Origin of the sequence: Azonexus caeni (assembly GCF_048146105.1) — a bacterium.
GTDB lineage: Bacteria > Pseudomonadota > Gammaproteobacteria > Burkholderiales > Rhodocyclaceae > Azonexus > Azonexus aromaticus_B.
Genome location: NZ_JBKJAD010000014.1, coordinates 57,672 through 111,427, shown reverse-complemented (window position 1 = coordinate 111,427; position 53,756 = coordinate 57,672). Strand labels below are relative to the sequence as shown.

The 53,756-nt window shown below is 65.3% G+C and carries 50 protein-coding genes and 4 tRNA genes (1 of these 54 only partly in view); 20 read left to right on the top strand and 34 right to left on the bottom strand.

Going from position 1 to position 53,756, the window contains the following annotated elements; genetic code table 11:
- The first annotated feature begins 144 nt into the window (after positions 1 to 144).
- From ACLIIZ_RS13920 to ACLIIZ_RS13910, 3 genes are all read left to right on the top strand, one after another.
- Positions 145 to 927, top strand: a complete 783-nt coding sequence (locus tag ACLIIZ_RS13920) for a DUF1684 domain-containing protein (protein WP_416693077.1) — start codon at positions 145 to 147, stop codon at positions 925 to 927.
- 78 nt (positions 928 to 1,005) lie between these two features.
- Positions 1,006 to 1,425: a DUF4395 family protein gene (locus ACLIIZ_RS13915; protein WP_416693076.1), complete on the top strand. Its 420-nt coding sequence runs from the start codon at positions 1,006 to 1,008 to the stop codon at positions 1,423 to 1,425.
- Between the two features lie 172 nt (positions 1,426 to 1,597).
- Positions 1,598 to 2,719 (top strand): methyl-accepting chemotaxis protein, encoded by a 1,122-nt coding sequence (locus tag ACLIIZ_RS13910; protein ID WP_416693075.1) that lies wholly within the window; start codon positions 1,598 to 1,600, stop codon positions 2,717 to 2,719.
- Positions 2,720 to 2,761: 42 nt separating this feature from the next.
- Here ACLIIZ_RS13910 and ilvN read toward each other — a convergent pair whose 3' ends face one another.
- Both ilvN and ilvB read right to left on the bottom strand, forming a co-directional pair.
- Positions 2,762 to 3,073 carry an acetolactate synthase small subunit gene (gene ilvN / locus ACLIIZ_RS13905; protein ID WP_416693073.1) on the bottom strand — a complete coding sequence of 104 codons (312 nt, stop codon included), beginning with the start codon at positions 3,071 to 3,073 and terminating at the stop codon, positions 2,762 to 2,764.
- Positions 3,070 to 4,746 carry an acetolactate synthase large subunit gene (gene ilvB / locus ACLIIZ_RS13900; RefSeq protein WP_416693071.1) on the bottom strand — a complete coding sequence of 559 codons (1,677 nt, stop codon included), beginning with the start codon at positions 4,744 to 4,746 and terminating at the stop codon, positions 3,070 to 3,072. Before ilvB ends, ilvN begins: the two co-directional genes overlap by 4 nt.
- A gap of 371 nt (positions 4,747 to 5,117) precedes the next feature.
- Between ilvB and ACLIIZ_RS13895 the strand changes: the two genes are divergently transcribed.
- Together ACLIIZ_RS13895 and ACLIIZ_RS13890 are read left to right on the top strand one after the other, a co-directional pair.
- Positions 5,118 to 5,444 (top strand): hypothetical protein, encoded by a 327-nt coding sequence (locus ACLIIZ_RS13895; RefSeq protein WP_416693069.1) that lies wholly within the window; start codon positions 5,118 to 5,120, stop codon positions 5,442 to 5,444.
- On the top strand, positions 5,444 to 6,283 hold the full coding sequence (locus ACLIIZ_RS13890) for an HDOD domain-containing protein (RefSeq protein WP_416693067.1): 840 nt from the start codon (positions 5,444 to 5,446) through the stop codon (positions 6,281 to 6,283). Before ACLIIZ_RS13895 ends, ACLIIZ_RS13890 begins: the two co-directional genes overlap by 1 nt.
- Here the strand turns inward: ACLIIZ_RS13890 and ACLIIZ_RS13885 are convergent, their stop codons facing one another.
- A complete protein-coding gene (locus ACLIIZ_RS13885) occupies positions 6,284 to 6,637 on the bottom strand; it encodes a hypothetical protein (RefSeq protein WP_416693065.1) in 354 nt (117 codons plus the stop codon).
- A gap of 17 nt (positions 6,638 to 6,654) precedes the next feature.
- On the opposite strand from ACLIIZ_RS13885, the gene ACLIIZ_RS13880 reads away from it, so the two are divergent.
- Both ACLIIZ_RS13880 and ACLIIZ_RS13875 read left to right on the top strand, forming a co-directional pair.
- Entirely contained in the window at positions 6,655 to 7,206 is a 552-nt protein-coding gene (locus ACLIIZ_RS13880; RefSeq protein ID WP_416693063.1) for a YaeQ family protein, read from the top strand.
- A 46-nt stretch (positions 7,207 to 7,252) separates the two neighbouring features.
- The gene (locus tag ACLIIZ_RS13875; protein ID WP_416693061.1) at positions 7,253 to 7,729 is read left to right on the top strand and encodes an OmpA family protein; all 477 of its coding nucleotides are present in this window, start codon (positions 7,253 to 7,255) and stop codon (positions 7,727 to 7,729) included.
- Between the two features lie 15 nt (positions 7,730 to 7,744).
- Here ACLIIZ_RS13875 and ACLIIZ_RS13870 read toward each other — a convergent pair whose 3' ends face one another.
- Genes ACLIIZ_RS13870 through ACLIIZ_RS13860 form a run of 3 tightly spaced genes read right to left on the bottom strand, consistent with a single transcriptional unit; the run spans position 7,745 to position 11,184 of the window.
- Positions 7,745 to 8,458, bottom strand: a complete 714-nt coding sequence (locus ACLIIZ_RS13870; RefSeq protein ID WP_416693059.1) for a zf-TFIIB domain-containing protein — start codon at positions 8,456 to 8,458, stop codon at positions 7,745 to 7,747.
- Positions 8,455 to 10,356, bottom strand: coding sequence for a peptidase U32 family protein (locus ACLIIZ_RS13865; RefSeq protein ID WP_416693057.1), 1,902 nt, complete (start codon positions 10,354 to 10,356; stop codon positions 8,455 to 8,457). The genes ACLIIZ_RS13870 and ACLIIZ_RS13865 overlap by 4 nt, the downstream gene beginning before the upstream one ends.
- Before the next feature lie 6 nt (positions 10,357 to 10,362).
- Positions 10,363 to 11,184: a class I SAM-dependent methyltransferase gene (locus tag ACLIIZ_RS13860; protein WP_416693055.1), complete on the bottom strand. Its 822-nt coding sequence runs from the start codon at positions 11,182 to 11,184 to the stop codon at positions 10,363 to 10,365.
- 107 nt (positions 11,185 to 11,291) lie between these two features.
- On the opposite strand from ACLIIZ_RS13860, the gene ACLIIZ_RS13855 reads away from it, so the two are divergent.
- Entirely contained in the window at positions 11,292 to 11,570 is a 279-nt protein-coding gene (locus ACLIIZ_RS13855) for a hypothetical protein (RefSeq protein ID WP_374327532.1), read from the top strand.
- Positions 11,571 to 11,655: 85 nt separating this feature from the next.
- Here ACLIIZ_RS13855 and ettA read toward each other — a convergent pair whose 3' ends face one another.
- Both ettA and ACLIIZ_RS13845 read right to left on the bottom strand, forming a co-directional pair.
- A complete protein-coding gene (gene ettA, locus ACLIIZ_RS13850) occupies positions 11,656 to 13,320 on the bottom strand; it encodes an energy-dependent translational throttle protein EttA (RefSeq protein ID WP_416693053.1) in 1,665 nt (554 codons plus the stop codon).
- A gap of 72 nt (positions 13,321 to 13,392) precedes the next feature.
- Positions 13,393 to 13,962 carry a bactofilin family protein gene (locus ACLIIZ_RS13845; RefSeq protein WP_416693051.1) on the bottom strand — a complete coding sequence of 190 codons (570 nt, stop codon included), beginning with the start codon at positions 13,960 to 13,962 and terminating at the stop codon, positions 13,393 to 13,395.
- A 235-nt stretch (positions 13,963 to 14,197) separates the two neighbouring features.
- Between ACLIIZ_RS13845 and ACLIIZ_RS13840 the strand changes: the two genes are divergently transcribed.
- Genes ACLIIZ_RS13840 through ACLIIZ_RS13830 form a run of 3 tightly spaced genes read left to right on the top strand, consistent with a single transcriptional unit; the run spans position 14,198 to position 17,503 of the window.
- Complete coding sequence (locus ACLIIZ_RS13840) at positions 14,198 to 15,601, top strand: sensor histidine kinase (RefSeq protein ID WP_416693050.1); 1,404 nt, start codon at positions 14,198 to 14,200, stop codon at positions 15,599 to 15,601.
- Positions 15,591 to 16,118: a permease gene (locus ACLIIZ_RS13835; RefSeq protein WP_416693048.1), complete on the top strand. Its 528-nt coding sequence runs from the start codon at positions 15,591 to 15,593 to the stop codon at positions 16,116 to 16,118. Before ACLIIZ_RS13840 ends, ACLIIZ_RS13835 begins: the two co-directional genes overlap by 11 nt.
- Positions 16,115 to 17,503: a sigma 54-interacting transcriptional regulator gene (locus ACLIIZ_RS13830; RefSeq protein WP_416693046.1), complete on the top strand. Its 1,389-nt coding sequence runs from the start codon at positions 16,115 to 16,117 to the stop codon at positions 17,501 to 17,503. The genes ACLIIZ_RS13835 and ACLIIZ_RS13830 overlap by 4 nt, the downstream gene beginning before the upstream one ends.
- A gap of 41 nt (positions 17,504 to 17,544) precedes the next feature.
- Here the strand turns inward: ACLIIZ_RS13830 and ACLIIZ_RS13825 are convergent.
- The 8 genes from ACLIIZ_RS13825 to tig all read right to left on the bottom strand — a co-directional run bounded on the left by ACLIIZ_RS13825 (position 17,545) and on the right by tig (position 24,190).
- Positions 17,545 to 17,621, bottom strand: a tRNA-Arg gene (locus ACLIIZ_RS13825).
- Positions 17,622 to 17,671: 50 nt separating this feature from the next.
- A tRNA-Arg gene (locus ACLIIZ_RS13820) sits at positions 17,672 to 17,748 on the bottom strand.
- Positions 17,749 to 17,892: 144 nt separating this feature from the next.
- Positions 17,893 to 17,968, bottom strand: a tRNA-Val gene (locus tag ACLIIZ_RS13815).
- 33 nt (positions 17,969 to 18,001) lie between these two features.
- Positions 18,002 to 18,274 carry an HU family DNA-binding protein gene (locus ACLIIZ_RS13810; RefSeq protein WP_416693044.1) on the bottom strand — a complete coding sequence of 91 codons (273 nt, stop codon included), beginning with the start codon at positions 18,272 to 18,274 and terminating at the stop codon, positions 18,002 to 18,004.
- Positions 18,275 to 18,435: 161 nt separating this feature from the next.
- Positions 18,436 to 20,850: an endopeptidase La gene (gene lon / locus ACLIIZ_RS13805; RefSeq protein WP_416693042.1), complete on the bottom strand. Its 2,415-nt coding sequence runs from the start codon at positions 20,848 to 20,850 to the stop codon at positions 18,436 to 18,438.
- 70 nt (positions 20,851 to 20,920) lie between these two features.
- On the bottom strand, positions 20,921 to 22,183 hold the full coding sequence (gene clpX, locus ACLIIZ_RS13800) for an ATP-dependent Clp protease ATP-binding subunit ClpX (RefSeq protein WP_416693039.1): 1,263 nt from the start codon (positions 22,181 to 22,183) through the stop codon (positions 20,921 to 20,923).
- 14 nt (positions 22,184 to 22,197) lie between these two features.
- The gene (clpP, locus tag ACLIIZ_RS13795) at positions 22,198 to 22,827 is read right to left on the bottom strand and encodes an ATP-dependent Clp endopeptidase proteolytic subunit ClpP (protein WP_416693038.1); all 630 of its coding nucleotides are present in this window, start codon (positions 22,825 to 22,827) and stop codon (positions 22,198 to 22,200) included.
- Between the two features lie 55 nt (positions 22,828 to 22,882).
- The gene (gene tig, locus ACLIIZ_RS13790; protein WP_416693036.1) at positions 22,883 to 24,190 is read right to left on the bottom strand and encodes a trigger factor; all 1,308 of its coding nucleotides are present in this window, start codon (positions 24,188 to 24,190) and stop codon (positions 22,883 to 22,885) included.
- Positions 24,191 to 24,355: 165 nt separating this feature from the next.
- Between tig and ACLIIZ_RS13785 the strand changes: the two genes are divergently transcribed.
- Positions 24,356 to 24,431 (top strand) — tRNA-His (locus ACLIIZ_RS13785).
- Between the two features lie 59 nt (positions 24,432 to 24,490).
- Here ACLIIZ_RS13785 and ACLIIZ_RS13780 read toward each other — a convergent pair.
- Genes ACLIIZ_RS13780 through ACLIIZ_RS13750 form a run of 7 tightly spaced genes read right to left on the bottom strand, consistent with a single transcriptional unit; the run spans position 24,491 to position 30,938 of the window.
- Positions 24,491 to 25,198: a class I SAM-dependent methyltransferase gene (locus ACLIIZ_RS13780; RefSeq protein ID WP_416693035.1), complete on the bottom strand. Its 708-nt coding sequence runs from the start codon at positions 25,196 to 25,198 to the stop codon at positions 24,491 to 24,493.
- A 50-nt stretch (positions 25,199 to 25,248) separates the two neighbouring features.
- Positions 25,249 to 26,199 (bottom strand): phosphatidate cytidylyltransferase, encoded by a 951-nt coding sequence (locus tag ACLIIZ_RS13775; protein ID WP_416693033.1) that lies wholly within the window; start codon positions 26,197 to 26,199, stop codon positions 25,249 to 25,251.
- A 5-nt stretch (positions 26,200 to 26,204) separates the two neighbouring features.
- Entirely contained in the window at positions 26,205 to 26,825 is a 621-nt protein-coding gene (locus ACLIIZ_RS13770; RefSeq protein ID WP_416693031.1) for a lysophospholipid acyltransferase family protein, read from the bottom strand.
- Between the two features lie 6 nt (positions 26,826 to 26,831).
- Entirely contained in the window at positions 26,832 to 27,269 is a 438-nt protein-coding gene (locus tag ACLIIZ_RS13765; RefSeq protein WP_416693029.1) for a hypothetical protein, read from the bottom strand.
- Positions 27,266 to 28,582: a phosphatase PAP2/dual specificity phosphatase family protein gene (locus ACLIIZ_RS13760; RefSeq protein ID WP_416693027.1), complete on the bottom strand. Its 1,317-nt coding sequence runs from the start codon at positions 28,580 to 28,582 to the stop codon at positions 27,266 to 27,268. Before ACLIIZ_RS13760 ends, ACLIIZ_RS13765 begins: the two co-directional genes overlap by 4 nt.
- Positions 28,579 to 30,330 carry a bifunctional alpha/beta hydrolase/class I SAM-dependent methyltransferase gene (locus tag ACLIIZ_RS13755; RefSeq protein WP_416693025.1) on the bottom strand — a complete coding sequence of 584 codons (1,752 nt, stop codon included), beginning with the start codon at positions 30,328 to 30,330 and terminating at the stop codon, positions 28,579 to 28,581. Before ACLIIZ_RS13755 ends, ACLIIZ_RS13760 begins: the two co-directional genes overlap by 4 nt.
- Positions 30,327 to 30,938 carry a CDP-alcohol phosphatidyltransferase family protein gene (locus ACLIIZ_RS13750; RefSeq protein ID WP_416693023.1) on the bottom strand — a complete coding sequence of 204 codons (612 nt, stop codon included), beginning with the start codon at positions 30,936 to 30,938 and terminating at the stop codon, positions 30,327 to 30,329. The genes ACLIIZ_RS13755 and ACLIIZ_RS13750 overlap by 4 nt, the downstream gene beginning before the upstream one ends.
- A 133-nt stretch (positions 30,939 to 31,071) precedes the next feature.
- Here ACLIIZ_RS13750 and ACLIIZ_RS13745 point away from each other — a divergent pair, with 133 nt between their 5' ends.
- Positions 31,072 to 32,529 carry an aminoacyl-histidine dipeptidase gene (locus tag ACLIIZ_RS13745; protein ID WP_416693021.1) on the top strand — a complete coding sequence of 486 codons (1,458 nt, stop codon included), beginning with the start codon at positions 31,072 to 31,074 and terminating at the stop codon, positions 32,527 to 32,529.
- Here the strand turns inward: ACLIIZ_RS13745 and ACLIIZ_RS13740 are convergent, their stop codons facing one another.
- The 9 genes from ACLIIZ_RS13740 to dapC form a co-directional block, all read right to left on the bottom strand.
- Positions 32,530 to 33,165 (bottom strand): hypothetical protein, encoded by a 636-nt coding sequence (locus ACLIIZ_RS13740; RefSeq protein WP_416693019.1) that lies wholly within the window; start codon positions 33,163 to 33,165, stop codon positions 32,530 to 32,532. It abuts the gene before it with no gap.
- A 77-nt stretch (positions 33,166 to 33,242) separates the two neighbouring features.
- Positions 33,243 to 34,115, bottom strand: a complete 873-nt coding sequence (locus tag ACLIIZ_RS13735; RefSeq protein WP_416693016.1) for a spermine/spermidine synthase domain-containing protein — start codon at positions 34,113 to 34,115, stop codon at positions 33,243 to 33,245.
- Between the two features lie 3 nt (positions 34,116 to 34,118).
- Complete coding sequence (locus tag ACLIIZ_RS13730) at positions 34,119 to 34,316, bottom strand: hypothetical protein (RefSeq protein ID WP_416693014.1); 198 nt, start codon at positions 34,314 to 34,316, stop codon at positions 34,119 to 34,121.
- Entirely contained in the window at positions 34,313 to 34,885 is a 573-nt protein-coding gene (locus ACLIIZ_RS13725; RefSeq protein WP_416693011.1) for a zeta toxin family protein, read from the bottom strand. Before ACLIIZ_RS13725 ends, ACLIIZ_RS13730 begins: the two co-directional genes overlap by 4 nt.
- 23 nt (positions 34,886 to 34,908) lie before the next feature.
- Positions 34,909 to 35,805: a 50S ribosomal protein L3 N(5)-glutamine methyltransferase gene (prmB, locus tag ACLIIZ_RS13720; protein WP_416693009.1), complete on the bottom strand. Its 897-nt coding sequence runs from the start codon at positions 35,803 to 35,805 to the stop codon at positions 34,909 to 34,911.
- A complete protein-coding gene (gene dapE, locus ACLIIZ_RS13715; protein ID WP_416693007.1) occupies positions 35,802 to 36,935 on the bottom strand; it encodes a succinyl-diaminopimelate desuccinylase in 1,134 nt (377 codons plus the stop codon). The genes prmB and dapE overlap by 4 nt, the downstream gene beginning before the upstream one ends.
- Positions 36,935 to 38,119 carry a PilT/PilU family type 4a pilus ATPase gene (locus ACLIIZ_RS13710; RefSeq protein ID WP_416693005.1) on the bottom strand — a complete coding sequence of 395 codons (1,185 nt, stop codon included), beginning with the start codon at positions 38,117 to 38,119 and terminating at the stop codon, positions 36,935 to 36,937. Before ACLIIZ_RS13710 ends, dapE begins: the two co-directional genes overlap by 1 nt.
- A 26-nt stretch (positions 38,120 to 38,145) precedes the next feature.
- Positions 38,146 to 38,961: a 2,3,4,5-tetrahydropyridine-2,6-dicarboxylate N-succinyltransferase gene (gene dapD / locus ACLIIZ_RS13705; protein WP_416693003.1), complete on the bottom strand. Its 816-nt coding sequence runs from the start codon at positions 38,959 to 38,961 to the stop codon at positions 38,146 to 38,148.
- 18 nt (positions 38,962 to 38,979) lie between these two features.
- On the bottom strand, positions 38,980 to 40,167 hold the full coding sequence (dapC, locus tag ACLIIZ_RS13700; RefSeq protein ID WP_416693001.1) for a succinyldiaminopimelate transaminase: 1,188 nt from the start codon (positions 40,165 to 40,167) through the stop codon (positions 38,980 to 38,982).
- Positions 40,168 to 40,308: 141 nt separating this feature from the next.
- Here dapC and ACLIIZ_RS13695 point away from each other — a divergent pair, with 141 nt between their 5' ends.
- The 7 genes from ACLIIZ_RS13695 to ACLIIZ_RS13665 all read left to right on the top strand — a co-directional run bounded on the left by ACLIIZ_RS13695 (position 40,309) and on the right by ACLIIZ_RS13665 (position 51,104).
- On the top strand, positions 40,309 to 41,352 hold the full coding sequence (locus ACLIIZ_RS13695) for a lipid A deacylase LpxR family protein (protein WP_416693000.1): 1,044 nt from the start codon (positions 40,309 to 40,311) through the stop codon (positions 41,350 to 41,352).
- A gap of 72 nt (positions 41,353 to 41,424) precedes the next feature.
- Positions 41,425 to 44,934, top strand: a complete 3,510-nt coding sequence (smc, locus tag ACLIIZ_RS13690) for a chromosome segregation protein SMC (RefSeq protein WP_416692997.1) — start codon at positions 41,425 to 41,427, stop codon at positions 44,932 to 44,934.
- Positions 44,931 to 46,235 (top strand): cell division protein ZipA C-terminal FtsZ-binding domain-containing protein, encoded by a 1,305-nt coding sequence (locus ACLIIZ_RS13685; protein WP_416692996.1) that lies wholly within the window; start codon positions 44,931 to 44,933, stop codon positions 46,233 to 46,235. The genes smc and ACLIIZ_RS13685 overlap by 4 nt, the downstream gene beginning before the upstream one ends.
- Positions 46,235 to 48,667 carry an NAD-dependent DNA ligase LigA gene (gene ligA, locus ACLIIZ_RS13680; RefSeq protein ID WP_416692994.1) on the top strand — a complete coding sequence of 811 codons (2,433 nt, stop codon included), beginning with the start codon at positions 46,235 to 46,237 and terminating at the stop codon, positions 48,665 to 48,667. Before ACLIIZ_RS13685 ends, ligA begins: the two co-directional genes overlap by 1 nt.
- A gap of 109 nt (positions 48,668 to 48,776) precedes the next feature.
- Entirely contained in the window at positions 48,777 to 49,646 is an 870-nt protein-coding gene (galU, locus tag ACLIIZ_RS13675) for a UTP--glucose-1-phosphate uridylyltransferase GalU (protein ID WP_416692993.1), read from the top strand.
- Positions 49,643 to 50,332 carry a class I SAM-dependent methyltransferase gene (locus ACLIIZ_RS13670; protein WP_416692992.1) on the top strand — a complete coding sequence of 230 codons (690 nt, stop codon included), beginning with the start codon at positions 49,643 to 49,645 and terminating at the stop codon, positions 50,330 to 50,332. The genes galU and ACLIIZ_RS13670 overlap by 4 nt, the downstream gene beginning before the upstream one ends.
- A 1-nt stretch (position 50,333) precedes the next feature.
- Complete coding sequence (locus ACLIIZ_RS13665) at positions 50,334 to 51,104, top strand: S-methyl-5'-thioinosine phosphorylase (protein WP_416692991.1); 771 nt, start codon at positions 50,334 to 50,336, stop codon at positions 51,102 to 51,104.
- A 12-nt stretch (positions 51,105 to 51,116) separates the two neighbouring features.
- On the opposite strand, the gene ACLIIZ_RS13660 is transcribed toward ACLIIZ_RS13665, so the two are convergent.
- Together ACLIIZ_RS13660 and map are read right to left on the bottom strand one after the other, a co-directional pair.
- On the bottom strand, positions 51,117 to 53,675 hold the full coding sequence (locus ACLIIZ_RS13660; protein WP_416692990.1) for a [protein-PII] uridylyltransferase: 2,559 nt from the start codon (positions 53,673 to 53,675) through the stop codon (positions 51,117 to 51,119).
- On the bottom strand, positions 53,675 to 53,756 hold the end of the coding sequence (gene map, locus ACLIIZ_RS13655; protein WP_416692989.1) for a type I methionyl aminopeptidase. 719 nt of this gene lie beyond the right edge of the window; only the last 82 of its 801 coding nucleotides appear in the window; the start codon falls outside the window, past its right edge — the gene reads right to left on this strand; its stop codon occupies positions 53,675 to 53,677. Before map ends, ACLIIZ_RS13660 begins: the two co-directional genes overlap by 1 nt.

The following is a 53,756-nucleotide window of genomic DNA, read 5'->3' as shown; positions in this document are numbered from 1 at the left end:
ACGGAAAATGAACAAAATGCCACGAGAATCCCCGTACCGGACCACAAAAATCAGCCCACTTCCCGGTCAAATCACCTTCACCTGCTTCATTCTCCAGGGCTCGGTGAATTGTTCAGCGTTTCCTTAACGTGAGGGAGCGCATTCATGTCACAAGACAGCTTTGAAGACTGGCGCCAGCGGCGCCACGCCGAACTGGCCGGCCCCGAGAGCTGGCTCGGACTGGTCGGCCTGTTCTGGCTGGAGGACGAAGTGTCCAGGGTTGGCAGCGCCGACGATTGTGTCGTCCGTCTGCCCGCCGGGCCATCGCATCTGGGCGATCTGCTGAGGCGCGATGGTGGCGTCGTCTGGCGTCCGAACGACGCGCCCGAGTGTTCATTGGCGACCGACCGCGACGGCAGGCCCGACGTCGTCGATCATCAACTGCTGTCGTTCTTCGTCGTCGAGCGCGACGGCAAGCTGGCGGTTCGGGTCCGTGACCGGGACTGGGTGCGGCAACGGCCTTTCGATGGTGTCGAGTATTTTCCCGAAGACCCGGCCTGGGTCGTCGAAGCCGACTGGCTGCCGTTGGCGGCGCCGCTGACCCTGGAAGTGCCGAATGTCAGTGGCGACCTGAAGCCGGTGACGGTAAGTTTCCAGGCGGTTTTCGAGATTGCTGGCCAGCGCCTGGCCTTGCTGCCGATGTCGGTCGGCGAGCACGAGGTCTTTTTTGTTTTCCGGGATCGCAGCAGTGGCCGAGATACCTACGGCGCTGGCCGTTTCCTGAAGATGAAAGCGGCAGTGGACGGCAAGATCCGTCTCGATTTCAACCGCGCCTTCAATCCGCCCTGCGCCTTCACGCCGTTTGCCACCTGTCCGCTGCCGCCGCCGGAAAACTGGCTGCCGCTGGCGGTGACGGCGGGCGAAAAACGCTGGCGAGGCGACCACTGAGGCTGGGCGTGAGGCGTTGTCATGCTGCATTGCAACATGATAATATAAGCGATTAGTAATAATCTTGTGGAGTCTGTCATGCTGCGTTTCGACATCGCCCCGGTCTGTTCGAATGCCTATCGCCTGCAGGCGACGATGAGCTTCGTCATCGCCGCGTTGTACCTGTTTACCCCCTATCAGTGGGTTTCCGTCCTGCTGGCGCTGGGTGGCTTGCTGCGTGGTTTCGTTTCGCCGCACAAATGTCTTTCCTACCTGGCTTTTGCCCGCGCGACCGGCAAGCTGGGGATAGCCCGGATGCAGAATGCCGGTTCCAAGATGTTCGCCGACAAGATCGCCGGCGTCGCCGGCACGGCGATGTTCGTCACCTGGCTGCTCGGTTCCGGCGTCGGTGTGGTACCGGCCTACGCCATCCTGATCTTCGCCTTCATCGACCTGGCGACCGGCTTCTGCGCCGCCTGCTGGGCCTACGGTGCCTGGTACAAATTCCGCCAAGCCTGACACATTGTCAGGGCAATGAAAAAGCGTGGGCCAGCACGCTTTTTTCATTTTGTGGGGGTTGATTTCCCATAGTAAAATCGCCACCCGAAAACCGATCATACGGTTTCAGAAGAAAACTATACATACAAGGCGCCACCCGACCGGGCGTGCCGTTGCGGATGAGGGTTGTACGATGTTCTGGAGCAACAATCGCCGAGTCGGCGAGCTTGAACGCTCGCTGGCCGAGGGAGCGCGCCGCGAAGCGGCGTTGTCCGAGGAAATCGCCGCGCTCAGGCGCGACCTGGCGGCACAGGCGTTAGCGCAGCGCGAGAAGGAGGTCGAATGCGACACCCTGCGCGAGATCGTCCGCAATCTGGCCCTGTTCGGTGATTCGCTGGGCAGTTCGCAAGCCAGCCTCGGTGACATGGCCAACCTGCTGAAGGAGGAGAAGCAGCAGGCCGTCCAGGCGGCTGAAGTTTCCCGGGCGAGCGGCCAGACGACCACCGAGATCGCTGCCAACCTGCACCGCCTGGCCGAGGATTCCGCCCAGGCTGCCCGCGAGGTCGATGTGCTGGCCCACCAAGCGAGCGAGATCGGCGCCATCGTCCAGTTGATCCACGAGATCGCCGACCAGACCAACCTGCTGGCGCTCAACGCGGCAATCGAAGCGGCCCGCGCCGGCGAGGCCGGGCGCGGTTTCGCGGTGGTGGCCGACGAGGTGCGCAAGTTGGCCGAGCGCACCGCCAAGGCGACCAAGGATATCGATGGCCTGGTGACCAGCATCCGCCAGGACTCCAACGCCGCCAAGACGGCGATGGAAACCCTGGCCCATACCGCCGACGACTACAGCGAGCGTGGCAACCGGGCGACCGACGACATGAACCGGCTGATCGGCCTGTCGCAGAAGATGGAGCAGGTGATCGCCGGCAGCGCGCTTAAAAGCTTCGTCGAAGTGGCCAAGGTCGATCACCTGGTGTTCAAGTTCCGCATCTACCTCGGCCTGTTCGGTATCGAACAGGTCGATCCGGCGAACGTCGCCTCGCATACCACCTGCCGGCTCGGCAAATGGTATTACGAAGGCGAGGGCCACGACTGTTTCAGCCGCCTGGGCGGCTACCGCGAGATCGAAGCGCCGCACATCGACGTCCATCGCTACGGCATCGAGGCGCTGAAGGCGCGGCTGGCCGGCGATTACCCGGGCATGCTGCGCCATGTCCAGGCAATGGAGCGCTCAAGCATGCAGGTTCTCGACAGCCTGCAGCGCATGGCCGACGCTGCCGCCGACAGTCCGGACCTGCTCTGCCTTTCTCGCTGATTCCGGACACGGCAACGACAACCCGGCCGCGGCCGGGTTTTTTCATGGCCGGAAAAATTCCTCCAGTTCGGCGAAGACCGCGTGCTCGGCGTGGTGCCGCCGGACACTGGCAACGTCTTCGAGTTTTTCCAGTTGCCGGATCATCTGCGGCAGCCGCTGGTCTTCATTGACCAGCAGCCAGATCCGGCTCTGCCGGCCGTCGCCGACCGGCAGGCAGAGGATGCCTTCGACGTTGTAGGCGCGGCGCGAGAAGAGGCCGACGACGTGCGACATCACCCCAGGGTGGTTGGCGACGTCGATCTGCAGCACGGCGCGCGCCACGGCGCGGGATTCGTTGCGGGTCAGGGCGTTCATGCTTGGGCTCCGATCATGTCACGGTTGGCGGCGCCGGGCGGCACCATGGGATAGACCATCTGTTGCGCGTCGATACGGGCGTGGATCAGGCACGGGCCGGGGCGGGCGAAGGCCTCGGCGAGTGCCGCCAGCGGGTTGGCGGCGGCGTCGAGATCGACGGCGGCGATGCCGAAGGCGCGGGCGGCGGCGGTGAAGTCGGGCTGCACCTGGAAGGTCGAGGCGACCGGCCCTTGGCCGTAGAACATCGTCTGCTGCTGGTGCACCAGGCCGAGCGCGGCGTTGTCGAGGAGCACGATCTTGAGGTTGGCCTGCACCTCGGCGGCGGTCACCAGTTCCTGGATGTTCATCAGGATCGAGCCGTCGCCGGTGAAGCAGACCACGGTCCGCTCGGGCGCGGCGAGCGCGGCGCCGATCGCCGTCGGCACGCCGAAGCCCATCGTTCCCAGCCCGCCGGAAGTCAGCCACTGCCGGGGCCGGCGCAGCGGGTAGGCCTGCGCCACCCACATCTGGTGCTGGCCGACGTCGGTGACGACGATCGCCGCGTCGTCCAGACAGGCGGCGACGCAACGGATCAGCCCGAAGTGCGAGCGCGGGTCGGCCAGCCCGGGCAGCGGTTGCGGGTGCGCGGTTTTCAGCGCGTCGACGCGCTCGTTCCAGGCGCTCCGGGGATTCTCCGGGAGCAGCGGCAGCAGGCGGGCGAGCGCCTCGCCGAGGTCGGCGACGATGCCGACATGGGCGGCCTTGATCTTGTCCAGTTCGGCGGCGTCGATGTCGATATGGACGATCTTCGCCTGCGGGCAGAAGGCGGCGACCTTGCCGGTGGCGCGGTCGTCGAAGCGGGCGCCGACGGCGATCAGCAGGTCGCATTCCTCAAGCGCCAGATTGGCGCAGGGGGCGCCGTGCATGCCCAGCATGCCGAGCGACAGCCGGTGATCGACCGGCATCGCGCCGAGCGCCATCAGCGTCATCACGGTTGGCAGGTTCGCTTTTTCGGCGAGGTCGAGCGCCAGCCGCGAGGCGCCGGCGTGGATGACGCCGCCGCCGAGGTAGAGGATGGGGCGCCGTGCCGCGCCGATCAGCGCAGCCGCTTCGGTCAGCGCCATGCCGTCGGCCGGCGCCACCGGGCGGCGGCAGCCGGGTTCCGGCCAGTCGGCGATTTCGATGGCGCGGGTCTGCACGTCCTTGGGAATGTCGATCAGCACCGGCCCGGGCCGTCCGGAAGCAGCGATGGCGAAGGCGCGGGGAATCACCTCGAGCAGTTCCTCGGTCGAGGAAACCAGGAAGTTGTGCTTGGTGATCGGCAGCGACAGTCCGTAAACATCGACTTCCTGGAAGGCATCGGTGCCGATCATCGCCCGCGGCACCTGGCCGGTGATCGCCACCAGCGGGATCGAATCGAGCTTGGCGTCGGCGATCGCCGTCAGCAGGTTGGTCGCGCTCGGCCCGGAAGAGGCGAGGCAGACGGCGACTTCGCCGGAAACCCGGGCCATGCCCTGGGCGATGAAGCCGGCGCCCTGTTCGTGGCGGGGCAGGACGTGGCGGATCGTGGTCGACTCGCCGAGGGCATCGTAGATCGGCAGGATGGCGCCGCCCGGGTAGCCGGTCAGCAGGCGCACGCCCTGGCGTTCGAGGAGACGCACGGTGAGTTGCGCGCCGGTGAGGGTTTCGGTCATTGAGGACTCCTTGCGGTTTCTGGCGATTCCGGGAGGCTCAACGAAAAACCCCGCCGGTGGCGCCGGCGGGGTTTGGGGGAAACTGTCTGCTGCTTACCCGATCCGCGACGGCGCGTGCGCGACGACACCTACGACGATGACGCGTACGACGACCGGCGATACTGCGCGGGCAGCAAACGGGAAGCGGGTCGGGGGGGTGGTCATCGACGTTGCGGGATGCGGAAAGTGGCTGAGCGGCGACTATCGCCGATTTTCCGGCGAAAAACAACAGCGGAATGAATGGGGTTATTGCCTGCCTGCGCAACTTCACCCTTGACCTTGGGAGAGGAAAGTGACAGATTCGATTCAAATAATAAATATTGGAGAAAGCAATGCGGCAACGTCTGCACTACATCCCGATTTCCGAGGCAGTCGAAGGCATGGTGCTGGGGGCTCCGCTGGCCATTGCCGACCATGGCGTGACCAATTTCACGCTGCCGGCCGGCAACCCGCTGACCGAAGGCAACCTGCACCAGATTGCCATGCGCCACGGTGAATTCGTCTGCATCCGCGAAGACGATCCGCGCAGCGATGCCGAGCGCGACGCCGATCTGGTGAGGGAAAAGGCCCGTCTGGACCGCATCTTCGCCCAGGCCGACCGTTCGCAGCCGGCGCTGGCCGCGCTCTATGCGGCGGTGCTGGCCTACCGGAGCCTGTGATGCCGCTGCACCTGAGTGAAAGCGATGTCGTCCGCCGGTCGGCGCTGTTGCCGGCCTTCCCGACCGTGGTCAACGACCTGCTGCAGACGCTGGACGACGACAACGCGACGATCGGTGCGCTGATCCAGCTGGTCGGGCGCGATCCGGTGATCACCGCGCGCGTGCTGTCGATCGCCAATGCGGCGGCGATGGGCGGGCGCAACCAGCGCGACCTGCGCGACATGCAGGTCGCCGTCTCGCTGATCGGCCTCGCCAAGGTCAGGGAAATCGTGCTCGCCGTGGCGCTCGCCGAGTTTTCCCGGGAAAGCCGCATGGGCAGCCACTTCTGGGAACACAGCGTGGCGGTTGGCGTGGCCGCCCAGGAACTGGCCAGGATCGGTCACCTGTCGCAGGATTTCTCGCTGGTCTGCGGCTTGCTGCACGACATCGGCCAGCTCTGGATGGCGCGTTGCCATCCGCTGGAGTTCCAGCTGGTGCGCATGAGCCTGGAGCAGGACGAGGGACTCGACGTCATCGACGCCGAGCGCCGGGTGTTCGGCATCGATCATTGTGCTATCGGCCGCTTGCTGGCGATGGCCTGGCGGCTGCCGGCGTCGGTGGTGGCAGCGATCGAGCACCACCATGACGTCCAGCCGCCGGCCGACAAGCTGGTCGCGGTGACCCACGTCGCCGAAGTCGTGGTCAATGCCCTCGACCTGGCCGCGCACCAGAAATCGCGGGTTACCCACCTCGCCGCGAGCGCCTGCGAGTTGATCGGCCTGAACTGGAGCGATGACCTCGGTTACCTGTTCGGCCGCATCGAGGCACGCAGCCACTATCTGACCCGCATCTTCTTCTGATCACGCGGGCGGCGTTCCGCCATCGAGCAGCACCGGCCAGATCCGCCAGTGACCGCAGGCCGAGCGGGCGCGCCGCTCGCTGCCGTGCCAGCCGCCGCCGTCGCACAGACCGATGTCGGTTTCGGCGGCGATGGCGACGCTGCCCGGGGTCGTGCCGACGGCGCGCGGGCCGCTCCAGCACTGGCAACTGGCGCAGCGCTTGCGGGCGACGGGCTGCAGCAGCAAGGCGGCGCTCATCGGGCTGATGCTGGCGCGGGCGGCCCGGCGACGAGTTTTTGCGGCATGGCGTTCTCCGGCAGGTTCGTGGGCGCGGCGGCGCGTCGTTCCGCCTGCCGCCATGGGATAATCGCGCACTTTTCCCGGGGGCTGCAATGGCGCTCAAATCCACTGTCTTCAAGGCCGAGCTGCAGGTGGCCGATCTCGACCGCGGCCATTTCGCCGATTACGCGCTGACCGTCGCCCGTCATCCTTCGGAAAACGACGAGCGGATGATGGTCCGCATCCTCGCTTTTGCGCTCCATGCCGGACCGGACCTGGCGTTCGGCAAGGGGCTGTCGAGCGATGACGAATGCGCGCTGCAGGAGGTCGATCCTTCCGGCGTGCTGCAGACCTGGATCGAGGTCGGCCAGCCCGATGAGACACGCATCCGCAAGGGCTGTCACCGCGCCCGGCGGGCGGTGGTGCTGACCTACGGCGCCCGTTCGGTCGATGTCTGGTGGCAGCAGATTGCACCGCAACTCGCGCGTTTCGACAATCTGACGGTACTGCGCCTGTCGGCCGAGGAGACGCAGGCGCTGGGGGCGCTGGCCGAGCGTTCGATGCGCCTTTCCTGCACCGTCCAGGAAGGCACGGTGTGGTTGTCGGCCGGCGAGCACTCGCTGCAACTGCACCCCGACACACTGTTGAGTCCGAATGCTGGTTAGAATGCCACGGTGATTTTTCCTTCACCATGAAATGAGGTTACCCAGCATGTCCAGTCAAGACGAAAACGAAACCCAGGGCGTGGTCTTCGGCGTCCTCGCCGGGGTCATCTTCGGCGTCATCGCGCTGGTCGCCGGTCTCGGCGTCTGGAAGGCGAGCCAGTCGGCGCCGGCAGCGATGGTGGCGGCGGAAAGCGATATCGCGCCGGTCGGCGAGGCGCTGGCCAAGGTCTATTTCGCGGTCGGTTCGGCGGCGCTCGGCGACGGCGACCTGATGGTCGTCGCGCGGACGGTCGATGCCCTGGCCGCGAAGAGTGACGGCATCGTCCTGCTTTCCGGTTTCCATGACGCTTCCGGCGATCCGCAACAGAACGCCGAACTGGCTCGGCAGCGGGCGCAGGCGGTGCGCGATGCGCTGCTCGCTGGCGGCGTGGCCGCAGAAAAGGTCAGGATGCGGCGCCCGGAATCGACGCTGGGCAGCGGCAGCGCCGAGGAAGGTCGGCGGGTCGAGATTCGCGTCCAGTAGTTCGGGGAGGCCGGCTTAGCGGTGCAGGACGCGCCACAACAGATCGACGCCGGCGACGACCAGATCGCCGATGTCGAGGTTGTTGAAGCGTTCGCGCTGTTCGCGTTCGAAACGGGATTTTTCCCGTTCGCGCATGACGATGGCGTCGCCGAGCATTTCGACGTCGCGCCGGCTGCGCTGGACCTCGGCCTGGTCGAGCCGGTCCAGGGTCTTTTCGACGGCGGCCGGGTCGAGGATGGCGATCGGCGCCCGGCAGTGGCGGCAGGCGTGGTCCTGGCGGATGTCGATCGGCGCGCCGCAACCGGTGCAACGGACGATGCTGACCTTGCTCGCCAGTTCGTCGATTTCGGCCGGCGACAACTGGCGGACGAAGCCCTTTTCAATCATCAACTGGGCGAAGGTCGTGAACCGTCCATGCTTCTGCAGGCAGCGGTGGTAGTTGAAGTGGCCGCCGTGCTTGGAAACGTCGAGACCTTGCAGCAGGCGCTCGTTGCAGCGCGGGCATCGTAGCACGTCGCGCAGCGGCAGGCGCGGCGCTTCCCGGTATTCATGGATCAGGCGGAACAACTCGATGACGCCGCCCGGCGTGATCTGCACGCTTTCGAATTCGTCGAACCAGACGCCGTGGCAGTGGAAGCAGAGGTCGAGAACGACCTCGCCGTGCAGGTTGCGTTCGAAGCGCCGCTTTTCCATCGGCTGACCGCAGGAGGGACAGGGCGTCGGTTTCATCCGCAGGCGGCGGTCGGCCGGATGCTGCCGAGGTTAAGGGTGACGCCTTTCTTCATCTTGCCGACGACATGCATCTCGCAGGCCTTGCAGTCGAACTTGAGGATCAGCTTTTCGTTGCCGTTGATCAGCGTCATCGGGTCCGGCTTCAAGTGTTTCACCTCCTTCGGGCAGAGGTTGAAACTATAGCGCAGGCAGTGGCGGGTGATCATCAGCGAGACCATGCCTTTTTCATGGCCGGCCTCGTAGGCTTCCTCAATCAACCGCACGCCGTGTTTCTCGTAGAAAGCGCGGGCCTTGGTGTTGAAGACGTTGCCGAGGTAGCTCAGTTCGTCCTGCGGGTAGGGCGCCGGATCGGTCGCCGGCGCCGCGCGCGGCGGCCGTGGATGGCTGGCGAGGCGGGCGGCTTCGAGTTGTTCGGCGGCCTCGCGGCGCAGCGCATTGATCGCGCCGACCGGCAGGAACCAGGGCTGGGTCAGTTGCAGGTCGACGGCTTCGGCGACGAACATCGTGTTGCCGAACTTGCCGAGATTTTCCTTCAGCTTGCCCAGCGCAGCCTCCGGATTCTGTGCCAGTTCGCGGCCGATCCGCTCGTCGCGGGGCAGGCTGACGGCGACGCTGACCTGGTCCTCGTCGATCAAACTGAGCACGAAAGCATCGGCCTGCTCGGCGAAAAGCGCCTTGACACTCACGCGGCGCTCGGCCGAGTCCTTTTCCAGCGCCCGTTCGAACTCCTGGTCGCGGTTGCGGAACAGCGTGGTGCCTTCGCTCAGCTCGGTCGGCATCTCGGCCGGGTAAAGCCTGCCGCCCTCGACCCGGTTGATGCGCATCCCCTGGACGTCGCCTTGTGCGTCGTGGAAGCAGACACCGTCGCCGTTGTGGAAGATTTCGGCGGTATTGACGGTGAGCCAGCCGTCGCCGATTTCGGCGACCTCGCCGATCGGCTCGCCGACGAAGGCCGGCGAATCGAAGGCGCCGATGTCGTCCTGGCGGCCGCCGGCAAAGTAGTCGGTGTAGCCGCGGTTGAAGGTCTTTTCCGGTTGCGGCGTGAAGGTGAAGGTCGAACGGCCGCTGGAAGCGCGCACGTAGCGCGGGTCGGCGGCGATGATCTCATCGAGCAGCGTGCGGTAGTGGGCGGTGATGTTCTTGACGTAGGACAGGTCCTTCAGCCGGCCCTCGATCTTGAACGAGGAGACGCCGGCATCGATCAGCGCACGCAGGTTGTCCGACTGGTTGTTGTCCTTCATCGACAGCAGGTGCTGGTTCTCGGTGATCGTTTTGCCCTTGTCGTCGACCAGGGTGTAGGGCAGCCGGCAGGCCTGCGAACACTCGCCGCGGTTGGCGCTGCGCCCGGTGTGGGCGTGGCTGATGTAGCACTGTCCGGAATAAGCGACACAGAGCGCGCCATGCACGAAGTACTCAAGCGACAGCGTCGTCGCGGCGGCGACCTGGCCGATTTCGGCGATGCTCATCTCGCGCGCCAGCACGATCTGCGAGAAGCCCGCGTCCTCCAGGAACTTTGCCTTGGCCGGGTTGCGGATGTCGGTCTGGGTGCTCGCATGGAGTTGAATCGGCGGCAGATCGAGTTCGAGCAGGCCCATGTCCTGGATGATCAGGGCATCGGCGCCGGCGTCGTACAACTGCCAGGCGAGCTGGCGGCTGGCTTCGAGTTCGCTGTCGTGCAGGATGGTGTTCAGCGCGACGAAGACCTTGGCCCGGAAACGGTGGGCGAAATCGCACAGGCGTCGGATTTCGCCGACATCGTTGCCGGCGCCGTAACGGGCGCCGAAAGCCGGGCCGCCGATGTAAACGGCGTCGGCGCCGTGCTTGATGGCTTCGATGCCGAAGTCGGCGTTCTTGGCCGGGGCCAGGAGTTCGAGGGGGTGCTGGATACGCGTCATGGCGCCTTAGTAGGTGAAACGGGGAGCAAGTTCCTCGATGTTGAACTCGCGCAGGATGGCTTCGGCCCGCTCGCGGGCGTTCTTGCGCGGCTTGCCGCGCAGGCTGGCGATGATCAGTTCGTTCTTCATCGAGTGCTCCCAGCCGACCAGTTCGGTGACGGTGACGTCGTAACCATGGGATTCCAGCAACAGGCAGCGCAGCACGTTGGTCAGGTGGCTGCCCAGTTCGCGGGTGTGGATCGGGTGCCGCCACAGTTCGGCCAACGGCGTCCGTGCCAGCGATTCGGCCTTGCGCGCGCGCATCGTCGCGGCGACCTCGGCCTGGCAGCAAGGCACCAGGACGATGTGGCGGGCTTGTCGTGACAAAGCGAAACGAATTGCGTCATCGGTCGCCGTATTGCAGGCGTGGAGGGCGGTAACGACGTCGACGGAGGACGGCAGGTCGGTCGAAGCCAGTGCTTCCTCGACTGTGCTGGCGATGAAGCGCATCCGCGGAAAGCCCAGCCGCTGCGCCAGTTCGCGGGATTTCTCGACGAGTTCCGGGCGGCTTTCGATGCCGATGACCTCGCCGCTGGCACGACTCTTGATATAGAGATCGTAAAGGATGAAGCCGAGGTAGGACTTGCCGGCGCCATGATCGACCAGGGTTTCCATGCCATCGAGCAGCGGCTCGATGAACTGGGCGAGATGGTAGACCTGCTTGAGCTTGCGGCGGCTGTCCTGATTGAGTTTGCCGTCGCGCGTCAGGATGTGCAGTTCCTTGAGCAGTTCGATCGACTGCCCGGGACGGATTTCCGGAATGGCGGCGGTGACGTTCTGTTTTTTCATGGGGCGATTATCTCATTCAAACTTTGCCGACTTGCGTGTCAACCGGAACGCGATCGCCTCGTTAATGGAAGCATGGTGCAATCGCACCGTATCTCACGGAGAAATGAATGGGCAGTCTGAGCAACGAATCCTTCGAGCAGTTTCTGGATTCCCTGAAGAAGGCAGGTATCTCGATTTCCAACGAAGCCCAGTTGCGCGAGCGACTGGCCGAGGCACAGCGCTGGCGCTACGCTTTCCAGACGCTGGCTGCCAACGGCAAGAGCATCGGCATCTGTTTCGAGGACCATTCCGACGGCAGCAACCAGGCCGAGATCGAACGTGCTTTCGTCGAATTCCAGTTTTCCGAAAAGAGCAAGGCGGTTTTTTCCGCCAGCCTCAAGCACTGATTAACGAATAATCATCACATGACAACAGACGGGCGCCACCAGGGCGCCCGTCTTGTTTTGCAGCGGCCAACGGCGGCCGCCTGTCTCAGCGACTGATCGGCTTGTAGCGGATACGCTTGGGCTTGGCGCCTTCTTCGCCCAGGCGGCGGCGCTTGTCTTCTTCGTATTCCTGGTAGTTGCCCGGGAAGAAGGTCCATTGCGATTCGCCTTCGGCGGCCAGGATGTGCGTGCAGATGCGGTCGAGGAACCAGCGGTCGTGGGAGATGACCATGGCGCAGCCGGGGAATTCGAGCAGGGCATCTTCCAGCGCGCGCAGGGTTTCCACATCGAGGTCGTTCGACGGTTCATCCAGTAGCAGGACGTTGCCGCCGGACATCAGCGTCTTGGCCAGGTGCAGGCGGCCGCGTTCGCCGCCGGACAGATTGCCGACCAGCTTGCCCTGATCGCCGCCCTTGAAATTGAAGCGGCCGATGTAGGCGCGGCTGGGCATCTCGAACTTGCCGATCTGGAGAATTTCGCTGCCCTGCGCCAGTTCGTCGAACACCGTCTTGCTGCCGTCGAGGCAGTCGCGCGACTGGTCGACGTAGGCGAGCTTGACCGTCTGGCCGATCTTCACCTCGCCCGAATCCGGCTGTTGCTGGCCGGTGATCATCTTGAACAGCGTCGACTTGCCGGCGCCGTTCGGGCCAATGATGCCGACGATGGCGCCGGGCGGGATGGCGAAGCTGACGTTGTCCATCAGCAGTTTGTCGCCGAAGCACTTGCTGACGTTGTTGAATTCGATGACCTGATCGCCCAGGCGCTCGCCGACCGGAATGAAGATTTCCTGGGTCTCGTTGCGCTTCTGGTATTCGTGGCTGGACATTTCCTCGAAGCGGGCCAGACGGGCCTTGGACTTGGCCTGGCGCGCCTTCGGGTTGCTGCGCACCCATTCCAGTTCCTGCTTCATCGCCTTCATGTGGGCGTCGACCTGCTTGTTTTCGGTCTCCAGGCGGGCTTCCTTCTGCTCCAGCCAGGACGAGTAATTACCCTTCCAGGGAATGCCATGGCCGCGGTCGAGTTCGAGAATCCACTCGGCGGCGTTGTCGAGGAAGTAGCGGTCGTGGGTGACGGCGACGACGGTACCGGGGAAGCGCACCAGAAACTGTTCCAGCCATTCGACCGATTCGGCGTCGAGGTGGTTGGTCGGCTCGTCGAGCAGCAGCATGTCGGGTTTCGACAGCAGCAGCTTGGCCAGCGCCACGCGGCGCTTCTCGCCGCCGGACAGGACGCCGATCTTGGCCTCCCAGGGCGGCAGGCGCAGCGCGTCGGCGGCGATTTCCATCTGGTGTTCGGTGTCGGCACCGCCGGTGGCGATGATCGCTTCCAGGCGGGCCTGTTCTTCGGCCAGTTTGTCGAAGTCGGCTTCCGGATCGGCGTAGGCGGCATAGACCTCGTCGAGCTTGGCCTGCGCCTGCATGACTTCGCCGAGCGCCGATTCGACTTCCTCACGCACGGTCTTGTCGGCGTCGAGTTGCGGCTCCTGTGGCAGGTAGCCGATCGACACCCCGGCCAGGTGTTGGACCTCGCCGTCGTATTCCTTGTCCACGCCGGCCATGATCTTGAGCACGGTCGATTTGCCGGCGCCGTTGAGGCCGAGCAGACCGATCTTGGCGCCGGGGAAGAAGGAAAGGGAAATGTCCTTGATGATCTGCCGCTTGGGCGGAACAATCTTGCTCACGCGGAGCATACTCATCACATACTGAGCCATGAATCTGCCTGTCAAAAAAAGGGGGAAGTCCCGCAGTCTACGAGGCTTCCCCTTAAATGACCAGTTTTGTGTTCAGGCTGAGAGTGCGTTCAATATCGGTGGGCTGCTCCTTTCTGCCGACAGGGCGTTGATGTCACCGCACAATTCGCCGCCTTCGGCGATCACCAGCTTGCCGTAGCGGATTTTTCCGCTGACCCGGCCGGTGGCGTGGATGACCAGTTGTGAACGGGCGGTCAGTTCGCCATCGAAGCTGCCGTGGATTTCGGCTACGTCGATGCTGACCTTGCCGGAGAATGCACCCTTGTCGGCGATGCGGATGACCCGGCTGTCCATTGTCGCCTCCACCCGTCCTTCAACAACCAGCATGTCGCAGTCCAGGATTTCAGCGCCCTTGAGCTTGACGTCCGGACCGACAATGAGGCGGGCTCCCTTTTCCTTTTCGATGGATTGATCTTGTTGTGGTGTTGACACCGCGAGGTTTGCGGTGGCGCTGGCGCTACTCGGTGCCGCGGATGTTTCGGGTTTGATGGCGGTTTCCGGGCGGTTTGCACTGAGTGCGCCTGGGGTTGGTGCGCCGTTGCTGTCCCTGCGGTTGAGGCTGTTATTCTGAATTCCTGGTGCTGAACTGGATTTGATGAACATGTAGTCTCCTGGAAGGGGTCGGGGTTGTGCTGATTTCGTTGCGATAAGCGTGCCAGCTTTTCAAAACCCATTGGATTCATCATGTTACGGGGGTTTGTCAGCAATTTTCCGACACCGCTGTCGGCATTTGGCGACAGTTTTTTTGTGTGGGTTCCGGAAGTCATTCAGGACAAGGGGATAGAATGTCGCTTCTTTCCGACACTGGTTTATGTTCATGATTCGACTGGGTTTTTAGATGAGGTGGCTGTCCTTTCGGCAGGGCTTGCTGGCCGGCTTCATGATCGTTGTTCTGCTGCTGGGTGGCGTCGGGATTCACGGCTGGTTGTTGCTTGAAGGCATGGTGGCGCAGAGCCGTGAGAGCAATGCCCAGGCCTTGCAACTGAGTACTGCGGTGCAGGCGCTGGGCGAGCGCAGCGTCGATATCGAACGTAGTGCCCGGCAATATCTGGTGCTCGGTGATGCCTTGCTCCGCGAACGTTTCGATGCCCATCTCGCCGGTGCGCTGGAGCAACTGGTGCGGATCGAGGCGATGCCGGCGGAAACGCTGGTTGTCTTGTCCGGACGCTGGCGGGAACAGGCCGGTCTGCTGCGTGACGGTATCGAGCAGACCCCGCCGCGCAACAATCTTGCCGAACAGCTCGATCGTCTGGCGGCGCTCAACGACGAAATCCAGGCGGCGGCCAAACGCTGGATCGATGGTGGGAATGTTCGCCTGCTCGATCAACTGGAACGGCGTCGCGTCGAGCTCGGCAGCCGCCTGGCGCTTGCGCTGCTGGGGGCCGTCCTGGTCGCCATGGCGATGGGCTGGTGGCTGGTGCGTGCCGTGCGGCAACTGGAAAAGGCGATCGGCCGCCTGGGCGAGGGGCGTTTTGATGCTTCCATCGAAGTCAGTGGTCCTGCCGACCTGCGGCGGCTCGGCCGCCACCTCGACGGCTTGCGCAACCATCTGGCGGGTCTCGAGGCGGATCGCGAGCGTACCCTGCGCCATGTGTCGCATGAACTGAAAACGCCCCTGACGGCCCTGAAGGAAGGCATCGCCTTGCTCGCCGAGGAGGTGCCCGGTCCCTTGAGCGACAGTCAGCGCGAGGTGACGCGCATTCTCGGTCACAAGGTGGATAGTTTGCAGTGCCAGATAGAAAGCCTGTTGCGACTGAACGCCGCGGTATTCGAAGTGCGCCGCCTGAATCTGCTCCAGATCGATTTGCGTCAGGTCTTGTCCGAAGCTGCGCAGCGTCACGAATTGCGTGGCCAGGCACGCCAGGTCAGGATTGAGGTTGAGGCCGGGGAAGGGCGGGCCAGACTGGATCCGGGCAAGCTGGCGGTGATTCTCGACAACTTGCTGGCCAATGCCATCGATTTCAGTCCGCAGGGGGGCGTTGTCCGCCTGACGGCACAGCGGCTCAAGGGGGGGTGGCGTATCGTCTGCCGCGATCAGGGGCCGGGTGTCGCCCCCGAGGATGCGCAGCGCATTTTTGAGCCCTTTGTCCAGGGGCGCCGCGCGGCGCCGGTGGCTCGTGCCGGGAGCGGGATTGGACTTTCCATTGTCAGGGAACTCGCGCAAGCGATGCGGGCCCGGATCAAGCTTGCCGATAGCGATGTCGGCGCCGTTTTCCAACTGGATTTGCCGGATGAAAAATAGATTTTCCTGTCTGCTGCTTTTACTTGCGTCCTTGGCCGGTTGTGCCAGTGCGCCGCCGACCGCAGTTTTCCCTTCACCCGAAGAGCGGGCCTCGGCGCTCGATGCCGCGCTCGAGTATCGCCAGACGCTGGTCGGCATGAGCGGCAACGAACTGGCCCGTGAGCGCTCGGAACTGGCGGCACGCAATGCCGACCCGGAAGCGCAGATGCGGCTGGCACTGTTGCATTTGCTGCCGCGCCAGGGCAATGTCGAACTGGCCAGGCCGCTTGCCTTGCTCGAATCCGTTCTGAAGTCGTCCCGTCCCGGGGCGCTGGCCTTGCAGCCGCTGGCGCGGCTGCTGGTCGAGCAGTTGAACGAAAGACAGCGTCTGGAGGGCGCGCTGGACCGACAGGCGCAGCAACTGAAGGAAAGCCTGAAGAAGGTCCAGGAACTGCAGGAAAAGATCGATCGGCTCGCCGAGATCGAGCGCAGCCTGCCGCAGCGACCGGCGCTGCCGGCAGTGGGGAGTGCGCGATGAGCCGCGCCGGCGCCGTCGGCGCGCATGTCCTGATCATCGATGACGATGAAGATATCCGCCGGCTGCTGACCATGCGCCTGCATGCCCGGGGCTTCCGGGTCACCCCGGCAACGTCGGCCGAAGAGGGGCTGGCCAGCATCGCCGTCGATCCGCCGCGACTGGTGGTCAGCGATATCCGCCTGCCCGGCCGCGATGGCTTGTCACTGTTCGAAGAGTTGCGGACGACCCGGCCCAGTCTGCCGGTAATCCTGCTCACCGCGCACGGCACCATTCCCGATGCGGTCGAGGCGACCTCGCGCGGTGTCTTCGGTTACCTGACCAAGCCTTTCGACAGCCAGACGCTGCTCGCCAAGATCGACCAGGCGCTGCTCGTTTCCGCCGCCCCCGAGGCGCAGCCGCAGCCAACGGATGATGGCCGCTGGCTGGAGGACATCGTCTATCGCAGTACCAGCATGGCCGAGTTGCTGGCCGATGCCCGGATGGTCGCTGCTTCCGACGCCAGCGTCCTGATCCGCGGCGAAAGCGGGACCGGCAAGGAAGTCCTGGCGCGCGCCATCCACCGCGCCAGTGCGCGCGCCCAGGGGCCTTTCGTCGCCATCAATTGCGGGGCGATCCCCGAGCCCTTGCTCGAATCGGAGTTGTTCGGTCATGTCCGCGGTGCCTTCACCGGCGCCGCCAGCGCCCGTAGCGGCCTGGTTCAGGCGGCGAACGGCGGCACCTTGTTCCTCGACGAGATCGGCGACATGCCGCTGGCGCTGCAGGTCAAGCTGCTGCGTGTCCTGCAGGAGCGGGTGGTGCGTCCGGTGGGCAGCACCAGCGCCGAACCGGTGGACATCCGTCTGCTTTCGGCGACCCATCGCAATCTGGAGACGGCGATGGCGCAGGGGCAGTTCCGCGAGGATCTCTACTATCGCCTGGACGTCGTCTCGCTGACGCTGCCGCGGCTCGAGGAGCGGCGCGAGGACATTCCGCTGCTGGCGGCGCACTTCCTGCGCAAGCTGGCCGAGAAGTACGGCAAGCCGATCAGCGGCTTCGCGCCTGACGCGCTGGAGATTCTGGCGACCGCCGGCTGGCCGGGAAACGTCCGGCAATTGCTGAATGTCGTCGAACAATGCTGTGCGCTGTGTTCGACACCACTGATCCCGGCTTCCCTGGTTCAGCGCTCGCTGCGGGTGCCGGTCATGGAGGCCTTGAGTTACGCCGAGGCCAAGCGGCGTTTCGAACGGGATTACCTGGTCCGGCTGCTCAAGCTGACCGATGGCAGCGTCGCCGACGCGGCGCGCATCGCCGATCGCAACCGTACCGAGTTCTACCGCCTGCTGCAGAAATACGATCTGACGCCGGCGATGTTCCGCGGGGTGGAAGCCGGCAATGCGCCGGAGTGAGGCGAAAAAAAAGCACCGCAGTGGCGGTGCTTGCTTCGTTTTGGCGCGCCCGGAGCGATTCGAACGCCCGACCCCTTGGTTCGTAGCCAAGTACTCTATCCAACTGAGCTACGGGCGCGCTGTCTTGCGAAGCTGGATTTTCCCGAAGGTCAATCCACGGTTTCTGAATGGCGCGCCCGGAGCGATTCGAACGCCCGACCCCTTGGTTCGTAGCCAAGTACTCTATCCAACTGAGCTACGGGCGCGCTGTCAGAGCCGCGCATTATACGGGCGTGGAGCCAGATTGCAAGGGGTTTTCGCAGAAAGGGCGGACTTTGTCGCTGCGGGTACGGGGCGCGGCTCATGCCGCCGCTGCAAATGAAAAACCCCGCCGTGGCGGGGTTTCGAATTGGTGGGTGCTGACGGGGTCGAACCGCCGACATTCGCCTTGTAAGGGCGACGCTCTACCAACTGAGCTAAGCACCCGTCTGCGCCCGGCGCAGAAGGAGCGGCAGTATATCAGTTAACCGCGTCCTTGAGGCCCTTGCCAGCACGGAATTTCGGGGACTTCGCCGCCTTGATTTCCAGGCTGCCACCAGTACGCGGATTGCGGCCGGTACGGGCGGCGCGCTCACCGACGTAGAAGGTGCCGAAACCGATCAGATTGACGCTGTCGCCTTCCTTCAGTGCGCCCTTGATGGCATCAACGGCGGCGTCCAGCGCACGGCCCGCGGCGGCCTTGGAAATATCGGCAGCAGCAGCGATCTGATCGATCAGTTCAGTCTTGTTCATGTAGATCCCCTAGTGGAAGTTTGGAGTGGTGAAAATTCCGTGAGGGGCGATTTATATCCCCCCCGAAATCCTTGTGTCAAGCGGATTCTGAGCCGATCGACCGGGGTTTCGAGGGGGCTGCCGATGGCTGTTTTTTGCCATCGGCATCCGGTCTTTTAAAATCAATGGGTAAGGACCGTCTTGCTGACCGGGTCTTCACTGCCGGTCGCCAGGCCGGGCGCCGCCTCGCCGGTGTCGGGCAAGGGCTGCGGCAGGCTCTCCAGCGCGCGTTCGAGGACTTGGTCGATCCACTTCACCGGCACGATCTCGATGCGGTTCTTGAGATTTTCCGGCATTTCGGTCAGGTCCTTGGCGTTCTCTTCCGGAATCAGCGCCGTCTTCAGGCCGCCACGGACTGCCGCCAGCAGCTTCTCCTTGAGGCCGCCAATGGCCAGCACCTCGCCGCGCAGCGTGATCTCGCCGGTCATGCAGACGTCGCAACGCACCGGGATGCCCGTGTAGGACGAAACCAGCGCCGTGGTCATGGCAATGCCTGCCGACGGGCCGTCCTTGGGTGTGGCGCCCTCGGGAACGTGGATGTGGATGTCTGTCTTCTCGAACACCTCGTCCTTGATGCCGAGGCGGCGGGCGCGGGCGCGGACGACCGAGCGGGCGGCTTCGACCGATTCCTTCATGACGTCGCCAAGCGAGCCGGTGCGGATGATGTTGCCCTTGCCCGGCATGTTGGCGCACTCAATGGTGAGCAATTCGCCGCCGACCTCGGTCCAGGCCAGGCCGGTGACCTGGCCGACCTGGTTTTCCTTCTCGGCCATGCCGAAGGTGTAGCGGCGCACGCCTAGGTACTTGTCGAGGTTGCGGGCATTGACCGTGATCTTGCTGTCACGCGACTTGAGCACCAGCGTCTTGACCACCTTGCGGCAGATCTTGGAGATTTCGCGCTCAAGCGCCCGCACGCCGGCTTCCCGGGTGTAGTAGCGGACGATGTCGCGGATCGCGCTCTCGGCAACAACCAGCTCGGTCTTCTTGACGCCGTTGTTCTTCATCTGCTTGGGCAGCAGGTAGCGCATCGCGATGTTGACCTTCTCGTCCTCGGTGTAGCCGGAGAGGCGGATGACTTCCATGCGGTCGAGCAGCGGCGCCGGGATGTTCAGCGTGTTGGCGGTGGCGACGAACATCACGTCGGAGAGGTCGAAATCGACTTCGACGTAATGGTCCTGGAAGGTGTTGTTCTGTTCCGGGTCGAGCACTTCGAGCAGTGCCGACGACGGGTCGCCGCGGAAATCCTGGCCGAGTTTGTCGACTTCATCGAGCAGGAACAGCGGGTTACGGACACCGACCTTGGTCAGGCTGGTCAGGATCTTGCCCGGCATCGAACCGATGTAGGTACGGCGGTGGCCGCGGATTTCGGCTTCGTCACGGACGCCGCCGAGCGCCATGCGCACGAACTTGCGGTTGGTCGCCTTGGCGATCGACTGGCCGAGCGAGGTCTTGCCGACGCCCGGGGGGCCGACCAGGCAGAGGATCGGCGCCTTCACCTTGTCGACGCGCTGCTGCACGGCAAGATATTCGACGATGCGTTCCTTGACCTTTTCCAGACCGAAATGATCGGCGTCGAGGATCTTTTCAGCGGCGCGCAGGTCCTTGCTGATGCGCGTCTTCTTGCGCCAGGGCAGGCCGATCAGCGTCTCGATGAAATTGCGCACGACGGTGGCTTCGGCCGACATTGGCGACATCAGGCGCAGCTTCTTCAGTTCGCCCTGGGCCTTGGCCAGGCCTTCCTTGCTCATGCCGGCGGCGGCGATCTTCTTGTCGAGTTCTTCCAGATCGGCGCCGTCTTCGCCTTCGCCGAGTTCCTTCTGGATCGCCTTGACCTGTTCGTTCAGGTAGTACTCGCGCTGGCTCTTTTCCATCTGCCGCTTGACGCGGCCGCGGATGCGCTTCTCGACCTGCAGGATGTCGATTTCGGCTTCGAGCTGGGAGAGCAGGCGGTCGATGCGTTCGCGGACGTTATCCATCTCCAGCACTTCCTGCTTCTGCTCGATCTTCAGCGGCAAGTGGGCGGCGATGGTGTCGGCCAGGCGGCCGGCGTCCTCGATGCCAGTGATCGACGACAGGACTTCCGGCGGGATCTTCTTGTTCAGCTTGACGAACTGGTCGAACTGGGCGACGACGGCACGGCGCATCGCCTCGATCTCGTGGTCTTCGGTGCCCGACTGTTTGAGCGGCAGCGCGGTGGCCATGAACACCGAGGACTGGACGTCGATCGCTTCGATGCGGGCGCGCTGCGTACCTTCGACCAGCACCTTGACGGTGCCGTCGGGCAGCTTGAGCATTTGCAGGATGTTGGCCAGGCAACCGATGCTGTAAAGGTCTTCGGCTTCGGGTTCATCCTTGGCGGCCGACTTCTGGGCCACCAGCATGATCTGCTTGCCGGACTCCATGGCCATTTCGAGGGCCTTGATCGATTTCGGGCGGCCGACGAAAAGCGGGATCACCATGTGCGGAAAGACCACGACGTCGCGCAGCGGCAGCAGCGGCAGTTCGAGGGTTTCCGGGAGCGTGTTGGGGTTCGACATCAGTGTGCCTTTGAAATGGGGTTGAGCCCCCTAGATGGGGGCGGGGAACCGGATTTCAAGAACCCCCGGCTCAGTTCGAGCCGGAGACCTTGGGCTGGTCGGCGTAGATCAGCAACGGCGGGGTGTCACCGTTGATCATGTTTTCATCGATGACGACCTTTTCGACATTTTCCATGCCGGGGAGTTCGTACATCACGTCGAGCAGGGCGTGTTCCATGATCGAGCGCAGGCCGCGGGCGCCGGTCTTGCGCTCGAGCGCCTTCTTGGCGATCGCCGAGAGAGCGGCCGGGCGGATTTCCAGGCCGACTTCTTCCATGTCGAACAGCTTCTGGTACTGCTTGACCAGCGCGTTCTTCGGTTCGGTCAAAATCTGGACGAGGGCGCTTTCTTCAAGCTCCTGCAGCGTCGCGACCACCGGCAGGCGGCCGATCAGCTCGGGGATCAGGCCGAACTTGATCAGGTCTTCCGGCTCGACGTCGAGCAGGATCTTGCCGACTTCCTTGCCGTCGTCCTTGCTCTTGACTTCGGCGCCGAAGCCGATGCCGCCACGTTCGGAGCGGTTGCGGATGACCTTTTCCAGGCCGGCGAAGGCGCCGCCGCAGATGAACAGGATGTTGGTGGTGTCGACCTGGACGAAGTCCTGGTTCGGGTGCTTGCGTCCGCCCTGCGGCGGGATCGACGCGGTCGTGCCTTCGATCAGCTTGAGCAGGGCTTGCTGCACGCCTTCACCGGAGACATCGCGGGTGATCGACGGGTTGTCCGACTTGCGCGAAATCTTGTCGATTTCGTCGATGTAGACGATGCCCTGCTGGGCCTTCTCGACATCGTAGTCGCACTTCTGCAAGAGCTTCTGGATGATGTTCTCGACGTCCTCGCCAACGTAGCCGGCTTCGGTCAGCGTGGTGGCGTCGGCCATCACGAAGGGGACGTTGAGCATGCGCGCCAGGGTCTGGGCGAGCAGCGTCTTGCCGGAGCCGGTCGGCCCGATCAGCAGGATGTTGCTCTTCGACAGTTCGACGTCGCCGGTATTCTTCGACGTGTGGCGCAGGCGCTTGTAGTGGTTGTAGACGGCGACCGCCAGGATGCGCTTGGCGACTTCCTGGCCGATCACGTACTGATCGAGGATGGCGCTGATCTCGCGCGGCGTCGGCAGGTCGGAACGACCGGCCTTGGCCGATTCCTCCGGCAGTTCGTCGCGGACGATGTCATTGCACAGGGCGATGCACTCGTCGCAGATGAACACCGACGGGCCGGCGATCAGTTTCTTGACTTCATGCTGGCTCTTGCCGCAAAACGAGCAATAGAGCAGTTTTTCCTGGCCGTCCTTCGACATCCCTCTCTCCTTGATCAAACCGCGTCGCGGCGCGTCAGCACCTTGTCAATCAAACCATATTCCATTGCCTCGGCCGAGGAAAGGAAATTGTCGCGGTCGGTATCCTTTTCGATCCGTTCCAGCGGCTGGCCGGTGTGCTCGGCCATGATGCGGTTCAGCTTATCCTTGATCGACAGGATTTCCCGGGCGTGGATCGCGATGTCCGACGCCTGGCCCTGGAAGCCGCCGAGCGGCTGGTGGATCATCACGCGCGAGTTGGGCAGCGCGAAACGCTTGCCCTTGGTGCCGGCGCACAACAGGAAGGCACCCATCGAGGCCGCCTGGCCGATGCACAGCGTCGACACGTCAGGCTTGATGAACTGCATGGTGTCGTAGATCGACATGCCGGCGGTGACCGAACCGCCGGGGGAGTTGATGTAGAAATAGATGTCCTTGTCCGGGTTCTCGGCTTCCAGGAACAGGAGCTGGGCGACCACCAGGTTGGCGCTGGCGTCGTTGACCGGGCCAACAAGGAAAATCACCCGCTCCTTCAGCAGGCGCGAATAGATGTCGTACGCGCGTTCGCCGCGTCCGCTCTGCTCCACCACCATCGGGACCAGGCCCAAGGCCTGCGGATCCCAGTTGCTTGCGTTGTCGATCATCATGTTGGCCCTTGTCTGTCGCGTTTGATACGTCTGTCGGTTTTCTGACGAATACGGCTTACTGCTGTTGCTGGCTCATCAGTTCATCGAAAGCCACGGCCTTGTCGGTGACCTTGGCCTTGCCGAGGACCCATTCGACCACGTTGCTTTCGATGGCAACGCCCTCGACATCGCTCAGGCGCTGCGGTTGAGCATAGTACCAACGGATTACTTCTTCCGGCTGTTCGTAGCTGGCGGCCATGTCTTCAACCATGGCGCGAACCTGTTCCGGCTTGGCCTGAAGGTTCTCCGTCTTCACCACTTCAGCAAGGATCAGGCCAAGCGTGACGCGACGCTTGGCGTTCTCGGCGAACCACTCGGGTTGCAGCGGCATGTCCTTCGCTTTCATGCCGCGCTGTTCCATGTCCTGGCGGGCAGCTTGCATGAGGCGCTGGATTTCCATATCGACCAGGGCGTTCGGGATGGCGATCGGGTTGGCCTTGAGCAGGGCATCCATGACCTGGTCCTTGAGGCGGGCTTCGATGCGGCGCTTCACTTCACGCTTCAGGTTGGCTTCGACTTCGGCGCGCATCTTTTCGACGTCGCCGTCGGCAACGCCCATCTGCTTGGCGAAGTCGGCATCGATTTCCGGCAGGCGCGGAGCCTGGACCTGCTTGACGGTGATTTCGAACTGCACGGTCTGGCCGGCCAGATCCTTGGCGTGGTAATCCTCGGGGAAGGTCAGGTCGAAAGTCTTGCTTTCGCCGGCCTTGCAGCCTTCGACGGCGGTTTCAAAGTCGGGCAGCATCATGCCCTGGCCGAGGACGAAGGGATAGTCGGTGGCCGAGCCGCCAGCGAAGGCGACGCCGTCCTTCTTGCCGGTGAAGTCGATGACGACGCGGTCTTCCTTCTCGGCGCCACGCTCGGCATTGTCGTAACGGACGCGCTGCTTGCGCAGGATGTCGAGGGTCTTTTCGATTTCGGCGGCGCCGACTTCGAGCAGCGGACGTTCGATTTCAGCGGCCGACAGGTCGCCCGGGACGAACTCGGGATAGACCTCGAAGACGGCGGTGAATTCGATGTGCGTGGTGCTTTCGGTGGCCTTCGGTTCGAGGCGCGGATAGCCGGCGACGAGCAGCTTCTGCTCGGTCACGGCGGTGCCGAAGGCGCGGTCCAGTTGCTCGGACAGCACTTCATGGCGGGCCTGGTCGCCGTACTGCTGCTTGACCATGGCGAACGGCACCTTGCCCGGACGGAAACCCGGCACCTTCATGTTGCGGCCCATGCGCTTCAGACGCGGCTCCATTTCCTTCTCGACATCGGCGATGGCGATGGAGAGGTCGATGCGACGTTCGAGTTCGTTGGCTTGTGCGGTAGTAGCTTCCATGAATTTTCCTTGTGCTTGAGGCGCCAAAAAATAAAGCTGGTAATCATATCACGGCCAGCCGCCCACGCATTGGGCCAAGTACGTCGAATCGCCGCTGCGCAAGATTTGCAAAAGCCTGTAGACAGCCACGGCGGCAGGCCTTACAATGCGCGCCTTCTTGCAGCGGCGGCTGTAGCTCAGTTGGTAGAGTCCCGGATTGTGATTCCGGTTGTCGTGGGTTCGAGCCCCATCAGTCGCCCCAGAATTCAAAAGCCCGTACATCGCAAGATGCACGGGCTTTTTCCGTTGGCGCGTCCGGATTCAGCGCTTGACCAGCAGGTCGACGCGCTGCGGCGGGCGGAAGGTGACGCCTTCCGGGGTCATGAAGGATTCGAATCGGGCCTTGACCGCCGCGTAGAGTTCGGGCGACAGCACGTGGTCGAGATGGGTGACGCGGATCATGCGTTGCTCGAAATGCGCGAAGTCGTCGAACTGGCTGCGCGTCTGGAAGAATATCTGGCGGTCGAGCGTCAGCGGGCCTTGCTCGACAGCGCGGCAGACGGCCGCGAAAGCGGCTTCGCGGACGATTTTTTCGTCATGGAACAAGCTGAGCACGGAATTCATGTCGCCTGCGTAGACCGGTTCGGAAATCCACGCCAGGCCGCCCGGTTTGAGGACGCGGGCGACTTCGGCCAGCGCCTGGTCCATCAGCTCAACCGGTACATGGTGCAGCGACTTGAGCATCAGCACGATGTCGAAGCTGGCATCCGGGGCGGGGATTGCCTCGGCGCCGGCATGCACGAAACGGACCTTGGGCAGGTCGGTGATGGCGAGATTCTTCTCGTGCTGGATGGTATCCACCTCGAGGGCGACGATTTCGTCGACCCTGCCGGTTTCGGCCAGGGTGCGGGTCTTCTCGGCCCGGCCGCAGCCCAGTTCGAGGATGCGGGCGCCATCGAGCGGCAGGGTGTCGAGCATCAGCTTGACTTCGTTGACCAGGGTGTCTTCTGTGGGATCGGCGATACGCATGCTTGGTGGTGAGGGAGGGTTGGCGGATCGCTGGATTCTAACCGAAGGCTTCAGGGCACCCACCAGTAGCGGACGATGTGGAAGAAGACCGGCGCCGAGAAACTGATCGAGTCGACGCGGTCGAGCATGCCGCCGTGCCCTTCGATCATTGAACCCCAGTCCTTGAGGCCGCGGTCGCGCTTGATCGCCGACAGCACGAGGCCGCCGAAGAAGCCGAAGAGGTTGATGCAGAGCGCGACCAGCGCCGCCTGCCAGGGTGCGAACGGGGTGATCCACCAGAGTGCGGCGCCGAGCGCGGTCGAGGTGAGGACGCCGCCGAGCAGCCCCTCGACCGTCTTCGACGGCGAGATGCCGGGGGTCAGCGGATGGCGGCCGAGCAGCTTGCCCCAGATGTACTGGAAGACGTCGCTCGATTGCACGGTGAGGACCAGGAAGGCGATCAACTGCAGGTTGCGTCCGGCGAAGTCGGGAATCTCCAGCGTCAGCAGCGCCGGGACGTGCGACACGCAATAGACGCAGATCATCAGCCCCCACTGCACCTTGGCCGCGCGCTCGAAGAAGCGTTTGGTATCGGCGCCGAGCGTCGCCGAAATGGGCAGCAGCAGGAAGGCATAGACCGGGATCAGGATCGAGAACAGGCCGTACCAGTCGACAGCGATCAGCGCGTACTGCAGCGGCAGGAAGAAGAAGAAGCTCCAGACCAGGGCGCCGTGATCGCCGCTGCGCGTGTAGGTGACCGAGATGAACTCGCGCAGCGCCTGGAAGGAGATGAAGGCGAACAGCAGGATGACGCCGCCGCGGTCGAGCCAGAAAGCGATGGCGAGGACGCCCACCATCACCCACCAGGCGTTGATGCGGGCGTTCAGGTTGGCGATCAGTGCGCTGCCGGCGAGCGGGCCGCGCCAGGCCAGGGCGCCGCCGACGGTGCTGGCGAGCAGGAGGAAGGCGGCGACGCCGGCGAAGATCAGGCGCAGCGTCGAGGTCGGATCGAGGTCGGTCATGGTCATCATTCGCTGGCCGGCGCCAGCGCCAGCAGGGCGTCGCGGCAACGCGACAGGAAGGCGCTGCGGGTCTCGCCGGCCTGCAGCCGGAGCGGCGGACCGAAGCTCAGTGAGCACAGCAGCGGGACCGGGATCAGCGATCCCTTGGGCATGGCGCGGCCGAGGTTCTCGATCCACACCGGGACGAATTCGACCTCCGGCCTGGCCAGCGCCAGATGGTGGATGCCGCTCTTGAACGGCAACAGGCCGTCGCCCAGGTTGCGCGTGCCTTCCGGGAAGAGGATCAGCGATTCGCCGGTGGCCAGCGGCGCCAGCATGGTCGCCAGGGGATCGTCGTGCGGCCCCGGTCGGCGGTCGATCAGCACGCCGCGGAATACCCGCTGGATCAGGTAGCGGCGCAGACGGCCGCGCAGCCAGTAGTCGGCGCCGGCGACCGGGCGGGTCAGCGCGCGCAGCGCCCCCGGCAGGCAGGCCCAGATCAGCAGGAAATCGCCGTGGCTGCGATGGTTGGCGAAATAGACGCGGGCCGCGGGCGAGGGAGCGTTGTCCAGCCAGACAGCGCGCACGCCGGTGACGGACTTGGCGAACTGACACAGCGCGGCGGCGAGGAAGCGTTCGAGAGACATGCTCGTTCAGTGAAGTGACAGGAGAAGCACGGCGCTGCTGGCAGCGAGCAATTGTGCCGCAAATGCCTGGCCTTGGCGGAGGAGCAGGGCTCGGGCACCGGCGACGCGTGGGGCGAGCGGCCGCCCGGCGTCGGCGACCGGCCAGCCGAGGCCGGTCAGCGCGGCGTCGAAGGCGGCGAGCGCGCTTGTCGCATCTTGGTCGGCCGCCTCGGCCCAGTGGGCGAAGAGCGGTCGGTCGAAAGCGAGGCGCAGCGCCCAATAGCCCTGCAGCAGGCCGAGCAGGACGCTGGCGGCGAGTGCCGCGGCACTCGCCGCCGTGACCTGGGGCAGCAGCAGGCCGGCCAGCGCGAGCAGCGCCAGTGGCCGGCTCCAGGCGTCGATGCGGCTGGCGGCGGCGCAGATGGCGCAGCCGATCGCGGCGAGCTGGCGGTCTGCCGGGCTCATGCGGGTTCGCTCCCGGCGGCATCGACTTGCGCCAGGCTTGCCCGCCAGCCGTCGTCGAGCACGATCTGCGGGCGCTGCTCGCGGATCAGGCGGATCGCCTCTTCGGTGTCGGCAGCCAGGCCGCTCAGTTGCAGCCAGGCGGCGACCGCCGCCGCGCTGCGCGAATAGCCGAGGGCGCAGGCGACCAGCACCGGGCCGTCGGCCACCCGCTGGGCAATCTCGCGGGCCGCCGCGCGCAGGAGTTCCGGCGCCGCCGGTACCAGGTCGAGGCAGGGATGGACGTGATGCGGCGTGGCAAGGCGCGGCGCCGGCAGTTCCGCGCTGAGGTCGACCAGGGCGCCGAACCCGCCGTCGGCATAGGCGGTCGCATCGGGCATGCGGCCGAGCCAGACGGCGCCGGCGATATGCACCGGGGCGGGGTGGCGCCGCGTCCACCAGCGCGAATTGAGCCAGGCGGCGAACTGGTAGGGCGCGAACAGCCAGCGCGCGGCGAGGCTGTGGCCGTCGGCCTGCTTCTGGAAGCCGGCGCTGCCCGCCCAGGCGTAGTTCCAGGCGACCAGCAGCAGCGACAGCGCCGGCCAGGCGAGGAGCAGCGCCAGGCCGCCGAGGCCGATGGCGCCCGCCAGCAGGGCTGCCGCAGCGCCGCCATAGAGCGCTGCCAGACGGAAGTGGCCGGCATCGGCGGCGCGCCGCAGCGGCGAGCGCAAGCCGCCTTCCGGCAGCAGCCAGAGGCAGAAGAGGCCGAGCGCGGCGCCGGTCGGGACGTCGATGAAATGGTGCTGCCAGGTGGTCAGCACGGAAATCCCGATGAGCAGTGCCCAGCCGTGCACCAGCAGGCGCCAGGGGCGGGCTAGCGGCAACTTCGCGAACTGGAACCAGATCAGGACGAGCAGGGCGATGTGCAGCGACGGCGCCTGGTTGTACGGCTGGTCGAAGGCGCTCAGGGCGGTGAACATGGCGCCGGCCAGGCCGTCGGTCGCTGGGCGGGCGAAGGCGAAACGCAGCGGGAAGGCGAGAAAGCAGGCGACGGCGATCACTTGCGCGGCGAGCAGGCGCTGGCCGTGCCGGTCGACGGCGCGGGCGTCGCGGCAGCAGAGGAAGGAAAGCCCGTAGAGGAGGTCGATCGACCAATAGGGAACGATGGTCCAGGGCAGAAAGGGTAGCTGCCGCTCCCAGGCGAAATACAGGCTGGCCACCGCCTCGCGGCTGGCCGCCAGCTGGTTCGCCTGGCCGTAGCTGAGAAAGAAGAAGGGGCCGAGGAAGAGCAGCCAGAGCAGGCTGCGCTTCCAGGGCAATGGCGGCTTGCCGTTCATGCCGGGCGGCGGCGGGCCAGCGAGACGGTGAAGATGCCCCAGGCGTCGATGCGCTGCTCGATCTTCTCGAAGCCGGCGTCGCTGACCAACTGGTCCATTTCCGCCTGGGTGCGGCGGCGCATCACCCAGGCCTCTCCGTCGCGGTGGCTGGTCAGCGCGCGGGCGATCAGTTCGAGCTGCGGATGCCAGGGCTGGCCGGTGTAGATCAGGTAGCCGCCCGGCGCGATGGCGTCGGCCATGCCGGCCAGCGAGGCAGCGACCCGATCGTTGTCGGGGAACAGCTCGTAGAGTCCGGAGACGATGCCGAGCGTCGGCGCCGGCGTCACCGCCGCCACCGAGGCGCGGTCGAAGGCGTCGCCGCGCTCGAAGCGGGCGATGTCGCTCAGGCCCTTGGCGGCGATCAGGGCGCTGCCCTGGTCCACGTTGAGCGGGCTGAAATCGCGCAGCAAGACGGATTCCGGGCGCGGCGCGTCGGCCAGCGCTTCCAGCACGTAGCGGCCGTGGCCGGCGGCGATGTCGAGGATGCGCAGCGGCTGGCCCTCCGCCTGCAGGCGGTTGAGCGCCGCGCGCAGCAGTTCCTCGATGTTGAGCTTGCGCTGGCGGATGCCGCGCCAGCCGATGGCGTCGAGGTAGTTGCGGTCGATCAGCCGGCCGAGCGCGCCGCGGCCGGTCGGCGTGTTGCGGTAGACGTAGTCGAGCGTGCTGCCGGAATCGAAGCCGGTGCGATGACCGAGCGCGACGCCAGCGGAGAGCAGGCCGCCGAGCTTCATGCCGAGGCGGTAGAAGGCCCAGTACAGGCCGCGCGGGCTGAACAGGGAGAGCGGGCGGGCAAGCGCCTGCGCCTCGTCGAAGGTCGGCCCCTGGCGGTGCGCCTGGCGCAGGTCGGGGCGCGACCAGGGCAGCGAGAACTGGCGCAGGATGAAGCTGCGCGCCAGCGCGGTCGCGACGTGGCGATCCTTCTCGCCGAAGGTGTCGTGGTAGAAGCCGTCGAGGACGTGCTTCTCCTTGGCGCTCGTTCCCAGACGGTCGAAGAACTGGTGTTGCGGCGCGTGATGCACGACCCAGTCGGCGCCGGAGACGAGGAGCTGGGTCGGCACGGTGATCGCCTGCGCGTCGGCGACGACGCGCTCGGCCGCCTCGTAGAGGGCGAGCAGGATGTTCACCGAGATCGGCCGCGAGATCTGCGGGTCGCTGTCGTAGGACGCCTGGCGCGCCGGATCGTGGGTCAGGAACTTCGACTTGACGTAGCTGTTGACGAAGAAATTGCCGCGCAGCGCGCGCAGCAGGCGCAGACCGGGGCGGGCGAAGGGGACGTAGAGCTTGACCTTGAACGCCGGCGAGGCGAGCACCAGGCAGCGCACGCGCGGCGCGTAGTCGTGGGCCCAGGTGCTGATCAGCACGGCGCCGACGCTTTGTGCCAGCACCGCCATGTCGCACTCGGCCACGCCCCACGTGTCGCGGATGTGTTCGATGAAGGTCTGCACGTCGCGCACCGATTGCCCGAAGCTCGGCGAATCGCCGCGCGGCCCCGGCGAGTTGCCGTGGCCGCGGGCATCCCAGGCGTAGAAGTCGAAATCGGGTAGATCGAGTTCGTCGACCAGGTGGGCCATGCGCCCGCCGTGTTCGTGGCCGCGGTGGAAGAGGACGACGGCGCCGCGCCGTTGCGGCGCGATGGCGGGCCAGCGCCGGTAGAAGAGGGCGCTGCCGTCGCTGCAGGGAAAGTGGTGGTTTTCGGCGATTCGGGTCATGGGGTGATGGCGGCGATGCCGCTGCGGATGCGGTTGACGATGTTCAGCGCGATGCCGACGGCAGCCAGCGGCATCAGCCAGAAAACGGCTGCCGGCAGGCTGCCGGCGACGCCGAGCCAGAAGCCCAGGCAGCCGAACAGGAAGGCGCGGTCGCTCTTGCCGAGCGGGCCGTCGTACTGGCGCGGGGCGCCGACCATCGGGCCGAGCGCGCCGGCCATCTCGGAGAGGGCGGCAAGGAAGACGACGGCGCCGATGCTGGCCCAGCCGAACGGTGGGATGAAGACGAAAGGCAGGTAGAGCGCGGCGTCGGAGACGACGTCGCTTAATTCGTTGAGGTAGGCGCCGAGCGGCGATTGCTGGCCGAACTCGCGAGCCAGCATGCCGTCCAGCGCGTTGAGCGCCATGCGCAGGAACATCCAGGCCGGCAGCAGCAGGAAGAGCTGCGGTGCGCTCGCGCCGAACAGGTAGAGAACGCCGCCGAGCAGCAGCGACAGCAGCATCGCCGCCACGGTGACGGCGTTGGCGGTGATACCGAGTTTCGCCAGACGGACGGCGAGGGGACGCAGGAGATTCTGGAAGGCGGGTTTGAGCTGGTAAATCGAGATCATTGGGAGAGAAGGTCCGGCAGGTGCGTCGGGATTGTACGTCAAAGGCATAGGACATTGGTTTTCAGGTAGTCGTCCGTACTTCACCGCTGGCGGGGCATTGGTTAAGCTGCCGCTTTTGCCCGGATTTCCGCCCATGTCGCAGCTTGAACTTTTCTCCCGCCTGCAGCCGCTTGCCGTCTGGCGGCATTTCGCCACGCTCTGCGCGACGCCGCGCGCTTCCAAGGCCGAAGCCGCGCTACGCGACAGGCTGCTGGCCTGGGCGCGGGAGAGATCGCTCGCCGCCCGCGTCGATCGCGCCGGCAACCTGATTCTGAAGAAGCTGGCGACGCCCGGCTGCGAGCACGCCCCGACCGTCGTCCTGCAGGCCCACCTGGACATGGTCTGCCAGAAGAACGCCGACAGCGCCCACGACTTTTCCCGCGACCCGATCGTCCCCGAACTGCGCGACGGCTGGCTGGTCGCCGGACAGACGACGCTGGGCGCCGACAACGGCATCGGCGTGGCGCTGATCCTCGCCGCGCTGGAAGATGAAACGCTGCGCCACGGCCCGCTGGAGGCGCTGCTCACGGTCGACGAGGAAGCCGGCATGGGCGGCGCCCGCGGCCTAGAAGCGGGGCTGCTCGATGCGTCGCTGATGCTCAACCTCGATACCGAGGCCTGGGGCGAGTTCTACCTCGGCTGCGCCGGCGGGCTCGACGTCGATGTCCGCCGCGCCGGCGATCCGGAGCCGCTGCCGGCCGGCTGGACGGTGTGCCGGATCGCGCTGCGCGGCTTGCGCGGTGGCCATTCCGGCGTCGACATCCACGAGGAGCGCGGCAACGCGATCAAGCTGCTGGTCGGTGTCCTGCACGACCTGGCCGGCGTCATGCCTTACCGTCTGGTCTCGCTGCACGGCGGTTCGGCGCGCAACGCGCTGCCGCGCGAGGCTTTCGCCGTGCTCGCATTGCCTGAAGCCGCAGGACTCGATGCCTGGCTGGCGACGCAGCAGGCGGCACTGCGCGAACTTCTGCGCGGCGTCGACGACGGTGTCGCGCTGGGCGCGGAAACGGCGACGGCCGATGCGGTGATGGCCGGCGAGGAACAATTCACCTGGCTTGCCTCGCTGCACGCTGCGCCGCACGGTGTCAAACGTGTCAGCCGGCAGGTGGCGGGCGTCGTCGAAACCTCGAACAACCTCGGCATCGTCGAGCTGACGCCGGCTGCCGGCTATTGCAATTTCATGGTCCGCTCGCTGGTCGACCGCGCCGCCGACGCGCTCGCCGACGAGATCGTCAGCCTGTTCGCGCTGTCCGGTACGGCCGCCGAAAAATCCGGCCAGTATCCGGGCTGGCGGCCGAATCCGGATTCGGTGCTGCTACGCACCTGCCAGGCGGTGTTCAAACGCGATTTCGGCAGCGACTCCAAGGTCCAGGTGATCCACGCCGGCCTCGAATGCGGGCTGATCGGCGCCCAGTACCCGGGCCTCGACATCGTTTCCTTCGGCCCGACCATCCACGGTGCGCACGCGCCCGGCGAGCGGGTCGAGGTGGCGTCGGTCGAGCGCTGCTGGCAGTTGCTGCGGGCGATTCTCGGCGAGCTTGCCGGAAGCTGATCAGGCGCTCGCCGAGCGCTGTTCGAGGTAACCGGCCAGCGCTGCGAGACGTTTGGCGCTTGAGCCGTCGCTATCGACGAACATCGCCGTGAACAGCTTGCGGATGTTCTCCGGGGTGATTTCGGTCGTCGTCGGGTCGAAGCTGCTGCCGTCGGGCAGCGTCACCTGCTGGCCGTCCATGCCCTGGCGGGCCAGCGCGATCAGGTTCATGCCTTCGACGGCGGCGTAGTTGCCGGCGGCGACCATCTCGTCGTAGAGCGCCTTTTCGGCGGACGACAGATTGGTCATGGTATTCACGAAGCCGCCGGCTTTCTGCTGGTAATCGACTTCATCGGCGGTCAGGGTTTGCGGGTCCTTGGCGCGAATTTCGGCCAGCCGCTTGTCGTTGGCGAGCAGGTATTCGGTGTCGGCGGCGCTTCGTTCAGCGGCCGGTTTGCTTTTGATCTGCTTCAGCCGCGCTTCGATCCCGGCGTCGTTCGCCGACGATTCGCCGGCGAGCAGCGCGCGGGCTGCGCTGGAGATGCTGAGCTTGTCGGCAAGCGTTGCCGGGGAGGCGACCGAGGTTTGCCGTTCGGCGCCGGTAATTTTTCCGGTCGGCCAGGCCGCGGTGTAGGGATTGCAGGCGGTGACGATCATTTGGCGGGCTCCGTTGTCGTTGTTGCGGAGCGATTGCAAACGGCATGCCAGCGCCGATGCCGCGGCGACAAACCGCCTTACCGGCCGCGGATCGCCTCGCGCCGGGCGAAGCCGAGCTTGGCCGAGCGTTCCATCTTCTGCGCGAAAGCAGGGAAGTCGAGGCCGAGGCGGGCGCGCAACTCCTTGGCGTGGTTGTGCAGCCAGCGCCAGCGCGGCTCGAAGTACTTTTCCTTGAAGGCGTAGAGGATGTGGTTGCCGTCGTCGGGCACCGAAATGACGATCACCTGGTCGTCGAAGACATGCATCGCTTCGCCGATCAGTCCGGCGTAGCTTTCCTTGTCGCCGGCCAGGTTGACCACCAGCACGCCGTTGCCGGAAAGCTTGGCGTAGGCGTTTTCGAAGAACTCGCGGTTGGCCAGTGCCGGGGCGAAGCCGGTGCGGTCGAAGGCGTCGACCAGCAGCGCGTCGATGCCTTTTTCGGTGTGTTCGATGAATTCGGCGCCATCGCCTTCGATGATCTGCAGGCGTTCGTCGTCCGGCGGCACGAAGAAGGCATCGCGCAGCGCGATGACGTCGGGGTCGAGTTCGACCGCGGTGATGTGCACGCCGGGCAGGCGGCGGTGGCAGAACTTGACGATCGAGCCGCCGCCCAGACCAATCAGCGCGATGCGCTTGGGGCGCGGTTGGAAGAGCAGGAAGCCCATCATCTTCTGCGTGTAACGCAGCGCCAGATCGTGCGGCGCCTTGAGCGTCATTTCGCTCTGCATCAGGCGGACGTTGAAGTAGAGGTAGCGCGACTTGCCGTCGTCGATGACGAAGGGCTTCGGGTAGCTTTCGTCGAGCAACTGGGCGCGCAGTTCGCCGGCCCGCGCCCAGGACGGTTCGAGCATCAGCACTGTGCCAGTCTCGATCTCGAACGGGCTGGGGAGTTCGTAGAGTTTTTCTGGCAAGGGTCAGCGATTGCTATGAGCCATTGCCTTGGGGGCGGCGTGATCCGACTCGGCGCCGATGAGGCGTAACTCGCCATCTTCCCAGATGACTGCGTACTGACCGAGACGTTGCTTGCGTTCAAGCGTTTCGTGAACTGCCAGGCGCAGCGATTCCAGTATTGCCTTGGCTTGATCGGAAGGCTGTGATGGAACGATGGTCATCGCTTGGTCTCTTGGAGTAGGTGTTGGTAAAGCACTTGGTTAACGATATAGCGGAAATCGCCGCGTTGTTCAAAAACGAGTTGCGGACTGGGTCCATCGTTCAGAAAGCAGCGGCAGTTATCCACGGCAGCAGAAAACTCGTTGAAGAGGTTACCCAAGCTACGCGAAAAACGGCGCTCAATTGCTTTGCCAGGAATGTTATGCCCACCGTGAGCGACTCGTTCTGCGACACGCTGGCGTGATACTTCCAGATTGGGTAAAGCGAGATAGATCAGTTCCACCTGCCATCCGGTTGCTCGCAGGCGTTGTATCAGCCTCAGATAGCAACGTCCGGAAAGCGTGGTTTCAAAGGCAAAGTCTGAGCCAGCGGTAATGTTCTGTTCAATCTCGCTGAGGAAAATTCGACTGGCACTGACCAATTCCTGCTCAGGTGCGAGTGGTGACAAGCCTGCTGCGATCAGATCGGCATTAACAAATCGCGAGCACTTGGCGACCAAGGGGAGATATTTCAAGGCAAAGGTAGTCTTGCCGGCGCCATTGGGGCCGGCAATGATCCAGCAAGTTGGCATCAGCAGACTCCTTTCATCTCCGCTTAGTCCGGCAGGTCGGCGGCGTTGAGCATGAACACGTATTCGTCGCCGGCCGCCGTGTCGAGCCAGGTGAAGGGCAGGTCGGGGTAGGCGGCTTCGAGGGCGGCGCGGTTGTGGCCGATCTCGACGATGAGGATGCCGTCGTCGCTCAGATGCTTCTTCGCTTCGGCGAGGATGATGCGGGTGAAGTCGAGGCCGTCGTCGCCGGAGCCAAGCGCCATTTCCGGCTCGTGCAGGTATTCCGGCGGCAGCGCATCGACGGACTCGGCATCGACGTAGGGCGGGTTGGAGATGATCAGGTCGTAGCGTTTTCCGGCAAGCTTGGCGAAAGCATCGGAATGGAGCGGATGTACGCGGTCGGCGAGACGGTAGTCGGCGATGTTGCGTTCGGCAACCGCCAGCGCGTCCTTCGAGAGATCGACCGCATCGACCTCGGCATTGGGAAAGTTCAGCGCCAGCTTGATCGCCAGGCAGCCGGAACCGGTGCACAGGTCGAGCGCGTTTTCCACGGCCCAGGGGTCGGCAACCCACGGCGCCAGTTGTTCGTCGAGCAGTTCGGCGATGAAGGAGCGCGGCACGATGACGCGCTCGTCGACGTAGAAACGGTCCTCGCCCAGCCAGGCCTCGTTGGTCAGGTAGGCGGCGGGCAGGCGGTCCTGGCAGCGGCGGCTGTAGAGGTCGAGCAGGCGAACGCGCTCGTCCGGCAGCAGGCGCGCGTCGAGGAAGGGTTCGAGGCGGTCGAGCGGCAGGTGCAGCGTGTGCAGCGTCAGGTAGACGGCCTCGTCCCAGGCGTTGTCGCTGCCGTGGCCGAAGAACAGTTGGGCGGCGTTGAAGCGGCTGACCGCGTAGCGGATGAAGTCGCGGACGGTGATCAGTTCGTGCTGGGCGTGGGCGGTCATGCGAGGAGAATCTTTTCCAGGATGCGGCGGTAGATCGCCGAGAGTTGCGCCGGGGCGTCGACGGCGATGCACTCGTCGATCTTGTGGCTGGTCGCGTTGGACGGGCCGATTTCCAGCAACTGGCCGCAGATCGGCGCGATGAAGCGGCCATCCGAGGTGCCGCCGGTGGTCGACAGTTCGGTCTCGATGCCGCAGGTGGCGCGGATCGCTTCAACCGCCGCGTCGGCGAGCGGGCCGCGCCCGGTCAGGAAGGGGCGGGCGCCGAGCGTCCATTTGATCTCGTATTCCAGACCATATTTGTCGAGGATGGCGCACAGCCGCTGCTGCAGGCCTTCCGGCGTGCTGGCGGTGGAGAAGCGGAAGTTGAACTTGATTTCGAGCTGGCCGGGGATGACGTTGGTCGCGCCGGTGCCGCCGTGGATGTTGGAGATTTGCCAGGTGGTCGGCGGGAAGTATTCGTTGCCCTGGTCCCACTCGGTCGCCGCCAGTTCGGCAATGGCCGGCGCTGCCTGGTGGATCGGGTTGCGCCCCTTTTCCGGGTAGGCGATGTGGCACTGGATGCCCTTGACCAGCAGCACGCCGGAGAGCGAGCCGCGGCGGCCGTTCTTGATCATGTCGCCGAGCGTGTTGACCGAGGTCGGCTCGCCGATGATGCAGTAATCGAGCCGTTCGCCGCGCGCCTTCAGGGCTTCGGTGACGGCGACGGTGCCGTCGTTGGCGTCGCCTTCCTCGTCCGAAGTGAGCAGGAAGGCGAGCGAGCCGGGGTGTTCGGGGTGGGCGGCGACGAAGGCTTCGACGGCGGTGACGGCGGCGGCGACGCCGGTCTTCATGTCGGCGGCGCCGCGCCCGTAGAGCTTGCCGTCACGGATTTCCGGGGAAAATGGGGGGCTGGTCCATTTTTCCAGCGGGCCGGTCGGCACGACGTCGGTATGGCCGGCGAAGACGAACAGCGGTGCGGCGGTGCCACGGCGCGCCCAGAGGTTGCGGGTGCCGTTGCGGTCCAGCCATTCGAGGGAAAAGCCGATGGCGGCCAGACGAGCGCCGAGTATGTCCATGCAGCCGGCGTCGTCGGGCGTGACGGACGGGCACGCCATGATCCGGCGTGCCAGTTCGAGGGTGGGATCGGTCATCAGTGGGTTTCGTCGTCTTCGGCGAGGCTGAGCTGGAATTCCTTGAACGAGGCGCCGCCTTCGTCGGTGCTGTCGAATTCGAGCGAGATGTCGGGCTTCTTCTCATCCTTGCCCGAGTTGGAATTGAACTCGGAGTTGTTGATCAGCCACGACAGGTTGGTCGGCGAATCGGCGTTGGCCAGCGCTTCGTCGAGAGTGATCGAGCCTTCGTGGTAGAGGCGGAAGAGATCCTGTTCGAAGGTCTGCGATCCGGGCGCCAGTGTCTGCTCCATCGCGTCCTTGATGCCCTGGACTTCGCCGCGCTCGATCAGTTCGCTGATGTGGCGGGTGTTGAGCATGATTTCGCAGGTTGGCAGGCGCTTGCCTTCCGGATTGCGTACCAGACGCTGCGAGACGATCGCGCGCAGGGAGACCGAGAGGTCAAGGAAGAGCGCCGGCCGGTTTTCCAGCGGGAAGAAGCTGATGATGCGGTTGAGCGCATGGTAGGAGTTGTTGGCGTGCAGTGTCGCCAGACAGAGGTGGCCGGTCTGGGCGTAGGAGATCGCCGCCTGCATGGTGTCGCGGTCGCGGATCTCGCCGATCAGGATGCAGTCCGGCGCCTGGCGCATCGCGTTTTTCAGCGCGGAATTCCAGTCGTGCGTGTCCATGCCGATTTCGCGCTGGTTGACGATCGATTTCTTGTGCTTGAACAGGAATTCGATCGGGTCCTCGACGGTCAGGATGTGGCCGGCGCGCGTCGAGTTGCGGTGGTCGAGCATCGAGGCGATGGTCGTTGACTTGCCGGAACCGGTGGCGCCGACAATCAGGATCAGGCCGCGCTTTTCCATGATCAGCTCGCCGAGCAGCGGCGGCATGCCGAGGCTGTCGAGCGGCGGGATGTTGCCGAGGATGAAGCGGACGACGATGCCGATCGAACCGCGCTGGCGGAACAGGTTGATGCGGAAGTTGCCGACCTGCGGCACACCGAACGAGAGGTTCATCTCGTTGGTGGCCTCGAAGGTCTTGGCCTGATCCTCGTTCATCAGTTCATAGGCGATCTTCTCGATCATGTCGGGCAGCATGATCTGCTGGTTGACCGGCATGGTCGTACCCTGGATCTTGATGTGGATCGGCGTGCCGGCGGAAATGAAGATATCCGATGCCTGCTTTTCCGACATCAGCTGGAACAGTTTGTCGAGGATCATGGCAAGACCTCTTTCGCGAAAGGTAGTTAGGCGCGCAACAGTTCGTTGATGCTGGTCTTCGAGCGCGTCTGGGCGTCGACCTTCTTGACGATGATCGCCGCGTACAGGCTGTAGCGACCGTTGTCCTTGGGCAGCGAGCCGGAGATCACGACCGAGCCCGGCGGGATGCGGCCGTAGCTGATTTCACCGGTCTCGCGGTCGTAGATCGGCGTGCTCTGGCCGATGTACACGCCCATCGAAATCACCGAGTTCTCGCCGACGACGACGCCTTCGACGACTTCCGAGCGGGCGCCGATGAAGCAGTTGTCTTCGATGATCACCGGGCCGGCCTGGATCGGTTCGAGCACGCCGCCGATGCCGACGCCGCCCGAGAGGTGCACGTTCTTGCCGATCTGCGCGCAGGAGCCGACGGTGGCCCAGGTGTCGACCATCGTGCCTTCATCGACGAAGGCGCCGATGTTGACGAAGGACGGCATCAACACGACGTTCTTCGCAATGTGCGAACCCTTGCGCGCGAAGGCACCGGGCACGACGCGGAAGCCGCCGGCCTTGAACTGCTCCTCGCTCCAGCCCTGGAACTTGGTATCGACCTTGTCGTAGAAGCGCACGTCGCCGGCTTCCTGGACGCGGTTGTCGCGGGTGCGGAAGGAGAGCAGAACGGCCTTCTTGGCCCACTGGTTGACCACCCATTCGCCATTGACCTTCTCGGCGACACGCAGCTTGCCGCTGTCGAGATCGCCGATCACGGATTCGATGATCTTGATCGCGTCGGTCGATTGGGTGGTCAGCTCGGTACGCTTTTCCCAGAGTTCGTCGATGGTGGCTTGCAGGGGATGAGTCATTTGGCGGGTCTCTCTTGGTTACAGTTGTTGTGTGAATTGAACGATGCGGCGGCTGGCTTCCAGGCATTCTTCCAGGCCGGCGACCAGGGCGATGCGGACGAAACCGGCACCCGGGTTGACGCCCTGGGAATCGCGGGCAAGGAAACTGCCGGGCAGGACTACGACATTATAGTGTTCGAGCAGGCCGCGGGCGAATTCGCTATCGGCGATCGGCGTTTTTGCCCACAGGTAAAAACTTGCGTCCGGCATGGCGGTGCCGAGCGCCGAGGCGATCAGCGGCGTGCAGGCGGCGAATTTTTCGCGGTACTGGTCGCGGTTGTCCAGGACGTGCGCCTCGTCGTTCCAGGCGGCGACCGAGGCGGCCTGCACTGGAGGTGCCATGGCGCAGCCGTGGTAGGTGCGGTAGAGCAGGAAAGCCTTGAGCAGCTTCGCATCGCCGGCGACGAAGCCGGAACGCATGCCGGGCACGTTGGAACGCTTCGACAGGCTGGAGAACATCACCAGCCGGTCGAAATTGCGGCCGAGCAGCTTCGCCGCCTGGAGACCGCCGATCGGCGGCTTGGCCTCGTCGAAATAAATTTCCGAATAGCATTCGTCGGAGGCGATGACGAAACCGTACTTGTCGGACAGCGCGAACAGCGTCTTCCAGTCGGCGAGCGACAGCACCTTGCCGGTCGGGTTGCCGGGCGAACAGACGTAGAACAGTTGCACGCGCGCCCATTCTTCCGGCGTCAGTTGTTCGTAGTCGAAGGCGAAGCCGTTGTCCGGCAGGTTGTTCAGGAAACGCGGCTCGGCGCCGGCCAGGTAGGCCGCGCCTTCGTAGATCTGGTAGAAGGGATTCGGGCTGACGACGATCGGGCGGCCCCGGCTCGGGTCGATCACTGCCTGGGCGAAGGAGAACAGCGCTTCGCGCGAGCCATTGACCGGCAGAACTTCGCTTTCCGGATCGACAGCGATGCCGTAGCGACGGTCGCACCAGGCGGCGATCGCCTGGCGCAGCGCCGGGATGCCCTGCGTCGTCGGATAATTGGCGAGGCCGCGCAGGTTGGCGTGTAGCGCGTCCATGATGAACTGCGGCGTCGCGTGCTGTGGTTCGCCGATCGACAGCTTGATTTCCCGGTATTGCGGGTCGGGGGTGACACCGGCGAACAGCGCGCGCAGCTTTTCGAAGGGGTAGGGCTGAAGTTGGGCGAGGTGGGGATTCACGGGCTTACAGGAGCTGTCGAAAGGCGCGATTATCGCCCAAACCGGACGCCCCGGGGTCGTTCCGCTGCGTTGCCCGGCGGCCGCTGGCAGGCAGTGCAAAAGGCCGGTTATCATCGGAACCTTCCTTCGCTGGATCTTCCGATGCCCTTGTCGATTCCTCGGTCGCTGCGTTTTCTGCTGCTCCTTCCGGCGTTGCTGGCGGTCATGCCGGCGTTCGCCGACGAGTGCCCGGAACGACGCAACTGGTCGCTGGCGCTGCGCGTCGATAACGACCTGTTCGGCGGGCGCGGCCAGGATCAGGGCTACAGCAACGGCCTGCAACTGACCGCGGTGTCGCCGAACATTGCCGACTATATCGGCGACCCCTGTCTGTCGCCGCCGGCTCGCGCGCTCAACCACTATCTCGACTGGCTGCAGCCGGGCGCCTACGAGCAGCGCAACATGGTGGTCGCCGTGCAACAGGCCTTGTACACCCCGGCCGACAAGCTGCCGCGCACGGTCATTGCCAACGACCGGCCCTACGCCGCGGCCTTGCTCTTCAGCGTCGGCTACAACGCGCGCGACGGCGACAGCCTGCGTGCCAGCCACTTGCGCCTCGGTGTTGTCGGTCCGGCGGCGCTCGGCCACGAAGTCCAGGACGCCTGGCACGACCTGATCGGCGTCAGCCGCTTTCACGGCTGGGACAACCAGTTGCACAACGAACCGGTGTTCCAGTTCATCCACGAGCGTCTGCGCAAGTTCGACTACGCGTCGCTGGCCGGCGATCTCGATCACGACCTGATCCTGCACTGGGGCGGCGCGCTGGGTAATTTCGGCACGCACGCCAATGCCGGTTTCGAGTGGCGCCTGGGCTGGCATCTGCCGGACGATTTCGGCAGTGCGCCGCTGCGCCCGGCCGGCGAAAACGCCGCGCCGCGCGGCGGCGGCGAGAAAGCCTGGGGCGGACACCTGTTCATCAACCTGGACAGCCGCTGGGTGCTGCGCGACATCACGCTCGACGGCAACACCTTCCGCGACAGTCACCATGTGGACAAGCGCAAGTTCGTCACCGATCTCGGTTTCGGCATGGCTTTCACCTACGGCGAATGGAAATTCGCCTTCGCCCGCTATTTCCGCAGCCGCGAATTCGATGGCCAGCGCGAGCGGCCGGTATACGGCAGTTTCACCATCGGTCGGCGCTTCTGAGCGGCGCGCCGGGGCGACGATGCTATCATTCGACCCCATCCCTGCGGCATCCGCCGCGCCGCTCGACCGCGCATGCGCCTGACCAAACTCAAACTCGCCGGCTTCAAATCCTTCGTCGATCCTACCCAGGTTTCCCTGCCCGGGCAGTTGGTCGGCGTCGTCGGGCCGAACGGCTGCGGCAAGTCGAACATCATGGACGCGGTGCGCTGGGTGCTCGGCGAGTCGAAAGCTTCCGAGCTGCGCGGCGAGTCGATGATGGACGTCATCTTCAACGGCTCGACCAACCGCAAGCCGGTGTCGCGGGCTTCCGTCGAACTGATCTTCGACAACTCGCTCGGCCGGGCCCTGGGCCAGTGGTCGCAATACGCCGAACTGTCGGTCAAGCGGGTGCTGACGCGCAGCGGCCAGTCGGACTACTTCATCAACAACCTGAAGGTCCGGCGCAAGGACATCACCGATCTCTTCCTCGGCACCGGGCTGGGGCCGCGCGCCTACGCCATCATCGGCCAGGGCATGATCTCGCGCATCATCGAGGCCAAGCCGGACGACCTGCGCGTCTTCCTCGAAGAAGCCGCCGGCGTCACCCGCTACAAGGAGCGGCGCAAGGAAACGAACGGCCGCCTGGAAGATACGCGCGAGAACCTGCTGCGTGTCGAGGACATCCGCGAGGAACTCGGCCACCAGATTGCCAGGCTCGAATCGCAGGCCGAAGTGGCGCGGCGTTACCACGCGCTCAACGAACAACTGGTGCAGAAACAGCAACTGCTCTGGTTGCTCAAGAAGCGCGAGGCCGAGGCCGAGCGCCAGCGGCTGGCGCTCGACGTCGAGCGGGCGACGACCGAACTCGAAGCGCAGAGCGCCGCGCTGCGCGAGACCGAGACGCAGGCCGAAGCCACGCGGGAAGCCCACTTCGCCGCCGGCGACGCGCTGCACAACGCGCAGAGTTCGATGTACGCGGCCAACGCCGAGGTCGCCCGGCTCGAGGCGGAAATCCGCCACCGTCGCGAATCGCGCAGCCAGCTTGAGGCGCGGCTGGTGCAACTGGAAGACGAGCTGGCGCGATGGACGCAGAACGCCGAAAAGCTGGCCGAGGACCGCGAGAGGTGGGAGGAGCAGCAGGAAGTCACCCGCTTGCGCGTCGACGAAGCTGAGGAGCGCCTGCACGCCCAGATGAACCTGGCGCCGCAGGTCGAGGAGGACCACGCGCAGGCGCTCGACGAACTGCAGCGCCTCAAGACACGGACCGCCAACGGCGAGCAGAAGCTGGAAGTCGAACTGACCAACAAGGCGCACGCCCAGCGTTCGCTGCAGGCCATCGTCCAGCGCCGCGAGCGGCTGCGCGACGAGACCTTCGGCGAGGCGCCGGACGAACTCGAAGTCACCGAGAAGGAAGAGGAACTCGAACTGCTGCGCGAGGAGCTGGCCGGCGATCAGGAACACCTGCAGCAACTGCAGGAGGAACTGCCGCAACTGGAAGCGAAACGCAAGGCGGTGCATGGCGAACTGCAGCGACTGGAGCGCGAGCTGGCCGCCGGCCAGGCACGGCGCGCGGCGCTCGAACAGATGCAGGCGAAGACCGCCGGCAGCGGCAAGCTGCCGGAATGGCTGGCCCGCCACGGCCTGGCCGAGGCGCCGGCGTTGTGGCAGCAGATCCATGTCGAGGCCGGTTGGGAAGAGGCGGTCGAAGCGGTGCTGCGCGAACGCCTGTCGGCGATTGCCTGCGACGATTCCGGCAAACTCGACGCCTGGCTGCATGACCGGCCGCAAGCGCGACTGTCGGTGATGCTCGGCAATCTTGCGGTACCGCTGGCGGCAAGCGGGGAAACGCTGCTGGCCCGGGTGCGCTGCGACGATCCCGCGGTGTACGCGGCGCTCGCCGACTGGCTGGGTGACGTTGCTACCGCCGAAACGCTGGGTGCGGCGCTGGCGTTGCGCGAAACGCTGGCGCCCGGCGCCGTCGTCGTCACCCGTGGCGGCGATCTGCTGACCCGCAGTAGCGTCACCTTCTTCGCGCCCGACCAGGGCGAGCACGGCCTGCTCGAACGCCAGCGCGAGATCGAGGCGCTCGCCGAGGGCATCGCGCTCGCCGAGGAAAAGGGCGAAGCCCTGCGCGAGCAGGCGGCGCTGTTCGACGAGCAGTACGCCGACAAGCAGGAAGAAATCGACGAAACTCGCCAGTACGTCACCGACCGCCAGCAGCGCGTGCACCACGTGCAGCTCGAGGTGCTCAAGCTGACGCAGGCGCTGGCCCGCTACAACGAGCAGAAGGAACGCATCGCCGAGCAACTGGCCGAACTGGCCGAAGAAGAAGAGGGCGAGCGCGAACGCGAAATGGCCGCCGACGAGCGGATCGAGGAAATCCGCGACGGTCTCAACCGCATCCGCGTCCTGGTCGCCGGCGCCCAGTCCCGGCTCGACGAGTGCGAACGCGCCGTGCGCGCCGAGCGCGAGAAGAACGCCGATTTCGACCGGGCGCTGCGCGAGGCGCAGTTTTCGGCGCGCGAGGCCGAGGGCAAGCTGCAGGACATCTTCGCCCAGCAGGCGGTCGCCCAGCGCGAACTGAGCCGCATCGAGCGCGACCGCGCCACCTGTGCCGAGCAGGTCGAGGCGGCGCCGGCCGACGTCATGGAGGAGCAGTTGCAGCAGGCGCTGGCCGCCCGCCAGCAGGCCGAGCAGGAGCTGGCGGCGAGGCGCGACGCGCTGGAAGCGGCGACCAATGCGCTGCGCGCGCTGGAAGAGCAGCGGCTGAAGATCGAGCAGGGGCTGGAGCCGCTGCGCGCGAAGATCGGCGATCTCAAGCTGAAGGAACAGGCAGCCTCGCTCAACGCCGAGCAGTTCGCCATGCAGCTCCTCGAAGCCAGCGCCGACGAGGCGGCGCTGCTGCCGCTGCTGGAGATGTTGGGAAATGCGGCGCGGCCGCCCTTGCTGCAGGGCGAGATCACCCGGCTGGGCAACGCCATCGCCGAACTCGGCGCGGTCAACCTGGCGGCGCTGCAGGAGCTGGAAACGGCCGCCGAGCGCAAGGGCTACCTCGACATGCAGGCCGCCGACCTGACCGAGGCGATGGAAACCCTGGAAAACGCCATCCGCCGCATCGACCGCGAAACGCGCGATCTGCTGCAGAGCACCTTCGACACGGTCAATGGGCATTTCGGCCAGCTGTTCCCGGAACTCTTCGGCGGCGGCCGCGCCGAATTGGTGATGACCGGCGAGGAAATCCTCGACGCCGGCGTGCAGGTGATCGCCCAGCCGCCGGGCAAGAAGAACTCGACCATCCACCTGCTGTCCGGTGGCGAGAAGGCATTGACCGCGATTGCGCTGGTCTTCTCGATGTTCCAGTTGAACCCGGCGCCGTTCTGCCTGCTCGACGAAGTCGATGCGCCGCTCGACGACTCCAACACCGAGCGTTTCTGCAGCATGGTCAAGAAAATGTCAGGGGCAACGCAGTTCCTGTTCATTTCCCATAATAAAATCGCGATGGAAATGGCCGAGCAGCTGGTCGGCGTCACCATGCAGGAAAGCGGCGTCTCGCGCGTGGTGGAAGTGGATATCGAAGAAGCCTTGAAGATGAGGGATGCATGACCGAACTCCAACTGGGAATGATCGGCCTGAGCGCGACCGTCGTGGTCGGCGTGTACGCTTACAACAAATGGCAGGAATACCGGCACCGCAAGGTCGCGGAGGCGATGCTCAAACCCGGGCACGACGACGTCCTGCTCAACGGCGGTGCCCGTCCGGCACGTCGGGAAAAACAGCCGGAGCGGTCGCCGGAGAAACCAGTGGAGCGAGTGGAACCGGCCTGTGCGGCGCCGGTCGCCGACGCGGTCCGGCATGAGATGCCGCCGCAGAACGATCCGGAGCCGGTCGTTTCCTTCGCCGAACTGCCTGACGAGGCGCCCGTCCCGGTGTTCATGCCGCTGGAAGAAGAGACGGATTTGCCGCCGGTTTTTGCCGACGAACCCGTCGAAGAGCCCGTTCCGAGCCGCCCGGTCATCGACAGCGTTCCCGCGTCGCCGCCCGTCGAACGGACGCCGGCGGAAATTCCCCAGGTCGCCTTGCCGCCGGAACTGCTCGATCCACGCATCGAATTGATCGTTGCCATGGAGTTGGTCGAGCCGGTCTCGTCGCGGCAGATCCTTGTTTCGCAGCGCGATGTGCTGCGCCGTCTCGGCAAGCCGGTGCATTGGGTCGGCTTCGACGAAAGCCGCCGCAAATGGCTGCCCTTGCACAGCGACGAGGACATCCCGGTGCGTCGCCTGCGCATCGGGCTGCCCCTGGTCAATCGCCTCGGGCCGGTGGCGGAGGGCGACCTCGCGCTGTTCAACACAGCGATGCAGGCGCTGGCCGACGAACTGATGGCGGTGGCCGACCTGCCGTCGTCGCGCCCGCTCGACCAGGCGGCGGAAATCGATCGTTTCTGCGCCGCCGTCGACCTTGAGATTGGCCTCAACCTGGTCAGCCGTGGCATTCCCTTCCCGGGCACCAAGATCCGCGCGCTGGCCGAAGCCGCCGGCATGACCTTGGGTGTCGACGGTCTGTTCACCCGCTACGACGACGCCGGCCGGCCGCAGTTCAGCCTGCAGAACTACGAAAACACGCTGTTCTCCGGCGACAGCCTGCGCACCCTGACGACGCATGGCATCACCTTCCTGCTCGACGTGCCGCGCGTCGAGCACGGCGAAGCGGTGTTCGTGCAGATGGTCGCCCAGGCGCAACGCTTTGCCGAAGTGCTGCAGGGCACGCTGGTCGACGACAACCGTAATCCGCTCGGCGAAAGCCAGCTCGATCACATCCGCCGCGAGTTCATCGGCAAACCGCAGGCGACGATGCGTTCCTTCGGCCTGCCCGCCGGTTCGCCGCAAGCCTTGCGCCTGTTCTCGTGATGCCGGCGGAAATCGCGGCACGCGCGGCCTGGCTGCGCGCCGAACTGGAACGTCATAATCACGCCTACTACGTCCTCGACGCGCCGACCATCCCGGACGCCGATTACGACGCGCTGTTCCGTGAGCTGCAGGCGCTGGAAGCCGAATATCCGGCACTGGTGACGGTGGATTCGCCGACCCGGCGCGTTGGAGGCTCGCCGCTGGCGCAGTTCGCGCCGGTGGTGCACGACGTGCCGATGCTGTCGATCCAGACCGAAACCGACACCGGCCCGAGCGGCGCGCTCAATTTCGACGCCCGCGTCCGCCGCGAGCTGGAACTGCCGGCCGCCGCCCCGGCGGTCGAGTACGCCGCCGAACTGAAGTTCGACGGTCTGGCGGTCAGCCTGCGCTACGAGAACGGCGTGCTGGTGCGCGGTGCGACACGCGGTGACGGTGCCACCGGCGAGGACGTCACCCAGAATCTGCGCACCGTCGGCCAGATCCCGCTGCGCCTGCAGGGCGAGGCGCCGCCGCTGCTGGAAGTGCGCGGCGAGGTGTACATGCGGCGCGACGATCTCGAGAAATACAACGCGGCGGCCGCCGCGCGCGGTGAAAAGACCCTGGTCAATCCGCGCAACGCCGCCGCCGGCAGCGTCCGCCAGCTCGATCCGGCGATCGCCGCCGGCCGGCCGCTGAAATTCTTCGCCTACGGCATCGGCGCGGTCGCCGGCTGGGACGAGCCGAAGACGCACAGTGGTTTGCTCGACGCGCTCGCCGCCTTCGGACTGCCGGTCTGCGAGCACCGTGCCGTGCTGCAAGGGGGGGGGGCGCTGGCCGGCTTCCACCAGCAAATTGCCGAACTGCGCGAGCGCCTGCCATTCGACATCGACGGCGTGGTGTACAAGGTCGACGACCGCGAACTGCAGCGCCGCCTCGGCTTCCGCTCGCGCGAGCCGCGCTGGGCGGTGGCGCACAAATACCCGCCGCAGGAGGCATCAACGGTGCTCGAGGCGATCGACATCCAGGTCGGCCGCACCGGCGCGCTGACGCCGGTGGCACGCCTGCAGCCGGTGTTCGTCGGCGGCGTCACGGTGACCAACGCGACCCTGCACAACGCCGACGAGATCGAGCGCAAGGGCGGCATCTGCGTCGGCGACACGGTGATCGTCCGCCGCGCCGGCGACGTCATTCCGCAAATCGTCGGTATCGTCGCCGAACGGCGGCCGGCGAACGCCCGGCCCTTCGTCATGCCCGACGCCTGCCCGGTATGCGGTGCACACACGGTGCGCGAGCCGGGCGAGGCGGCGACCCGCTGTTCCGGCGGTTTCTCGTGTAGCGCCCAGCGTACTCAGGCGATCCTGCATTTCGCCGGCCGGCGCATGATGGATATCGAAGGCCTGGGTGACCGCTACGTCGAGCGCCTGGTCGAGTTCGGCTACGTGCATGGGGTCGCCGATCTCTATCAGTTGAGCTTGGCCGACCTGTTGGAAATGAAGCAGCGTGCCGACGAAAAGGATGACGCGGCAAGTCTCGGCGAGCCCATCCCGTGCGGCGCCGACGGCGCCCCGGCGGCGAATCGCGGCAGCGAAGCGGATGCGCTGAAGACCGGCCAGACGCCGACGCGCTGGGCGGAGAACCTGCTCGCCGGCATCGAAGCGAGCAAGACGCCGAAGCTCGCCCGGTTGCTTTTCGCGCTCGGCATCCGTCATGTCGGCGAGAGTACCGCCAAGACCCTGGCCGACTGGCTGGGCAGCCTGGAGCGGGTGCGCCGCGCGCCGGCGCCGCTGCTCGCCGTGCTGCCCGACATCGGCGCGACGGTGGCGGCGGCGATTGCCGATTTCTTCGCCGAGCAGCGCAACCTCGACGCCGTCGATGCCTTGCTCGCCGCCGGCGTGACGCCAGCCGACGAGCATCCGCCGCATCCCGCCCTGGCCGAGCGCCTGGCTTGGAGCGAGATCTACACCGCGCTGGCGGTGCCCAAACTGACCGCCAAGCGCGCCGGGCAACTGGCTGCCGTCGCCGACGGCGCGGCGCTCGCCGACGGTAGCGTCGATGCCGCCACGCTGTCGGTCGCCGGCCTGCCCGGCGAGGTGATCAGCGCCTTGTTCGCCTGGCTCAACGAAAGCGGCAGGCGCGGCCTGCTCGCCGCCGTCGCCCGCCGTCGCCAGGAATTGCTTGACGCGTTGCCGCGAGGCGCCAGTGCTACCGCGCCGGCGCCGCTGGCCGGCAAGACGCTGGTGCTGACCGGCACCTTGCCGACGCTGAAACGCGACGACGCCAAGGCGATGATCGAAGCAGCCGGCGGCAAGGTTTCAGGGTCGGTGTCGAAGAAGACTGATTACGTGGTCGCTGGCGAGGAAGCCGGCAGCAAGCTCGACAAGGCGCGTGAACTGGGCGTCGCGGTGATCGACGAGGCGGCACTGCTTGAATTACTGAATAAGGAAGCATCATGAAAAAAGTCAGAAAAGCCGTTTTTAGCTGCGGCCGCCATGCCAAAGCATCGCTTGACGCCGGCTATGCCGGGTTAGCCTGCGCTGAAAACGGCTTTCAAGGGAGTATGAAATGAAGAAAGTCAGGAAAGCCGTTTTTCCGGTGGCTGGCCTGGGAACGCGTTTCCTGCCGGCGACCAAGGCCAGTCCGAAGGAAATGCTGCCGATCGTCGACAAGCCGCTGATCCAGTATGCGGTCGAGGAAGCGGTCGCCGCCGGAATCACTGACATGATCTTTGTCACCGGCCGCTCGAAGCGGGCGATCGAGGATCACTTCGACAAGGCCTACGAGCTGGAAAACGAGCTGGAGATGCGCGGCAAGACGCAGATGCTGGAGTTCGTGCGCAACATGATTCCCAAGGAAATCAATTGCATCTACATCCGTCAGGCGGAAGCGCTGGGGCTCGGTCATGCGGTGCTGTGCGCGCGGCCGGTGATCGGTGATGAACCCTTCGCGGTCCTGCTTGCCGACGATCTGCTCGACGGGAAACCCTCGGTGATGAAGCAGATGGTTGATAAATACGACTATTACTGCTGTTCGGTGCTCGGTGTTCAGGATGTGCCGCGTGCCGATACCGCCAGCTATGGCATCGTCGATGCTCGCCCGGTGGCTGAGCGACTGGAGCAGGTCAATGCCATCGTCGAAAAGCCGAAGCCCGATGTCGCGCCGTCCACGCTCGCCGTGGTCGGGCGTTACATCCTGACGCCACGCATCTTCGACCATCTGGAACGAGTGAATCCCGGGGCGGGCGGCGAGATCCAGCTCACCGATGGCATCGCCTCGTTGCTCAACGAGGAGCAGGTGCTGGCCTATCGTTACGACGGTGTGCGCTACGATTGCGGCTCCAAACTGGGTTACCTGAAGGCGACGGTCGCTTTCGGCCGGCGCCATCCCGAGGTCGGTGCCGATTTCGCCGCCTATCTCGACGGCGAGCCGGGATGAGCGGCGCCAAGCTCGACAGTTTTCTCGACTACTGGGAAAGCGAGGGCGAAACACTGGCCCGGCACGGCGACTACGACTGGATGGCGGCCCTGACGCCGGGACGCCGGGTCCTGGAAATCGGCTGCGGGCCGGGTTTTTCGACGCTGGCGCTGGTGCAGCGCGGGCTGGATGTGCTGGTCGTCGATGCCCAGCCCGCCTGCCTGGCGCTGGCCCGGCAACGCGTCGGCGCACTGCCGCTGGCCGTGCTGGAAGCGGAAGTGACGGCGCTGAGCGCCGAACAGCGGGCGACGATTGTTGATTTCGCGCCGCAGACTGTCGTCTGCTGGCTGATGGGCGCGCCGGCGGAGGTTACCGGGGCGAGCGCTGGCGACGGCGGCAAGGCGGTCGTCGCCTACCGCGAACGCGTGCATCGGGCGGTGGCCGAGCTGGCGGTCGACCTGCCTTCGGTGAGCGCGCTGCATCTCGTCGACCGGACGGCGATTCCCTGGCAGGCCAAGGATATCGGTCGCGCCACGCTGCTCGGGTATCATCGCCAGAAAACCCTGGCCGGCCTGCCTTTCCAGGCGCAGCGCGAGGATGCGCTGTACCGTAAGCTGGAGGCCGCGGCCCCTTCCTTCAAACCGCATGCCGCCCTCAAGGGCGTCGTGCCCGTGCTGGCTTCGCTGCTGGCTTACCGGAGTTCCTGACATGCTGGCCATCATCGGCGGCAGCGGCCTGACGACGCTGTCCAATCTCGACGTTTCGCACCGCGAAGTGGTGCGCACCCCTTACGGCGAAGCTTCCGGCGCGCTGGTCTTCGGCCAGATCTGCGGCCGGCCGGCGGTCTTTCTGCCGCGCCACGGCTACGGCCATACCATTCCGCCGCATATGGTCAATTACCGCGCCAACCTGTGGGCCCTGCATCACCACCAGGTCAGTGGGATCATTTCCGTGGCCTCGGTCGGCAGCATCCGTCCCGACCTGCAGCCGGGCGACATCGTCCTGCCCGACCAGATCATCGATTACACCTGGGGTCGTAAATCCACCTTCTTCGACGGCGTCGGCAGCCCGGTGACCCATATCGATTTCACCGAACCCTACGATGCGGCGCTCGCTCGGCGCATCGCCGAAGCGGCGGCGGCGCTCGGCATTGGCGTCGCGGTCGGCGCCGTCTACGCGGCGACGCAGGGGCCGCGACTCGAGAGCGCGGCCGAGATCAACCGCCTGGAGCGCGACGGCGCCGACGTCGTCGGCATGACCGGCATGCCGGAAGCGGCGCTGGCCCGCGAGTTGGGCGTGCCCTACGCGGCGATCAACGTCGTCGCCAACCACGCCGCCGGGCGCGGCAGCAGCGCCAACGGCATCCGCTTCGACAGCCTGGAGCACGTGCTGCAGGAGGCGATGGGCCGGGTCAAGGCGATCATCGAACGGGTGGTCGGTTGCGAGGCGGCGTGTCCGCCGCTCGGCATGTCGGTGTGAGGCCCGTCGGGCTCACACCTTCAGGCGTTCCATCAGTTCGGTTTCCAGGCGGATGCGGCGGTTGGTGTCCGAGAGGTCGCCGCCGCTGATCAGGAAGACGTCCTCGGCGCGCTCGCCGAGGGTGACGATCTTCGCCGTGTGCAGGTTGGCGCCGTGTTCGGCGAGCGTGCTGGCCACCGTGTATAGCAAGCCGGGACGGTCGGCGGCGGTCAGCGAGAGGATGAAGTGCTTGCCCTTCTCGTCGCCGCTGATGCTGACTTCCGGCTTGATCGGGAAATGCCGGACCTGGCGCGACAGCCGGCCGGCCGAGGGGATTTCCGGCGGCAGTTCGCGGGTCAGGCGGTCTTCCAGCTCGTGCTCGATGTAGCTGAGCATTTCCCGGTTGTGTTCGCGCCGCTCGACGTCGAGCAGGATGAAGCTGTCGAGCGCGTAGCCGTGCTCGGTGGTGTGGATCTTGGCGTCTACGATGCTGTAGCCGGCACGGGCGAAGAAGCCGACCAGGCGCGCAAAGAGGTCGCGCTGGTCGCGGGTGTACACCATCACCTGCAGGCCGACGCCTTCCTGCCAGAGGCGGGCGCGGACGACCGGCTGGTTGTTGTGGATACGGTAATGCAGCGAGCGCGTGTGCCAGGCGATTTCCTCGGCCGAGTGGCGCAGGAAATAGACGGTGTCGAGCTGCTTCCAGAGCCGTTCATGCACGGTGTCGGAGAGCGCGAAGAAGCGCAGCAGGCGCATCGCTTCGGCCTGACGGTCGGCGATGATGCCGTGGCTGACCGGGGGCTCGTCATGCGCCAGGTGGTGCAGTGTCTGCTGGTAGAGGTCGGCGAGCAGCTTGCCTTTCCACTGGTTCCAGACCTTCGGGCTGGTGCCGCGGACATCGGCGTGGGTCAGCAGGTAGAGCGCCTGCAGGTGGCGGACATCGCCGACCAGTGCGGCAAAACGGCCGATCACCTCGGGGTCGCCGAGGTCTTCCTTCTGGGCGATCTGCGACATCACCAGGTGGTGGCGGACCAGCCAGACCACCAGTTCGGTGTCGGTTTCCGTCAGGCCGTGGTTGTCGCAGAATTCGCGGGCATCGACGGTGCCTTTCTCCGAGTGGTCGCCGCCGCGTCCCTTGGCAATATCGTGGAAGAGGGCGGCGATGTAGAGCAGCCAGGGTTCTTCGAACTCGTTGATGGTGCGCGAGCAGAGCGGGTATTCGTGGGCGAATTCGCTCATCGTGAAGCGGCGCAGGTTGCGCAGCACCTGCAGGATGTGCTGATCGACGGTGTAGACGTGGAACAGGTCGTGCTGCATCTGGCCGACGATGCGCCCGAAGTTCGGCAGGTAGGCGCCGAGGATGTCGAGCTGGTTCATGCGCCGGAATTCGTGGATGACACCGCGCTCGGCCTGCAGCAGACCGAGGAACATGGCGCGGTTGGCAGGGTCGGCGCGAAAGCCGTCGTCGATCCGCTCGCGGGCCAGCCACAGGGCGCGCAGCGTCGATGCCGTCATGCCCTGCAGTTCCGAGTTCTCCTGCATGATGCGGAAGGCGTCGAAGATCAGTCCCGGCTGACGTTCGAAGAGATTCTCGTCACAGATGTCGAGCAGGTTGCCGACGATCTGGAAATTGGCGTCGTAGGCTTGCGGACGCTGCAGGTTTTCCGGGGCGAGCGCCGCGCCCATGTTCTGAAGGACGATGGTGTTGAGCAGCATCAGTCCTTTGGCGTTGCGGTAATAGGCCTGCATCAGCTGTTCGGAGGCGCGCTTCGATTCGCTGTCCTGAAAGCCGTAACGGGCGGCGAGCGCGGACTGGTAGTCGAAGAGCAGGCGATCTTCGCGGCGGCGGGCGATGAAATGCAGGCGGATGCGCAGGTGGCGCAGGAAATCCTCGAACTGCTTGCCGAAGGCGACGCCTTCCTGTGACATCACGCCGCCCTTGCCGAGTTCGTCCCAGGTGTCGCCGAAACCCGCCGCCTTGGCAATCCAGAAGATCACCTGCTGGTCGCGCAGCCCGCCCGGCGATTCCTTGAGGTTGGGTTCCAGGCTGTACGGCGTTTCATTGTGCCGCAGGTAACGGTCCTGCTGTTCGAGGCGTTTGGCTTCGAAAAAGCCGAGCGGGTCGAGGTTGCCGAACAGGCGCTTGCGGAAGGTGGCGAACAGTTTTTCGCTGCCGGTCAGCAGGCGGGCTTCGAGCAGCGCGGTCTGCACCGTGATGTCGCGTGTTGCCTCGTCCAGGCATTCCGGGATGGTGCGCACGCTATGGCCGATTTCGAGGCCAATGTCCCAGAAGCAGCCGACCAGGCGTTCCAGTTTTTCCGCCGTGTTTGCGCTCGGCGCCTGCGGCAGCAGGATCAGCAGGTCGATGTCGGAGGCCGGGTAGAGTTCGCCCCGGCCGTAGCCGCCGACGGCGGCGAGGGCGATCGAGGCGGGAAATTCGAAGCTCTCCCAGAGGCGGCGTAGGGTGTCGTCGACATCGGCGCAACGTTGCTTGAGCAGGGCTTCGGCATCGTTGTCGGCTTCGTAGCGGGCCTGCAGTGTGGCTTGGCGGGCCCGGACCTCGGCGCGCAGCGCAGCGATGTCGAGGCTCATCAGGCGATCCAGTCGGGTTTCGGTCGGCAGCCGGCCGACAGGGTGAGGATTTCGTAGCCGCTGTCGGTGACCAGCAGGGTG

Bases quoted from the DNA above. Each gene is read 5' to 3' on its own strand.
- ACLIIZ_RS13920 (WP_416693077.1), top strand. From the start codon at position 145: ATGTCACAAGACAGCTTTGAAGACTGGCGCCAGCGGCGCCACGCCGAA.
- ACLIIZ_RS13915 (WP_416693076.1), top strand. From the start codon at position 1,006: ATGCTGCGTTTCGACATCGCCCCGGTCTGTTCGAATGCCTATCGCCTG.
- ACLIIZ_RS13910 (WP_416693075.1), top strand. From the start codon at position 1,598: ATGTTCTGGAGCAACAATCGCCGAGTCGGCGAGCTTGAACGCTCGCTG.
- ilvN (WP_416693073.1), bottom strand. From the start codon at position 3,073: ATGAACGCCCTGACCCGCAACGAATCCCGCGCCGTGGCGCGCGCCGTG.
- ilvB (WP_416693071.1), bottom strand. From the start codon at position 4,746: ATGACCGAAACCCTCACCGGCGCGCAACTCACCGTGCGTCTCCTCGAA.
- ACLIIZ_RS13895 (WP_416693069.1), top strand. From the start codon at position 5,118: ATGCGGCAACGTCTGCACTACATCCCGATTTCCGAGGCAGTCGAAGGC.
- ACLIIZ_RS13890 (WP_416693067.1), top strand. From the start codon at position 5,444: ATGCCGCTGCACCTGAGTGAAAGCGATGTCGTCCGCCGGTCGGCGCTG.
- ACLIIZ_RS13880 (WP_416693063.1), top strand. From the start codon at position 6,655: ATGGCGCTCAAATCCACTGTCTTCAAGGCCGAGCTGCAGGTGGCCGAT.
- ACLIIZ_RS13875 (WP_416693061.1), top strand. From the start codon at position 7,253: ATGTCCAGTCAAGACGAAAACGAAACCCAGGGCGTGGTCTTCGGCGTC.
- ACLIIZ_RS13870 (WP_416693059.1), bottom strand. From the start codon at position 8,458: ATGAAACCGACGCCCTGTCCCTCCTGCGGTCAGCCGATGGAAAAGCGG.
- ACLIIZ_RS13865 (WP_416693057.1), bottom strand. From the start codon at position 10,356: ATGACGCGTATCCAGCACCCCCTCGAACTCCTGGCCCCGGCCAAGAAC.
- ACLIIZ_RS13860 (WP_416693055.1), bottom strand. From the start codon at position 11,184: ATGAAAAAACAGAACGTCACCGCCGCCATTCCGGAAATCCGTCCCGGG.
- ACLIIZ_RS13855 (WP_374327532.1), top strand. From the start codon at position 11,292: ATGGGCAGTCTGAGCAACGAATCCTTCGAGCAGTTTCTGGATTCCCTG.
- ettA (WP_416693053.1), bottom strand. From the start codon at position 13,320: ATGGCTCAGTATGTGATGAGTATGCTCCGCGTGAGCAAGATTGTTCCG.
- ACLIIZ_RS13845 (WP_416693051.1), bottom strand. From the start codon at position 13,962: ATGTTCATCAAATCCAGTTCAGCACCAGGAATTCAGAATAACAGCCTC.
- ACLIIZ_RS13840 (WP_416693050.1), top strand. From the start codon at position 14,198: ATGAGGTGGCTGTCCTTTCGGCAGGGCTTGCTGGCCGGCTTCATGATC.
- ACLIIZ_RS13835 (WP_416693048.1), top strand. From the start codon at position 15,591: ATGAAAAATAGATTTTCCTGTCTGCTGCTTTTACTTGCGTCCTTGGCC.
- ACLIIZ_RS13830 (WP_416693046.1), top strand. From the start codon at position 16,115: ATGAGCCGCGCCGGCGCCGTCGGCGCGCATGTCCTGATCATCGATGAC.
- ACLIIZ_RS13810 (WP_416693044.1), bottom strand. From the start codon at position 18,274: ATGAACAAGACTGAACTGATCGATCAGATCGCTGCTGCTGCCGATATT.
- lon (WP_416693042.1), bottom strand. From the start codon at position 20,850: ATGTCGAACCCCAACACGCTCCCGGAAACCCTCGAACTGCCGCTGCTG.
- clpX (WP_416693039.1), bottom strand. From the start codon at position 22,183: ATGTCGAAGGACGGCCAGGAAAAACTGCTCTATTGCTCGTTTTGCGGC.
- clpP (WP_416693038.1), bottom strand. From the start codon at position 22,827: ATGATGATCGACAACGCAAGCAACTGGGATCCGCAGGCCTTGGGCCTG.
- tig (WP_416693036.1), bottom strand. From the start codon at position 24,190: ATGGAAGCTACTACCGCACAAGCCAACGAACTCGAACGTCGCATCGAC.
- ACLIIZ_RS13780 (WP_416693035.1), bottom strand. From the start codon at position 25,198: ATGCGTATCGCCGATCCCACAGAAGACACCCTGGTCAACGAAGTCAAG.
- ACLIIZ_RS13775 (WP_416693033.1), bottom strand. From the start codon at position 26,199: ATGACCGACCTCGATCCGACCTCGACGCTGCGCCTGATCTTCGCCGGC.
- ACLIIZ_RS13770 (WP_416693031.1), bottom strand. From the start codon at position 26,825: ATGTCTCTCGAACGCTTCCTCGCCGCCGCGCTGTGTCAGTTCGCCAAG.
- ACLIIZ_RS13765 (WP_416693029.1), bottom strand. From the start codon at position 27,269: ATGAGCCCGGCAGACCGCCAGCTCGCCGCGATCGGCTGCGCCATCTGC.
- ACLIIZ_RS13760 (WP_416693027.1), bottom strand. From the start codon at position 28,582: ATGAACGGCAAGCCGCCATTGCCCTGGAAGCGCAGCCTGCTCTGGCTG.
- ACLIIZ_RS13755 (WP_416693025.1), bottom strand. From the start codon at position 30,330: ATGACCCGAATCGCCGAAAACCACCACTTTCCCTGCAGCGACGGCAGC.
- ACLIIZ_RS13750 (WP_416693023.1), bottom strand. From the start codon at position 30,938: ATGATCTCGATTTACCAGCTCAAACCCGCCTTCCAGAATCTCCTGCGT.
- ACLIIZ_RS13745 (WP_416693021.1), top strand. From the start codon at position 31,072: ATGTCGCAGCTTGAACTTTTCTCCCGCCTGCAGCCGCTTGCCGTCTGG.
- ACLIIZ_RS13740 (WP_416693019.1), bottom strand. From the start codon at position 33,165: ATGATCGTCACCGCCTGCAATCCCTACACCGCGGCCTGGCCGACCGGA.
- ACLIIZ_RS13730 (WP_416693014.1), bottom strand. From the start codon at position 34,316: ATGACCATCGTTCCATCACAGCCTTCCGATCAAGCCAAGGCAATACTG.
- ACLIIZ_RS13725 (WP_416693011.1), bottom strand. From the start codon at position 34,885: ATGCCAACTTGCTGGATCATTGCCGGCCCCAATGGCGCCGGCAAGACT.
- prmB (WP_416693009.1), bottom strand. From the start codon at position 35,805: ATGACCGCCCACGCCCAGCACGAACTGATCACCGTCCGCGACTTCATC.
- dapE (WP_416693007.1), bottom strand. From the start codon at position 36,935: ATGACCGATCCCACCCTCGAACTGGCACGCCGGATCATGGCGTGCCCG.
- ACLIIZ_RS13710 (WP_416693005.1), bottom strand. From the start codon at position 38,119: ATGATCCTCGACAAACTGTTCCAGCTGATGTCGGAAAAGCAGGCATCG.
- dapD (WP_416693003.1), bottom strand. From the start codon at position 38,961: ATGACTCATCCCCTGCAAGCCACCATCGACGAACTCTGGGAAAAGCGT.
- ACLIIZ_RS13695 (WP_416693000.1), top strand. From the start codon at position 40,309: ATGCCCTTGTCGATTCCTCGGTCGCTGCGTTTTCTGCTGCTCCTTCCG.
- smc (WP_416692997.1), top strand. From the start codon at position 41,425: ATGCGCCTGACCAAACTCAAACTCGCCGGCTTCAAATCCTTCGTCGAT.
- ACLIIZ_RS13685 (WP_416692996.1), top strand. From the start codon at position 44,931: ATGACCGAACTCCAACTGGGAATGATCGGCCTGAGCGCGACCGTCGTG.
- ligA (WP_416692994.1), top strand. From the start codon at position 46,235: ATGCCGGCGGAAATCGCGGCACGCGCGGCCTGGCTGCGCGCCGAACTG.
- galU (WP_416692993.1), top strand. From the start codon at position 48,777: ATGAAGAAAGTCAGGAAAGCCGTTTTTCCGGTGGCTGGCCTGGGAACG.
- ACLIIZ_RS13670 (WP_416692992.1), top strand. From the start codon at position 49,643: ATGAGCGGCGCCAAGCTCGACAGTTTTCTCGACTACTGGGAAAGCGAG.
- ACLIIZ_RS13665 (WP_416692991.1), top strand. From the start codon at position 50,334: ATGCTGGCCATCATCGGCGGCAGCGGCCTGACGACGCTGTCCAATCTC.
- ACLIIZ_RS13660 (WP_416692990.1), bottom strand. From the start codon at position 53,675: ATGAGCCTCGACATCGCTGCGCTGCGCGCCGAGGTCCGGGCCCGCCAA.